Source organism: Rhodococcus sp. 2H158, assembly GCF_053764755.1.
In genome coordinates, this window is the sequence record NZ_JBSNCE010000011.1 from 1 (window position 1) to 57,671 (window position 57,671).

The 57,671-nt window shown below is 70.6% G+C and carries 48 protein-coding genes and 2 pseudogenes (1 of these 50 running past the window's edge); 17 read left to right on the forward strand and 33 right to left on the reverse strand.

Annotated features, from left to right (window positions below; all coding sequences use genetic code 11):
• Positions 1-154: 154 nt before the first annotated feature.
• Both epsC and cysK read right to left on the reverse strand, forming a co-directional pair.
• Positions 155-733 (reverse strand): serine O-acetyltransferase EpsC, encoded by a 579-nt coding sequence (gene epsC / locus ACWPOB_RS12385; protein WP_006940242.1) that lies wholly within the window; start codon positions 731-733, stop codon positions 155-157.
• Between the two features lie 7 nt (positions 734-740).
• A complete protein-coding gene (gene cysK / locus ACWPOB_RS12390) occupies positions 741-1,676 on the reverse strand; it encodes a cysteine synthase A (RefSeq protein ID WP_072636276.1) in 936 nt (311 codons plus the stop codon).
• A gap of 73 nt (positions 1,677-1,749) precedes the next feature.
• On the opposite strand from cysK, the gene ACWPOB_RS12395 reads away from it, so the two are divergent.
• The 4 genes from ACWPOB_RS12395 to ACWPOB_RS12410 all read left to right on the forward strand — a co-directional run bounded on the left by ACWPOB_RS12395 (position 1,750) and on the right by ACWPOB_RS12410 (position 4,335).
• Positions 1,750-1,917, forward strand: coding sequence for a hypothetical protein (locus tag ACWPOB_RS12395; protein ID WP_170913988.1), 168 nt, complete (start codon positions 1,750-1,752; stop codon positions 1,915-1,917).
• Between the two features lie 59 nt (positions 1,918-1,976).
• Entirely contained in the window at positions 1,977-2,516 is a 540-nt protein-coding gene (locus ACWPOB_RS12400) for a hypothetical protein (protein ID WP_455400990.1), read from the forward strand.
• Positions 2,516-3,682 (forward strand): zinc-dependent alcohol dehydrogenase, encoded by a 1,167-nt coding sequence (locus ACWPOB_RS12405; protein ID WP_100056977.1) that lies wholly within the window; start codon positions 2,516-2,518, stop codon positions 3,680-3,682. The genes ACWPOB_RS12400 and ACWPOB_RS12405 overlap by 1 nt, the downstream gene beginning before the upstream one ends.
• Before the next feature lie 176 nt (positions 3,683-3,858).
• Positions 3,859-4,335, forward strand: coding sequence for a VOC family protein (locus ACWPOB_RS12410; RefSeq protein ID WP_100056976.1), 477 nt, complete (start codon positions 3,859-3,861; stop codon positions 4,333-4,335).
• Between the two features lie 72 nt (positions 4,336-4,407).
• Here the strand turns inward: ACWPOB_RS12410 and ACWPOB_RS12415 are convergent, their stop codons facing one another.
• From ACWPOB_RS12415 to ACWPOB_RS12430, 4 genes are all read right to left on the reverse strand, one after another.
• Positions 4,408-6,237, reverse strand: coding sequence for a phosphoenolpyruvate carboxykinase (GTP) (locus ACWPOB_RS12415; RefSeq protein ID WP_100056975.1), 1,830 nt, complete (start codon positions 6,235-6,237; stop codon positions 4,408-4,410).
• A 278-nt stretch (positions 6,238-6,515) separates the two neighbouring features.
• Entirely contained in the window at positions 6,516-6,866 is a 351-nt protein-coding gene (locus ACWPOB_RS12420) for a DUF6802 family protein (RefSeq protein WP_455400991.1), read from the reverse strand.
• A gap of 10 nt (positions 6,867-6,876) precedes the next feature.
• Positions 6,877-8,334, reverse strand: a complete 1,458-nt coding sequence (locus ACWPOB_RS12425) for a hypothetical protein (RefSeq protein ID WP_455400992.1) — start codon at positions 8,332-8,334, stop codon at positions 6,877-6,879.
• The gene (locus ACWPOB_RS12430; RefSeq protein WP_455400993.1) at positions 8,331-9,020 is read right to left on the reverse strand and encodes a hypothetical protein; all 690 of its coding nucleotides are present in this window, start codon (positions 9,018-9,020) and stop codon (positions 8,331-8,333) included. Before ACWPOB_RS12430 ends, ACWPOB_RS12425 begins: the two co-directional genes overlap by 4 nt.
• An 87-nt stretch (positions 9,021-9,107) precedes the next feature.
• On the opposite strand from ACWPOB_RS12430, the gene trmB reads away from it, so the two are divergent.
• From trmB to ACWPOB_RS12445, 3 genes are read left to right on the forward strand one after another with little or no spacing between them, the layout of a single operon-like run.
• Positions 9,108-9,854, forward strand: a complete 747-nt coding sequence (gene trmB, locus ACWPOB_RS12435; protein ID WP_100058494.1) for a tRNA (guanosine(46)-N7)-methyltransferase TrmB — start codon at positions 9,108-9,110, stop codon at positions 9,852-9,854.
• Complete coding sequence (locus ACWPOB_RS12440; protein WP_100058493.1) at positions 9,851-10,543, forward strand: NYN domain-containing protein; 693 nt, start codon at positions 9,851-9,853, stop codon at positions 10,541-10,543. Before trmB ends, ACWPOB_RS12440 begins: the two co-directional genes overlap by 4 nt.
• A 9-nt stretch (positions 10,544-10,552) precedes the next feature.
• The gene (locus tag ACWPOB_RS12445; protein ID WP_455400994.1) at positions 10,553-13,684 is read left to right on the forward strand and encodes an MMPL family transporter; all 3,132 of its coding nucleotides are present in this window, start codon (positions 10,553-10,555) and stop codon (positions 13,682-13,684) included.
• Positions 13,685-13,693: 9 nt separating this feature from the next.
• Here the strand turns inward: ACWPOB_RS12445 and ACWPOB_RS12450 are convergent, their stop codons facing one another.
• The 7 genes from ACWPOB_RS12450 to macS all read right to left on the reverse strand — a co-directional run bounded on the left by ACWPOB_RS12450 (position 13,694) and on the right by macS (position 24,264).
• Positions 13,694-15,529: a DUF2339 domain-containing protein gene (locus tag ACWPOB_RS12450; RefSeq protein ID WP_455400995.1), complete on the reverse strand. Its 1,836-nt coding sequence runs from the start codon at positions 15,527-15,529 to the stop codon at positions 13,694-13,696.
• 143 nt (positions 15,530-15,672) lie between these two features.
• Positions 15,673-16,998 (reverse strand): VWA domain-containing protein, encoded by a 1,326-nt coding sequence (locus tag ACWPOB_RS12455; RefSeq protein WP_455400996.1) that lies wholly within the window; start codon positions 16,996-16,998, stop codon positions 15,673-15,675.
• 168 nt (positions 16,999-17,166) lie between these two features.
• The gene (locus ACWPOB_RS12460; RefSeq protein WP_455400997.1) at positions 17,167-17,805 is read right to left on the reverse strand and encodes a DUF1707 SHOCT-like domain-containing protein; all 639 of its coding nucleotides are present in this window, start codon (positions 17,803-17,805) and stop codon (positions 17,167-17,169) included.
• Between the two features lie 96 nt (positions 17,806-17,901).
• Complete coding sequence (locus tag ACWPOB_RS12465) at positions 17,902-19,311, reverse strand: FAD-binding oxidoreductase (RefSeq protein ID WP_455400998.1); 1,410 nt, start codon at positions 19,309-19,311, stop codon at positions 17,902-17,904.
• A gap of 60 nt (positions 19,312-19,371) precedes the next feature.
• The gene (locus tag ACWPOB_RS12470; protein ID WP_455400999.1) at positions 19,372-22,257 is read right to left on the reverse strand and encodes an AfsR/SARP family transcriptional regulator; all 2,886 of its coding nucleotides are present in this window, start codon (positions 22,255-22,257) and stop codon (positions 19,372-19,374) included.
• Positions 22,258-22,376: 119 nt separating this feature from the next.
• Positions 22,377-23,006, reverse strand: a complete 630-nt coding sequence (locus ACWPOB_RS12475; protein ID WP_100059031.1) for a response regulator transcription factor — start codon at positions 23,004-23,006, stop codon at positions 22,377-22,379.
• A gap of 40 nt (positions 23,007-23,046) precedes the next feature.
• Positions 23,047-24,264, reverse strand: a complete 1,218-nt coding sequence (gene macS / locus ACWPOB_RS12480) for a MacS family sensor histidine kinase (RefSeq protein WP_455401000.1) — start codon at positions 24,262-24,264, stop codon at positions 23,047-23,049.
• Between the two features lie 168 nt (positions 24,265-24,432).
• Here macS and ACWPOB_RS12485 point away from each other — a divergent pair, with 168 nt between their 5' ends.
• From ACWPOB_RS12485 to ACWPOB_RS12505, 5 genes are all read left to right on the forward strand, one after another.
• Positions 24,433-25,905 carry an adenylate/guanylate cyclase domain-containing protein gene (locus ACWPOB_RS12485; protein ID WP_100057889.1) on the forward strand — a complete coding sequence of 491 codons (1,473 nt, stop codon included), beginning with the start codon at positions 24,433-24,435 and terminating at the stop codon, positions 25,903-25,905.
• Between the two features lie 69 nt (positions 25,906-25,974).
• Positions 25,975-27,108 (forward strand): lysylphosphatidylglycerol synthase transmembrane domain-containing protein, encoded by a 1,134-nt coding sequence (locus ACWPOB_RS12490; RefSeq protein WP_455401001.1) that lies wholly within the window; start codon positions 25,975-25,977, stop codon positions 27,106-27,108.
• A gap of 113 nt (positions 27,109-27,221) precedes the next feature.
• The gene (locus ACWPOB_RS12495) at positions 27,222-27,776 is read left to right on the forward strand and encodes a YceI family protein (RefSeq protein WP_100057890.1); all 555 of its coding nucleotides are present in this window, start codon (positions 27,222-27,224) and stop codon (positions 27,774-27,776) included.
• Positions 27,777-27,855: 79 nt separating this feature from the next.
• Complete coding sequence (locus ACWPOB_RS12500; RefSeq protein ID WP_100057891.1) at positions 27,856-28,233, forward strand: DUF3054 domain-containing protein; 378 nt, start codon at positions 27,856-27,858, stop codon at positions 28,231-28,233.
• Between the two features lie 78 nt (positions 28,234-28,311).
• Positions 28,312-29,778 (forward strand): peptide MFS transporter, encoded by a 1,467-nt coding sequence (locus ACWPOB_RS12505; protein WP_100057892.1) that lies wholly within the window; start codon positions 28,312-28,314, stop codon positions 29,776-29,778.
• 7 nt (positions 29,779-29,785) lie between these two features.
• Here ACWPOB_RS12505 and ACWPOB_RS12510 read toward each other — a convergent pair whose 3' ends face one another.
• The 3 genes from ACWPOB_RS12510 to ACWPOB_RS12520 all read right to left on the reverse strand — a co-directional run bounded on the left by ACWPOB_RS12510 (position 29,786) and on the right by ACWPOB_RS12520 (position 34,113).
• Positions 29,786-30,523: a sulfite exporter TauE/SafE family protein gene (locus ACWPOB_RS12510; protein ID WP_006941495.1), complete on the reverse strand. Its 738-nt coding sequence runs from the start codon at positions 30,521-30,523 to the stop codon at positions 29,786-29,788.
• A gap of 54 nt (positions 30,524-30,577) precedes the next feature.
• Positions 30,578-32,254, reverse strand: coding sequence for an NTF2-like N-terminal transpeptidase domain-containing protein (locus ACWPOB_RS12515; protein ID WP_455401002.1), 1,677 nt, complete (start codon positions 32,252-32,254; stop codon positions 30,578-30,580).
• Positions 32,255-32,337: 83 nt separating this feature from the next.
• Positions 32,338-34,113, reverse strand: a complete 1,776-nt coding sequence (locus ACWPOB_RS12520) for a penicillin-binding transpeptidase domain-containing protein (RefSeq protein WP_455401003.1) — start codon at positions 34,111-34,113, stop codon at positions 32,338-32,340.
• 229 nt (positions 34,114-34,342) lie between these two features.
• Between ACWPOB_RS12520 and ACWPOB_RS12525 the strand changes: the two genes are divergently transcribed.
• Together ACWPOB_RS12525 and ACWPOB_RS12530 are read left to right on the forward strand one after the other, a co-directional pair.
• Positions 34,343-35,890, forward strand: coding sequence for an ABC-F family ATP-binding cassette domain-containing protein (locus ACWPOB_RS12525; RefSeq protein ID WP_100057978.1), 1,548 nt, complete (start codon positions 34,343-34,345; stop codon positions 35,888-35,890).
• Positions 35,887-36,708 carry an alpha/beta fold hydrolase gene (locus ACWPOB_RS12530; RefSeq protein ID WP_455401004.1) on the forward strand — a complete coding sequence of 274 codons (822 nt, stop codon included), beginning with the start codon at positions 35,887-35,889 and terminating at the stop codon, positions 36,706-36,708. Before ACWPOB_RS12525 ends, ACWPOB_RS12530 begins: the two co-directional genes overlap by 4 nt.
• Here the strand turns inward: ACWPOB_RS12530 and ACWPOB_RS12535 are convergent.
• Positions 36,705-37,103 (reverse strand): VOC family protein, encoded by a 399-nt coding sequence (locus ACWPOB_RS12535; protein WP_100057979.1) that lies wholly within the window; start codon positions 37,101-37,103, stop codon positions 36,705-36,707. The genes ACWPOB_RS12530 and ACWPOB_RS12535 overlap by 4 nt on opposite strands.
• A gap of 201 nt (positions 37,104-37,304) precedes the next feature.
• Between ACWPOB_RS12535 and ACWPOB_RS12540 the strand changes: the two genes are divergently transcribed.
• Entirely contained in the window at positions 37,305-38,375 is a 1,071-nt protein-coding gene (locus ACWPOB_RS12540; RefSeq protein ID WP_455401005.1) for a class I SAM-dependent methyltransferase, read from the forward strand.
• 6 nt (positions 38,376-38,381) lie between these two features.
• Here ACWPOB_RS12540 and ACWPOB_RS12545 read toward each other — a convergent pair whose 3' ends face one another.
• The 3 genes from ACWPOB_RS12545 to ACWPOB_RS12555 all read right to left on the reverse strand — a co-directional run bounded on the left by ACWPOB_RS12545 (position 38,382) and on the right by ACWPOB_RS12555 (position 41,389).
• Complete coding sequence (locus ACWPOB_RS12545) at positions 38,382-38,987, reverse strand: TetR/AcrR family transcriptional regulator (protein ID WP_455401006.1); 606 nt, start codon at positions 38,985-38,987, stop codon at positions 38,382-38,384.
• 106 nt (positions 38,988-39,093) lie between these two features.
• The gene (locus tag ACWPOB_RS12550) at positions 39,094-40,071 is read right to left on the reverse strand and encodes an alpha/beta hydrolase (RefSeq protein ID WP_455401007.1); all 978 of its coding nucleotides are present in this window, start codon (positions 40,069-40,071) and stop codon (positions 39,094-39,096) included.
• A gap of 91 nt (positions 40,072-40,162) precedes the next feature.
• Positions 40,163-41,389, reverse strand: a complete 1,227-nt coding sequence (locus ACWPOB_RS12555) for an acyl-CoA dehydrogenase family protein (RefSeq protein ID WP_455401105.1) — start codon at positions 41,387-41,389, stop codon at positions 40,163-40,165.
• 146 nt (positions 41,390-41,535) lie between these two features.
• On the opposite strand from ACWPOB_RS12555, the gene ACWPOB_RS12560 reads away from it, so the two are divergent.
• On the forward strand, positions 41,536-41,934 hold the full coding sequence (locus ACWPOB_RS12560) for a DUF5313 family protein (RefSeq protein ID WP_455401106.1): 399 nt from the start codon (positions 41,536-41,538) through the stop codon (positions 41,932-41,934).
• Positions 41,935-42,100: 166 nt separating this feature from the next.
• On the opposite strand, the pseudogene ACWPOB_RS12565 reads toward ACWPOB_RS12560, so the two are convergent.
• Both ACWPOB_RS12565 and ACWPOB_RS12570 read right to left on the reverse strand, forming a co-directional pair.
• Positions 42,101-42,494: pseudogene (locus ACWPOB_RS12565) on the reverse strand (dihydrofolate reductase family protein); the annotation flags it as partial.
• A gap of 360 nt (positions 42,495-42,854) precedes the next feature.
• The gene (locus ACWPOB_RS12570; RefSeq protein ID WP_455401008.1) at positions 42,855-43,136 is read right to left on the reverse strand and encodes a hypothetical protein; all 282 of its coding nucleotides are present in this window, start codon (positions 43,134-43,136) and stop codon (positions 42,855-42,857) included.
• Positions 43,137-43,459: 323 nt separating this feature from the next.
• On the opposite strand from ACWPOB_RS12570, the gene ACWPOB_RS12575 reads away from it, so the two are divergent.
• Positions 43,460-44,335 (forward strand): hypothetical protein, encoded by an 876-nt coding sequence (locus ACWPOB_RS12575; RefSeq protein ID WP_100056234.1) that lies wholly within the window; start codon positions 43,460-43,462, stop codon positions 44,333-44,335.
• 80 nt (positions 44,336-44,415) lie between these two features.
• On the opposite strand, the pseudogene ACWPOB_RS12580 reads toward ACWPOB_RS12575, so the two are convergent.
• From ACWPOB_RS12580 to ACWPOB_RS12630, 11 genes and pseudogenes are all read right to left on the reverse strand, one after another.
• A pseudogene (locus tag ACWPOB_RS12580) lies at positions 44,416-44,858 on the reverse strand (integrase core domain-containing protein); the annotation flags it as partial.
• Positions 44,859-45,473: 615 nt separating this feature from the next.
• Positions 45,474-46,490 (reverse strand): NADPH:quinone oxidoreductase family protein, encoded by a 1,017-nt coding sequence (locus tag ACWPOB_RS12585; RefSeq protein ID WP_455401009.1) that lies wholly within the window; start codon positions 46,488-46,490, stop codon positions 45,474-45,476.
• Entirely contained in the window at positions 46,474-47,397 is a 924-nt protein-coding gene (locus ACWPOB_RS12590) for an acyl-CoA thioesterase domain-containing protein (protein ID WP_100056236.1), read from the reverse strand. The genes ACWPOB_RS12585 and ACWPOB_RS12590 overlap by 17 nt, the downstream gene beginning before the upstream one ends.
• Positions 47,387-48,946, reverse strand: coding sequence for an AMP-binding protein (locus ACWPOB_RS12595; protein ID WP_100056237.1), 1,560 nt, complete (start codon positions 48,944-48,946; stop codon positions 47,387-47,389). Before ACWPOB_RS12595 ends, ACWPOB_RS12590 begins: the two co-directional genes overlap by 11 nt.
• 41 nt (positions 48,947-48,987) lie before the next feature.
• Complete coding sequence (locus ACWPOB_RS12600) at positions 48,988-49,800, reverse strand: MBL fold metallo-hydrolase (RefSeq protein WP_455401010.1); 813 nt, start codon at positions 49,798-49,800, stop codon at positions 48,988-48,990.
• Positions 49,801-49,856: 56 nt separating this feature from the next.
• Positions 49,857-51,440, reverse strand: a complete 1,584-nt coding sequence (locus tag ACWPOB_RS12605; RefSeq protein ID WP_455401011.1) for a class I adenylate-forming enzyme family protein — start codon at positions 51,438-51,440, stop codon at positions 49,857-49,859.
• A gap of 8 nt (positions 51,441-51,448) precedes the next feature.
• Entirely contained in the window at positions 51,449-53,587 is a 2,139-nt protein-coding gene (locus tag ACWPOB_RS12610; RefSeq protein WP_455401012.1) for an acetate--CoA ligase family protein, read from the reverse strand.
• Positions 53,587-54,738 (reverse strand): acyl-CoA dehydrogenase family protein, encoded by a 1,152-nt coding sequence (locus tag ACWPOB_RS12615; protein ID WP_455401013.1) that lies wholly within the window; start codon positions 54,736-54,738, stop codon positions 53,587-53,589. The genes ACWPOB_RS12610 and ACWPOB_RS12615 overlap by 1 nt, the downstream gene beginning before the upstream one ends.
• Before the next feature lie 55 nt (positions 54,739-54,793).
• Positions 54,794-55,645, reverse strand: a complete 852-nt coding sequence (locus ACWPOB_RS12620; protein WP_100056241.1) for an N-acyl homoserine lactonase family protein — start codon at positions 55,643-55,645, stop codon at positions 54,794-54,796.
• Positions 55,642-56,526: an NAD(P)-dependent oxidoreductase gene (locus ACWPOB_RS12625; RefSeq protein ID WP_100056242.1), complete on the reverse strand. Its 885-nt coding sequence runs from the start codon at positions 56,524-56,526 to the stop codon at positions 55,642-55,644. Before ACWPOB_RS12625 ends, ACWPOB_RS12620 begins: the two co-directional genes overlap by 4 nt.
• Positions 56,527-56,568: 42 nt before the next feature.
• A protein-coding gene (locus tag ACWPOB_RS12630; protein ID WP_455401014.1) for an aldehyde dehydrogenase family protein crosses the window boundary here: on the reverse strand, positions 56,569-57,671 show its 3' portion. 382 nt of this gene lie beyond the right edge of the window; the window shows 1,103 of its 1,485 coding nt (coding positions 383-1,485); its start codon lies beyond the right edge, outside the window — the gene reads right to left on this strand; it ends in the stop codon at positions 56,569-56,571.

The window sequence follows — 57,671 nt, forward strand, 5'->3', positions numbered from 1 at the left end:
GGGCGGGGTCGACACATCATCGCCAGGACAGTCTCGCGACGTCAGTGACATTCAGGGTCAGACCCCCACCGCACCGGACCTGTCCAGTATCAACCGGACCACCCCATACTCACAGTGACATTCGGCCCATCCGGCTGCGGGTGCCGGCGAGATGTCAGATGTACATCGCGGGATCGATGTAGCAGGCCGGGTCCACGAGTTCCTCGTGCTGCTTGCGGGGACGGATCGTCGCCGGAATGCCGACGGCGATCGAGTCGGCGGGCACGTCGCGCGTGACCACCGCGTTCGCACCGATCGCGACGTCGTCGCCGATCACCACCGGCCCGAGGACCTTCGCCCCCGCGCCGATGGTGACCCGGTTGCCGATGGTGGGGTGCCGCTTGGTCCGCGCCAGCGACCGCCCGCCGAGCGTGACGCCGTGATAGATCATCACGTCTTCGCCGATCTCGGCGGTCTCCCCGATCACCACGCCCATGCCGTGGTCGACGAAGAAGCGCCGTCCGATCGTCGCGCCGGGGTGGATCTCGATGCCCGTGAGGAAGCGGGTGAACTGCGCCAGGATGCGGGCCGGTCCCCGCAGCGCCGGCCGCGCCCACATCCGGTGTGCGAGCCGATGCGACCAGATCGCGTGCAGCCCCGAATACACGAGGGCGTTCTCCATGTCACCGCGCGACGCCGGATCGTGGCCGCGGGCCGCCTGCAGGTCTTCCCGGAGGGTGCGCAGAACACTCACGATGCGTTCAGTCCCGGATGTGCTCGAACAGCGGAGTGGAGATGTACCGCTCACCGAAGTCGCAGACCACGGCGACGATGAGCTTGCCGGCGTTCTCCGGACGCTTCGCCAGCTCCAGAGCGGCCCACACGATCGCGCCGGACGAGATGCCGCCGAGAATGCCCTCCTGCGTGCCGAGATCCCGGCCCACGCGGACGGCGTCGTCGAACGAGACGTCGACGATCTCGTCGTAGACCTCGCGGTCGAGCACGTCGGGCACGAAGTTCGCGCCGATGCCCTGGATCTTGTGCGGGCCCGGCTGTCCGCCGGTGAGAATGGGCGAATCGATGGGCTCGACGCCGACGATCTTCACCTCCGGCTTGTATTCCTTGAGCCTGCGGCCCGCGCCGGTGATCGTGCCGCCGGTGCCGATGCCGGCGACGAAGATGTCGACCGCGCCCTCGGTGTCCTTCCAGATCTCCTCACCGGTGGTCTGGTAGTGGATCTCCGGGTTCGCCGGGTTGGCGAACTGGCGGGCGAGGACCGCGTTCTCGGTCTTCGCGACGATCTCCTCCGCCTTCGCGACCGCGCCGGCCATGCCCTCGGAGCCGGGGGTCAGGACGATCTCCGCGCCGAACGCCCGCAGCATCACGCGACGCTCGGTGGACATCGTCTCGGGCATCGTCAGGATGACCTTGTAGCCGCGCGCGGCACCGACCATCGCCAGCGCGATACCGGTATTGCCGCTGGTCCCCTCGACGATGGTGCCACCGGGGCGCAGCTCACCGGACTTCTCGGCGGCGTCGATGATCGCCACGCCGATCCGGTCCTTGACGCTGTTGGCCGGGTTGTAGAACTCGAGCTTGACCGCGACCTGGGCGCCGAGACCCTCGGTCAGCCGGTTCAGCCGCACGATCGGGGTTCGCCCGACCAGCTCGGTGACATTGTTGTAGATACCGCTCATGGGCCCGATCCTCCTCCCGGTCGCAGTGCCGACCGGATTGGTTCCGTCGTCACCTATTGCATCATTCCGGCGGATGTCCGATTCACGTGGGGAGCCGCACAGCGGTCCGGCCGCCCCGGGATCCACCGGTTTGCCCACCCTGCTCCCGCGGGTAGCCGACATCATGACTCGTCACCGGCACGCCCGGAACGTCGCCGGCCGGCCGGTCGCAGCCCTGCAGGACAGCACCCCGCTGTGGTAGGGCGTCGCCCACCAGACCCGGCACGGGGCAGGCCCGCCCGCGCCCGGAAGGAGAAACCCGTGTTCGACATCGTCAAGACCGTGGAGAGATCCGGGCGGCAGATCGAGGGGGTCGTCCGTCGCGTCGTCGAACGCACCGGCTCCCACCCCGGTCCCCAGCAGACCGTCACCATCGGCGCACCCCGCGAAACGGTGCAACGGTTCTGGCGCGAGCCCGCCAACCTGTCGCAGGTGTTCGGGGAGCGCACCTCCGTCGCCGCGAGCGGCCCCGACCGTCTCCGGTGGACCTTCGAACTCGGCGCCGACCCGATCACGTGGGAGACGCGCGTGCTCGAGAGCGACGGGGAACTGCAGTTCGTCGCCACCGACACCGGCGACTCGTCGCAGCCACCCCGGGTCCTGCTGTCGTTCGCCACCGCCCCGCACGGCCTCGGCACCGAGGTGAGCATGCGGGCCGACACCCCGGTGCCCGGCCTGATCACCGGCGCGGCCACGTTCACCGCCCTGTACCGGGCCCGCGCGCTGCTGCAGACCGGCGAGATGCCCACATTGCGCGTCAACCCCAGCGCCCGCGGACGCGAACCGGAAGGATCCCACTGATGCGAGCCCTGTGCTGGATGGGCGTGAACGACCTGTCCGTCGAGACGGTCGAGGACCCGAAGCTGCTCAACCCGCACGACGTGATCGTGGAGGTCCGCCTCACGACCACCTGCGGATCCGATCTGCATTTCATCGACGGCTATCTCCCCGGCATGCGGGAGGGCGACGTGTTCGGGCACGAGTTCATGGGCGACGTCGTCGAGAAGGGCGCGGAGGTCACCTCCGTGAACGTCGGCGACCGCGTCGTCGTGCCGTCGTTCATCGGGTGCGGCGCCTGCTGGTACTGCGACCACGACCTGTACTCGGCGTGTGACACCACCAACCCGAACGCTGCGATGCAGCAGCCGCTGCTCGGCTACCCGTCCGGCGGCATCTACGGCTACACCCACCCGTTCGGCGGGTACCAGGGTTCGCACGCGCAGTACGTGCGGGTGCCGTTCGGCGACGTCAACTGCTTCCCGATCCCCGAGGGGATCACCGACGAGCAGGCCCTGTTCCTCTCCGACGCGGTGCCCACCGGGTACATGGGTGCCGACTTCTGCGACATCTCCCCCGGCGACACCGTCGCAGTGTGGGGTGCCGGGGGCGTGGGCCTGATGGCGGCCGTGAGCGCCCGGATCCTCGGCGCCGAACGAGTGATCGTCGTCGACCGCCTGGGCGAACGCCTCGACCTCGCCGCCCGGCTGGGACTGGAGACGATCGACTACTCCGCCGAGGACAGCGTGCAGGAGGCGCTGCGCGAAAGCACCGGCGGCCGCGGACCCGACGCGTGCATCGAGGCTGTCGGCATGGAGGCCCACGGCACCGGCCTGATGCAGATCTACGACCGCGTCAAGCAGGCGCTGCGGATGGAGACCGACCGCGCCACGCCGCTGCGGCAGGCGATCATGGCGTGCCGCAAGGGTGGGGTGGTGTCCGTCCTCGGGGTCTACGGACTCACCGACAAGTTCCCGATGGGCCTGCTCACCAACAAGAGCCTGACCCTGCGCACCGCCCAGCAACACGGACAGCGGTACGTCCCGCGGCTGTTCGAGCACGTGCAGGCCGGCAAGCTCGACCCCAGCCTGTTGATCACCCACGACATGTCGCTCGAGGACTCGGTGCGCGGGTACGAGATGTTCAAGGACAAGAAGGACGGCTGCGTGCGCGCGGTATTCCGGCCGTGACTCCGGTGCGTGGCCGGCGCCCTGCAGCGGGCCGACACCCTGCAGCGGGCCCTGCAGCGGGCCGAATGTCACACACATTCGATCGAATCGAACCTGTGTGACATTCGGCCACCGCAGTGTCGGGGGATGTCGGAAATGTTCAATACGGCCGGCCGCGACGACGCGAGACTCGTTGCATGACGCATTCCGTGAATCCGATCCCCGCCGGTTACACCTCCCTCACGCCGTTCCTCGTCGTCGACGGCGCGGCCCGGGCCGTCGAGTTCTACCGCACGGTCTTCGGCGCCGAGGTCGTCGAACGAACCGACGGGCCCGACGGCACGATCGCGCACGCCGAACTGGACTTCGGGCACGGCCGGCTCCAGTTGAGCGACCCTGCGCCGGCCATGGGGCTGCGCGCGCCCGACGGGACGAACACCGTGGACCATTCCTACGTGCTGTACTGCACCGACGCCGACGCGACGTTCGCCCGCGCGGTCGAGCAGGGTGCGCAGGTCTTCGAGGAACCGTCGACGTTCGTCACCGGAGACCGGTTCGGGACGATCCTCGACCCGTTCGGGCACCGGTGGGCGATCATGACGCGCGTCGAGGACGTCGCGCCCGAAGAAGCACGACGTCGCATCGACGAGTGGCTCGCGAGCCGGTCGTCCTGAGCATCCCTGAAACGCCGAATGTCACATCGGATCGATACAAGCGATCCGATGTGACATTCGGTCGAGCAAGCGTCAGGCCAGGCGCTGCTTCAGGGCCTCGAACTCGTCGCGGATGCCGGAGGGCACCTTCTCGCCGAGGAACTCGAACCATTCCTCGATGAGGGGCAGCTCTTCCTTCCACTCTGCCACGTCGACCTTCAGCGCCTCGTCGACGTCGTCGCGGTCGACGTCGAGGCCCTCGAGGTCGAGGTCCGCGGCGGCCGGCACGAAGCCGATCGGCGTGGTTTGGGCGCCGGCCCGGTGCTCGATGCGGTCGACGATCCACTTGAGCACACGGGAGTTCTCACCGAAGCCCGGCCACAGGAAGCGGCCGTCGTCGCCGCGACGGAACCAGTTGACGTAGAAGATCTTCGGCAGCTTGTCCGAGTCCGCGGACTTGCCGATGTTGATCCAGTGGTTCAGGTAGTCGCCGGCGTTGTAACCGATGAACGGCAGCATCGCCATGGGGTCGCGACGGACGGTGCCGACCTTGCCCTCGGCGGCGGCGGTCTGCTCGGACGACAGCGTCGCGCCGAGGAAGGTGCCGTGCTGCCAGTCGAGGGACTCGCTCACCAGCGGCACGGTCGTCTTGCGACGACCACCGAACAGGATCGCGGAGATCGGCACGCCCTGCGGATCGTCCCACTCGGGGGCGAGGATCGGGCACTGCGACATCGGCGTGCAGTAGCGCGAGTTCGGGTGCGCGGCCGGGGTGCCGGACTCGGGAGTCCAGTCGTTGCCCTTCCAATCGATGAGGTGCTCGGGGTTGCCTTCCAGGCCCTCCCACCACACGTCGCCGTCGTCGGTCTGCGCGACGTTGGTGTACAGCGTGTTGCCGGCCTCCATCGTCTTCATGGCGTTGGGGTTGGAGCCGTGGTTGGTGCCGGGGGCGACGCCGAAGAAGCCGTACTCCGGGTTCACCGCGTACAACCGGCCGTCCTCACCGAAACGCATCCAGGCGATGTCGTCGCCGAGGGTCTCGGCGCGCCAGCCCGGGATGGTCGGCTGGATCATCGCGAGGTTGGTCTTGCCGCAGGCGCTCGGGAACGCGGCCGCCACGTAGTAGGCCTTGTCCTCCGGCGAGATCAGCTTGAGGATCAGCATGTGCTCGGCGAGCCAGCCCTCGTCGTGCGCCATGGCCGAAGCGATACGCAACGAGTAGCACTTCTTGCCGAGCAGGGCGTTGCCGCCGTAGCCGGAGCCGTAGCTCCAGATCTCCCGGTCCTCCGGGAAGTGGGTGATGTACTTGGTGTCGTTGCACGGCCACGGCACGTCCTTCTGGCCGGGCTCGAGCGGCGCACCCACGGAGTGCAGGGCCTTGACGAACGGCTTGTCGGTACCCAGCTTCTCCAGGGCCGCGGTACCCATGCGGGTCATGATGCGCATGGAGACGACGACGTACTCCGAGTCGGTGATCTCGACGCCGAGCTTCGGGTCGTCCGCGCCGAGCGGGCCCATGCAGAACGGCACCACGTAGAGGGTGCGCCCGCGCATGCTGCCGCGGTACAGCTCGGTCATGGTCGCCCGCATCTCGGCCGGATCCATCCAGTTGTTGGTCGGTCCGGCATCGACCTCGTTGCGCGAGCAGATGAAGGTGCGCGACTCGACGCGCGCGACGTCCGACGGGTCGGAGTTGCCCAGGAAGGAATTGGGCTTCTTCTCGTCGTTGAGGCGGGTGAAGGTCCCGGCCTCGACCAGCTGAGTGGTCAGCCGGTCCCATTCCGCGTCGGACCCGTCGGCCCAGACGACCCGGTCGGGCTGAGTGAGTTCGGCGACCTCCTGGACCCATGCGAGCAGCTCGGCGTGCTGGGTCGGGGGCTTGCCATCGGTGCCGTTCAGACCGGGAATGGTCACTGAGGTCATCAAACTCTCCTGGGGTGCGCCGGAACCGGATCCCTCCCCCGACCTGCGACGAACCGTCCCAGGGACCAGCGGCGGACCCGGACTCCCCCTCTCGGCAGGGGTACCACCCGCTTCCTCCGTGGCCGAACGGACGAGGCGGGCGCCGGATGTCCTATTCATAGAGGTTAACGCCGGACTTCGGGGTGATGGCAATCGGGGCCGGTCGGAAATGTCACAGAAACGATTCAGAGGGCGAACACAGTACCCGCCTCACCAGCCCCGGGCACGGGCGATTTGCGTCACTTTCCCCGATCGAGGTGACCTTCGTCAATCCGGGTCCAGTGCTCCACACCGTCGACATCGCGCCGGAACTGCCACACTCCGAACCGCCCGTCGTCGCCGAGTTCGGTGACCCGGTCGAACCACCCGTCGGCGTCGGTGTCCGATGCGACGACGAGTGCCTCCGCGGTGGCGAACGTGACGGTGTCGAGCAGCCCGTCGCCATCGACGTCCACGGCCTGCGGCAGCGCCCCCGGTCCGGCCGGGTCGAGCAGCGCGGGGGCCAGCCCCGGACCGAACGCGGGACGTCCCGGGACGGGCACGTCGGGCTCCCCCACCTCGCCGTCGGTGCCGGCGAATCCGTCCACCATCGCGCGCTCCTCACTGCCGTGTCACACCATCGGACGCTGTCGTCCCCTCGGACGCTGTCATCCCGTTGGACGCGCCCGCCCGGCCCGCGGTTCCCGCCCGGGCGAGCACGGCGAGATCGCGCTCGCACGCCGCCAGCTGCCCGGCACGGTCCTCGGCGCGACGTCTCAGCTCGTCGTCGAGGGCGGCGATGCGGTCGCGCGCCGTGGCGAGCCGGGCGGTGCGCGCGACGGCGAGCGCGGACCCGAGCCGGGCCTCCGCGTCGACGATGCGCTCGAGCGCGACGGCCTCGAGCTCGGCGCGCACCTCGACGAGTTCCTCGAGCGCCCACCTGCGCATCCGGTCCCGTTCGGCGAGCCGTCGCCGCACCCGCACCAGCCACCACGCCGCCGCCGCGCCGAGCAGCAGGCTCAGCGGTACCGTCGCCAGCTCGAGCGTGGGCACCAGGGCCAGCGGAGACACCGCGACGCGTCCCAGCCCCGCCCCGGCCGACGCGCCGATCAGCACGGTGAGGCGGTCCTCCACGGGACGTCGCGGGGACGGCGGCACGGGCCGCGGGGGCACGGTCGCCGGGCCGGCCGGTTCCGGGTCACCCGGTCCGATCCGGGCCAGCCGCTCGGTGACGACCGTGCCGACCCGGGCGTACAGGTCGCGGACCACGTCGTCGAGCAGGTGCGGCACGTGCGCCGGGTCCACCGCCTCGATCGCGTCGCGTAGTTCGGCGGACGCGGCGCGCACGGCCGCCGCGACGGCCTGCGCGGTGTCGATGCGGGCCCGTTGCAGCTCGGCGCGGAGCCCTCCGTCGTCGGCGGGAGTGGTTGCCCGCAGGCTCCACCGCGCCCGTTCGGCGCGCAGCGCCGCGGTGTCGTCGCCGGCACGCAGGGCAGCGGCCGCCCGCACCACGAGGTGGCGGGTCTCGGCGACGACGGCGGTGCGCAGGGCCCGGCCCGCGTGCGGACCCGGGACGAGCGCCGCCGTCAGCGCCTCGTGCAGGTCGACGATCCCGGATTCGAGCCGCAGCACCGCTCCCGCGTCGCCGCCGACGGCGCGGGAGCGCGCGGCGAGCGACGTCCCGACGGGCAGCAATGTCACCGGACCGAGCCAGGGTGCGTGCCGTTGCAGCAGCGCGACGTCCCGCTCGTGCACCGCCCGCCAGTCCGGGTGCGCGTCGGTCCCGGTGAGCGCGCACACCACGCGGCCGCTGCCGCGCCCGGCGGACTCGAGGACGGCGAGTTCGGTCCGGCCGAGGTGGGCCGACGCCTCGAACACCATCAGCACGACGGTGGCGGGACCGTCGCGGACGTAGTCGACTGCCGGGCCGAGCGCGGTGAGCTCGTCGACGAGCGCCCCGCGGCCGCAGCCGTCGACCCCGGCCACCCGGATCCGCGGCGGGTCCGACGTGGCGTGCAGCCGCGCCCATCCCTCCGGGTTCCAGCGGCGCACGACGTCGCCGACGTCGGCCGGGATCACCGCGACGATCCGGTGAGGTCGTCGAGGGCGGCCTCGATGACGTCGCGGGCCCGCGGGCCGGCACCGATGCCCGCCAGGTCGCGGGCGAGCACGGCGTCGCGGCGGCGGCGCGCGGAACCGAGTCGTTCGACGACCGCCGCCGGCCCGGAGCCGGGCGCGAGAACCGGCCGTCGCACGTGCGCGGCCGCGCGGGCGAACGCGGCCCCGGCATCCGCGAGTCCCTCGGTCCGATCGAGCACGACGACGAGGCGTTCGTCGTCGCCCGTGACGAGTGCCGCCGGATCGGCGGGGCGGACGAGTGCCGCCAGATCGGCGGGGTGGGCCCGCGCCGCGAGCACGAGGAGGACGACGTCCGCGTCGAGGACCGGTTCGGGCCGGTCCGGCGAGTCGAGCTCCACGGTGTCGACGAGTGCCGACGCCGCGACCGCCGCCTCGACGGCTGCGCGGAGGGCGGGACGGACGGCGCCGCCGCGACCGGCGATCTGCACCCGCAGCGGGGCGTCGCGCCGGTCGAGGGCGCACTGCACCTGCCGGCCGGCCCGGGCGTCGAACCGGCCGATGTCCTCGACGATCCGCCGCCACCGAGCGTGCGCGGCCCCCGCATCCCCCACCATGACCACCCCCGTGTGTCGCCGTCGATTCTGGCAGAGGCTGCCGTCGACGGCAGCGGCTCGGGGGACGGGCACCCTGAGAAAGTACGGCAGCCTGAGAAAACACTGTGGTCACTTCAGTCCCTCCTGCCACACACCCTCCCGATACGCGACAATGGTCGGGTGAACGACGCCGATCTGGACACGACCGAGACGCTGGAGCAGCGCCCGACCCGAGGAAACCGTCTGTACCCGCGGGTGACGAGTTTCCGCTCGCGGCGGGGCGCGCTGACGCTCCCGCAGCAGGAGTCGTGGGACCGCTGCTGGCCCGAGCTGGGCCGCGACGTCGGCGACGACCGGCTCGACGTCGACGCCTGGTTCGGCCGCTCGGCGCCGGTCGTCCTGGAGATCGGCTCCGGCACCGGAACGGCCGCGGTGACGATGGCCCGGACCGAACCGCATGTGAACCTCATCGCCGTCGAGGTCTACAAGCCCGGCATCGCGCAGACGCTGCAGCAGATCGAACGGACCTACGACACCGACACGCCGATCCGGAACCTGCGGATCCTGCGCGGCGACGCGGTCGAGGTACTCGAGCACATGGTGGCCCCCGAGTCGCTGACCGGCGTGCGGGTGTTCTTCCCGGACCCGTGGCCCAAGGCCCGCCACCACAAGCGCCGCCTGCTGCAGTCGCCGACGTTCGCCCTGATCGCGAGCCGGCTGCAGCCGGGCGGCGTGCTGCACGTCGCGACGGACCACGCCGAGTACGCCGAGGCCATCGCCGAGGCGGGCAACGCCGAACCGTTGCTGACGACGCTCGACTGGGAGTCCCCCATCAGCCACGAGCGCCCCGTCACGAAGTTCGAGGACAAGGCGCAGCGGGTGGGCAGCAGCATCACGGAGCTGGTCTGGGGGAAGATCAGGGCATGAGCGTCCACGAAGAACTGTCCGACGTGTCCGCGGCCCCCACGGCGGACGGCACCGAGCGGCACGAGCGGGTACTGCTCGTGTGGGACGCGCCGAACCTGGACATGGGTCTCGGTGCCATCCTGGGTGGTCGGCCCACCGCCGCGTACCGGCCGCGGTTCGACGCGCTCGGACGGTGGCTGCTCGGCCGCACGTCCGAGCTCTCGCGCACCACGACGGCCACCCTCGACCCCGAGGCGACGGTGTTCACGAACATCGCGCCGGGCAGCGCCGACGTCGTGCGCCCGTGGGTCGAGGCGTTGCGCAACGTCGGCTTCGCGGTGTTCGCCAAGCCGAAGATCGACGAGGACAGCGACGTAGACTCCGACATGTTGCGGCACATCGCGCTGCGACGCAGTGAGGGTCTGGCGGGGGTGATGGTCGCCTCCGCCGACGGGCAGGCGTTCCGGGAACCGCTCGAGGAGATCGCCGCGACCGGCGTGGCGGTGCAGGTCCTCGGTTTCCGCGAGCACGCCAGCTGGGCGGTCACGTCCGAGGTGCTCGACTTCGTGGACCTCGAGGACATCCCGGGGGTGTTCCGCGAGCCGCTGCCACGCGTGAGCCTGGACTCGCTGCCCGACGAGGGCGCCTGGTTGCAGCCGTTCCGACCGCTGTCCGCCCTGCTCGTGGGCCGCAAGAGCGTGGCCGAATAGGAGAATTTCGTGTTCGACCGCTGGGGAGAGCTCGTCCACCGTGCGCGCTTCACCGTTATCGCGGTGATGGTGGCCGGTCTGCTCGGGCTCGCCGGGTACGGCGCGAGCCTGAACGATCATCTCAGCCAGAGCGGCTGGGACGATCCCGGCTCGGAGTCCGTCGCTGCGGCGAAGCTGGCCGACGGCACCTTCGGCCGCGACACGAACGGCGACGTCCTGGCGTTGTACACGGCGCCGGAGGGCAGGACGGTCGACGATCCGGAGTTCGCGGCGAAGGTCAAGGACAGTCTCAACTCGCTGGTCGCGGACCATCCGGATCAGATCCTGAAGATCAACGGTGCGTACTGGCCGACGAACGGCGCCCCGGCGGTGCCGGCGCTGGCGGACCAGTCGCGGCAGCACGCCGTGGCGTCGGTCGCCATCGCGGGCGACAACGACACCGAGCTGACCAACAACTTCCGCGACGTGAAGGACGAGTTCCTCATCGACGGGGTCGACGTGCAGCTCGCCGGCCTGCAACCGATCTCCGGCGCCCTCAACGACACGATGGCGCAGGACATCAAGCGCATGGAGCTCCTCGCCATCCCGGCGGTCGGAATCCTGCTGTTCTTCGTCTTCGGCGGCGTGATCGCGGCCGCGATGCCGCTGATCACCGGCGGCCTGACGGTCGTCGCCGCGAACGGCATCGTGCGGCTCATCACGAACTTCACCGAGGTCAACTCGTTCGTCGCGCCCGTGGTCTCGCTGATCGGCCTGGGCCTGGCGATCGACTACGGCCTGTTCATGGTGTCCCGGTTCCGGGAGGAACTCGCCGAGGGCTACGCCGCGTCCGCCGCCGTGCGCCGCACGGTGATGACGGCCGGGCGCACCGTGGTGTTCTCCGCCACGATGGTCGTCACCAGCCTCGGCGGCCTGCTGCTGTTCCCGCAGGGCTTCCTCAAGTCCGTCGCGTACGGCGCGATCGCGACGGTGACGCTGGCGGCGATCACCTCGATCACGCTGCTACCCGCCATGCTCGCCATCCTCGGCAGGAACATCGACAAGTGGGGCTGGTCCCGGTTCGGGCAGATCCAGTCCAACGAGCAGGTCGAGAACAGCATCTGGGGACGGATCACCCGGTGGGTGATGCGCAACCCGCTCAAGGTCACCATCCCCACGGTGATCGGCCTGCTGCTGCTCATCGTGCCGCTGACCGGCATCAAGTTCGGCGGCATCAACGAGACCTACCTGCCGCCCGACCATCCGACGCGGCTCGCCCAGGAACAGTTCGACGAGCTGTTCCCCGGCCAGCGCGCCGAGCCGGTGCGCATCGTCGTCCGCGGCGCCGAGGGCGGCGACCTCAACGAGATCATCCAGACGGCCAGCACGGCCCCCGGCCTGGTGGAGAAGTTCACCATCGAGGGCCCCGCACGGGACGGCGTCCGCGTCGTCAAGGCCGGGCTCGAGGACCGCAACAACTCCGCCGAGACCATCGACTACCTGCATGCGGCGCAGTGGCCCGACGGCGTGGAGGTGCTCGTCGGCGGCACACCGGCGATCGAACAGGATTCGATCGCCGCGCTGATGAACACGCTGCCGCTGATGGTGACGGTGGTCATCGTGCTCACGACCCTGCTGATGTTCCTCGCGTTCGGGTCGCTGGTGCTGCCGATCAAGGCGGCGCTGATGAGTGCGCTGGGCCTGGGCGCCACCCTCGGCATCCTGACGTGGATCTTCATCGACGGTCACGGGGCCGGGCCGCTGAACTTCACGCCCGGTCCCATCATGTCGCCGGTGCTCGTGCTGATCATCGCGATCATCTACGGCCTGTCCACCGACTACGAGGTCTTCCTGCTCTCCCGCATGGTCGAGGCCCGCTCGCAAGGGGCGAGCACCACCGAATCCATCCGGATCGGCACGGCGCACACCGGCCGCATCATCACGGCCGCGGCGCTGATCCTGATCGTCGTCACCGGCGCCTTCGGCTTCTCCGAACTGGTGATGATGAAGTACATCGCCTACGGCATGATCGCGGCCCTGATCATCGACGCCACGGTGATCCGCATGCTGCTCGTGCCGGCGACGATGAAACTGCTCGGCGACGACTGCTGGTGGGCACCGGCGTGGATGAAGCGGATCCAGGCCAGGATCGGGCTCGCGGAGCCGATCCTCGACAACGAGCTCATGCCGCAGGACGTGCCGGAGCTGATCACGGTCGGCATGTTCGGCCCGGCGACCGTCGCGGCCACCGGGTCGCACCGCCTGCCCACCGTCGCCGGCGTCGCCACGGACGATCCGATGACGCAGCCGCTGCCGAAGATCGCCGCACCCCGCTCGGCCGCCGAGCAGCGGCGCGTCCGCGACCTGCAGCCGCCACCCCGCCGATCGGCCCCGCCACGCGCCCCGCGCCCGGCCGAGCCACCGGCACGGGCACCGGAGGACCGGGACCGGCCGCCCCGGCGTCGTCCGGCCGGGGCGACCCCGGCGGCTCCCGAGGCACGGCCGCAGCAGCCGGCACCGGCAGCGCAGAATCCGTCGGGCCGGATCCCGGCGCCGATTCCGCCCGCTCCCCCGCAGGACCGTCCTCGCCCGCCGGCACCCGAGCCGCAGCAACCGCGCACCGAGCGGCCGCCGGCCCCGCAACCGCAGGCGCAGCGTCCCCTGCCCCAGCGCCCCCGCCCGCAGCAGGCACCGTCCCAGCAGGCACCGGCCCAGCAGGCACCGTCGCAGCCGCCGAGAGAAGTGCCGGGCCAGGTCCCGCCCGTGCAGGACCAGCGGTCCTCCCCGCCCGCCACGCCGCCGCTGCCCCGCCGGCAGCGCGGCGACGTGCCGCCCCCGGTGAACCAGACGTACGTGCGCCCGCAGGTGCAGCCGCAACCGCGCTCGTCCGGCGCGCCCACCCGGGACCCGCAGGCAATCGAGAACTGGCTCTCGCAGCTGCGACGCGCCAACCCGCGGACGGCGGATCAGCCGGTCGCGGGCGACCGGCCCTCGACGACGCCTCCGGCGGAGGGCAGCGCCCCCGCCGGCAGGGCCGACGACTCCACGGCGAACCGGCACGAGGCCGACGAGCAGGATTCGCAGCGCGGCCGGCACGGCGGTGCCGAGAACAGCCAGTCGATCAGCGTGAGTGAACTCATCGCGCGGCAGCGCCGCCGCTGACCGAGCGGGTCAGTCCTCGCCCGGCCCCGGCTCCGCCGAGCCGGAGCCGGTCTCCGGGGCCGCGGAGCGTCCGGCGAACGCTTTGGCGTACCGGGTACCGGCGGCGAGCAGCAGCAGGCCCACCACGATGAAGGCGACGACCCGCCACACCCCCTCGAGGGCAGCGAGGTCGAACAGGAAGAGCTTGGCCAACGCGGCGCCGGTCAGTGACAGCCCCGCGGCCAGCGCGGCGTGCGCGTACTCGGTGCGGGCGAGGCCGAGCGCCAGCATCGCGGTCGCCGCGATCATCCAGCAGATGGTCGCCGCGGTGTGCCCGGCGACGAATCCGGCGTCCGCACCGCCCAGGAGGACGCCCGCGGTCACCAGTGCCGTGGTCACCGCATACAGCACCACGAGTGCCGCACCGCTCCACATCCACGGGACGCCGCGTTCGCGGACGAGCCGCAGTCGCGTCGCCGTCCACGCGAGCAGCAGCGTGACCGCGGCGAGCAGGACGGCCGTGACGAGCGTGGCCGCGTCGAGGCGGTCCACGGCCAGCTCGCGGTCGGTGAGGTTCTCGAGTTCGGCGCCGTCGTAGAACATCGCTCCTCCGAGCACCCAGAAGCCGAGGCCGGCGACGTACAGCAGGCGCGACCGCATCGACGCGGCCGCGCCGGCATACCCGGCGGCGACCGCGAGCAGCACCGTGGCAGCCGCGTCGGGGCTCGCGCCCGCGAGGCACGCGTGCAGCAGCGCGAACGCCGCCACCGCGACGGACGCCACCCGCAGCGGACGCGACCGGGGCCCGGCGAGGGCGAACAGCACGAGGTACCCGGCGGCGGCCGTGCCCTCGAGCGCGACGGTGGGCCACCGGTCCAGCCGCAACCCGACGGCGAGCAGCGGCAGCGCCGCCACCGCCAGGCACACCGCGGCGACGACGTCGCCCGGCTCCCGGCGCAGCAGCAGCACCGCAGTGCCGGCGACGAAAGCGGCGACCGCCACCGAGAAGCCGACCAGCCAGGCGAGTTCGCCACGATCGGCAAGCTCGGCCCCGGCGATCGACACCAGCAGGACCGCGGCGATCGGCACGACCCGCGCGAGATGCAGCAGCGCCCAGTTGCGGTGCCACTGGGCCGGAAAGCTCGCGACGAGCAGCACCAGCAGGAAGCCGAGCAGCAGCAACGGATCACCGTCCGACAGGGTGGGCGCGAGCAGCGCGGCCCCGAGCACGAGCAGCACGGCCAGAATCCGGTCCGACCAGCGCACCGCGAGCGCGACCCCGGCGCCGGCGACGACGAGCGCGGCGGCCAGACCGACGACCGCCGGCACCCACCGGTAGTAGGCGGTTGCGGCGAAGACCACCAGGTAGCCGCCCGCGAAACCGGTCGCGGCCAGGGCGGCACCGCCGACGCGTCCGCCGTCGCGGCGGTGTACCCGGATCCCGGCGGCCACCAGCGCGGCCGACAGCACCGCACCGGAGACGACGCGGGGCACGGGACCGAAGACACCGGCCTGCGCGGCGAGCACGAGCAGCATCACCACGCCGATGAGGGTGACCGCCACCCCGGCGACGGCAAGCAGGCGGCTGATCACGCCGTCGCGCTGCCACCACGGTTCCCGCGCCGGCGCCGGCGCCGGCGGCCGCGGCGGGGCGACGGGCGGGACCGGACGCGGTGGTGGAGCCGGGGTCCGCGACATGGGTGGCACGGGCGCCGGGGCCGGGGCGACGGCGAGGCGGTCGAGCTGGGCCCGCAGATGTGCGACGTGCGCGCCGACGGCGTACAGGTGCTGTTCGAGCGCGTAGCACTCGCCGGACAGCTGGGCGACGAGCCGCGGATCGAGGCCGGGCGGGGTCGGCGTACTCATCCCTACATGGTCCGCGGAGCGGCGTCCGCGGGCATGAGTATCACTACCGGAAATGCGGGCTAGTGCACCGCGGCGACCCTCCACCCCTCGATCGCGGCCCCGGACCTCTCACACCGGAACCGAGCGTGCACCCGCGTCGCAGTTCAGCCCACGATGCGCGCGGCGCGCGCCGCGCGCAGCCAGTCGGGAAACTCACCCAGCAGGCGCCGATAGAGTTCGGCATCGCTGACCTGGGAGATGTCGTCGACGCTGAAGAACCCGGCGTTGTCGACCACCCGCCCTCTCATGGTGTCGAGCTTTTCGAGCACGCCGTAGTTCGCCTTGCCGAGGCCGACGAACTGCCAGAAGGCGGGCAGACCGGATGCCTTCTTCATCAACGCGGTGATCGGGCCCTTCTTGTGGAAGCCGCCGTCGGTGAAGAACAGCACCAGCGTCGGCATCGACGCCCCCGCGGTGAGGGTGGAGATGATCTCTCCCATCACCGGCAACTCGTCGTTGCAGCCACCGATCTGTTCGTAGTCGATGCCCCCGTGCACCCCACCGAGGTGCAGATACGTCGCGCACCAGGACTCGACATCGTGGACGGCGATGTCCGGCAGCCGGGCGAACGAGACCGCATACAGATACGGCTCGAGGGTGCCGTCGTCGTCGACCTGCACCGCGATCGGCACCATCCTCTCGACGACCTGATGGATGCGTCTGCTGGTGTACTCGCGGTGCATGCTGCCGGTCTTGTCGATCACCAGCACGACCCGGGCCCGTACCCCGGCCGCACCCTTGTCCAGCAGCACCTTGGCGACTTCCCGCTTGCGCAGGTCCAGCCTCTGCCGCTTCTCCAACGAGAGTTTCGCTTCGCCGGCGACGGTGCGCACACCAGCGTTGTCCACGACCGCCGCCGGAGCAGCCGGCGGCGCCACCGCGGCGGGCACGGCAGTGGCGAGTTCGGCAGGGGCGGGTTCGGCAGGGGCGGGTTGATCGTCGACCTGCACCCCATGGTGGACCACCAGCGCCGACAGGCCCGTGTCCCACCCGGCGGAGACGTTGCGAAGCTTCCACGCGCCGTTGCGGCGATAGATCTCGAGCAGGACCGCCGCCCGCTCGGTGCTCAACCCCAACGCGGGAGCCGTCGTCTCGCCCGCCGGGTGGGCAATCTGCACGCCCAGACCGGGGACGGCGGACAAGCTGCCCGGCACACTGTCGTCGAGGGCGACCGCGACCGACAGCCGCTCGATCCCCGCGGGTATCGCGGTCAGATCGACACCGATCCGGTCGGCCGCGACCAACCGGACCGCGCCCTCCGGGGAGGCCGGCTGGTTGAAGAACACGAAATCGGCGTCGCTACGGACACGCTGGTCGGCGCCGAGTTGGAACACCATCAGATCGACCGTGCCCTGCCGGGGACCGGCCACCGCGACCGTCACCGGCCCCGAGGGGATGGTGGTGTTCTCGCCACGCGCAAGCTCTGCCATAAGCGTTCCGGCCCGGGGCGGGCCGCTTCCTTTCGTCGAACCAACACGCATTGTGACCGATACGGTGCGCATCTACCGGCCGACAGGCCCCGTGGTGTCGGGGTGCGGCTACCCGGACCGCAACGGGAATCGAGCGCGGCCCCACGCTCCTCGGGGACCGCCGGCCGGCTAGCCCAGCAGCTTGCGCAGGGTCGTCCCCAGCGGGTGCTTGACGTTGACGGAGCCGAGGCGGACGGTGCCGCCGACGATCAGATGCAGCGGGCCGAACGGGGGCCCGTTGCGCACCTTCGACTCGGCGCTCGCGGCGACGGTGTCGAGGCCGTTGATGTCGGCCGTGGCCTCGGCGGGAACGATCAGGGTGATGGAGCTGAGGTAGTCCTCGACCTGGATCCGCACCACCTGGGTGCGCATGACGGCCTCGGTGAAGTCGAGGGTCACCGAGGACATCAGGGTGTCGAGCCGCAGCACCGGTGGCACTTCCCACCGCCCCTTGCGGCTGAGGTTGGACAACCGGCCGCGGATGGTGGGTGTCTGTGGGGACGGGGCGGGAGGCACCGGCCCGGCCATCGGCGGCGCCGGAGCGGGGGTGGGCTGCGTCGGATGTGGCAGGTACTCGGGCCGCACCTGCACTCCGGGCAGGTCGACGAGCACGGCGTTCAGTTCCCCGCGGGTTCTGGCGGCCAGCGCGGTGTCCATCCGCTCGGTGAACTCCCCCAGCGACAGCATCCCCTGCCCGACCGCGCGCTGCAGCAGCGTCCCGACGTGTTCGCGCTCGGCGTCCGAGACACGCAGATCCCTCGACTCCATGATCATCAGGGTAGGCGCTGCCGCGCCGGGATCATCAGGGTAGGCGCTGGCGCGCCGGCCCGACGGTCGTGGAGCCGAGGGACGGATGCGGTCGGCTCAGATCGCCGTCGCCGCCCATCGCGCGGCGGGCACGAAGACGCCGCTGGGATCGTATGCCGCCCGGATCTCGGCGAGCCGGGCCCGCTGGGCCGGGGTCCACGCGCTCGCCACCCGTGCGGCCGGGGCCCCGTCCACGCCGCCCGCGAAGTTCATCAGCGCACCGCCGGTGGCCCACGGCGCCATCGCCCCGACGACGGTCTCGAGCGCTCCGGGCACCGCGTCGGCGATGGGCGGCACCAGCACCCCGACGGTGAACAGGGTGAACGCGGCGTCGCGGCCCGCGACGGCGTTGGGGGTCTCGGGCGGCACACCGAGCGCGCCGCCCATGGCCCGGACCTCGGCGAGCGCGATCGGCAGCGCGCCGGCGGGACCCGCGACGGCGAGCAGGGCGTCGAGTGCGGCGTCCGGCAGCTCCCGCAGCAGCACCGAGCGCTCCATGCCGGGCATCGGGTCGGTGGGGTCGGCGTGGATCGAACCAAGGGCGGGGTAGACGATCTCGGTCACGGTGTCGAGGACCGGGGTGGCCACCGCGCGCAGCGGGGCGAGCAGCGCGCCGGCGTCCTCGGCGTCGTCGACGTGCGCGAACCGCACGTGCACGGCGGTGCGGCCGCGCAGCGGCTCGGGCAGTTCCGGGAGCGGCGGGAAGTTGACGATCGCCAGCGAGCTGGACACCGAGGTCGGCGCCGCGGAGATCCAGTCCCGCCAGCGGCGCAGCACGGCCGGGGCGTCGGCGATGTCGTAGAAGAGGCCGCCGCCGTCCAGGGTCTGGATGGGCAGGAGTTCGAACGTCATCTGGGTGACGATCCCGAATGCCGCGCCGCCGCCCAGCAGGGCCCAGAACAGGTCGGGTTCGTCGTCGGGGGTGACCCGCCGCAGCTGCCCGTCGGCGGTGACGACCTCCATCCGCAGGACCCGGTCGGCGGCGAAGCCGTGGGTGCGGGCGATCGGGCCGAGCCCGCCGCCGAGGGTGTACCCGACCACCCCGACGCCCGGGGCCGATCCGGCCAGCGGCGCCAGCCCGTGCGGGGCCGCGGCGTCGAGCACCTGCTGCCAGCGGACCCCGGCCTCGACGGTGGCGGTGCGCTCGGCGCGGTTGATGCTCACCCCGTCGAGGAGGGCGGTGTCGACCAGAATGCTGTTCTCCGGCGCGGGGGCGGCGCCGTGGCCGGTGGCCTGCACCGCGACGGTCAGCCCGTTCTCGGCCGCGATCCGGACCGCGGCGGCGACGTCGGCGGCACTCGAGGCGACCACGACGGCGGCGCTGCGGTGGACGGTGGCGAGGTTGAAGCCGGCGGCGGACAGCCGGTAGCCCTCGTCCTCGGGGGCGTGTACGACACCGGCGACGGCGGTACGAAGCAGGTCGACGACGGACGTGGGAGCCAGGGTCTGGGGCGTCGGGTGGGACATGGTGCTCCTCGGAAGGATCGGATCTCGGATCTCGGTCCCTTCCAGGACAACCGCCACCGCTTAGCTGCCGCTTAGCTCCGGCTGCGCACCGACGTGCCCCGTCCGGCACAGCCGGACGAGCAGCGCGCTCACCTCGTCCCGGTCCAGGCCGGCGCCGAGGCTCGCGCACCGCTCGAACTCGGCGTCGCCGAGCGCGTCGCGGACGACCGCCGCCTCGCGCGGCCCGTCGACCGGATCCATCACCTCGGGCAGGAAGCCGATGCGGCTGCCGAGCGCCCGGACCGCCCCGAGGAGCATCGCGCCGACGTCGGGAGTACCGAGCCGGGCCACCAGGGCCGCGGCGCTGTGGACGAGCACCAGCCACGACGTCACGTCCCGCTCGGCCTCGAGGACCGGCTGCATCACCCGGACCGCGTCGAGCGCCCCGTCCGTGTCCCCGACGTCCATCGCCGTGCGCATGAGTGTCCACGACGCCGAGCCGACCGCCCAGCCGTGGCCGCAACGTTCGGCTGTCGCGACCGCCTCGCGCAGCACCTGCTGCGCCCGTTGCGGGTGGTCGAGGAAGCGCAGGATCATGCCCTCGATGAGCAAGGCGTCGGCGCGCTGCCACACGGCGCCTTCCCGGCGCAGGACGTCCGCACTCTCGTGCGCTGTGTGAAGGAACTCGTCGGACGGGCCCGTGATCGCGGAGCAGTACGCCCACCAGGACCGCATCCACGCCTCGGTGACGACGTCGCCGCCCCTCCCCGCGGCGTCGGCGGACCGTCCCAGCACGACCGCCGCGCCGGCCGCGTCCCCGGCCAGGTAGGTGAGTCCGCCCAGCCCGGTCAGCGCCGACGACAGGGTTGCCGCTGCGACAGCGGTACCGGTCCGCTCGACCGCGTCCAGGGCTGCCGATATCAGCTCCAGGCCTTCCCGGATGTGCCCACGCCGATACCAGAACCAATAGAGGGCCCCGGCGAGTTCGAGCGCGTAGACGGGATCACCGGCGGCCAGCGCGGAGGCCGCAGCGGCACGGTGCTCGGCGATGTCCGCCGTCAGGGCGTCGAACGTCTGCCGGGCCCGGGAGCCGCGCAGGTGCGGCACCGCCGCGAGGGCCCGCCGCAGCACGAACCGGCGGTGCACGTCGGCCATCCGGTCCCGTTCGGCAGCATCCGCGCGGGCCAGGGCGAACTCGCGGATGGTCTGCAGCATCGAGTACCGCCGCGGCGACGACGACGGCTCCACCCGCAGCAGCGACCGCCGCACGAGGGCGGTCAGCGGCGGCAGGACGCTCAGCGGCGGCGTGCTGCCGTGCACGGCGGCGGCGCCCTCGATGTCGAAGCTGCCCGCGAACACCGCGACCTCGCGCAGCAGCCGCGCCTGCTCGTCGTCGAGGAGCCGGTAGCTCCACTCGATCGCGTCGGCCAGCCCCCGCTGCCGCGGCGGAGCGGTGCGGGAGCCGCCCTGCAGCAGCGCGAACCGGTCGCTCAGCCCCTCGGCGATCTGCTGCTCGGACAGCACCCGCAGCTGCGCCGCCGCAAGCTCGATCCCGAGCGGGATCCCGTCGAGCTCAGTGCAGATGCGACGTACGGCTTCGGTCACCTCGTCGTGGATCGTCCAGCCCGGCACCACGCCGGCGGCCCGGACGCCGAACAACTCGACGGCGGCGCACTCGTCCAACGGCGGCACCTCGTAGACCCACTCCCCGTCGAGGCCGAGCGGCTCCCGGCTGGTCGCCAGGATCCGCACGCCGGGGCAGCGCTCGAGCAGCGCCGTCACCAGCTCTGCCGAACCGTCGAGCAGATGCTCACAGTTGTCCAGCACGAGGACGCACTCGCGCGGGGCGAGCACCGTCGCCAGGTGGTCGACGGTCCCGGGGCCGAGGATCTGCAGGGCCGACGCCACCGTCGCGGCCACCAGCGCATCGGCCCGCACGGCCGCCAGGTCGACGAACCACGGCCCGTCGGCGGGACGTTCGCCGCCGTTGCGGCACACCTCCACAGCCAGCCGCGTCTTGCCGACCCCGCCCGGGCCCACGAGCGTGACCAACCGTTCCCCGGCCAGCGCCGCGCCGACGTCCGCGAGCTCACGGGCCCGATCGACGAGGGCGGTACGGGGCGACGGCACGTTGGAGGTCGCGCTCCGCGTGCCCAGCGCGGCGGCAGGCGCCGGCGAGACCCCGGCGGTCCCCAGCAGCCGGACGTCGTCCTGCCGCAGCACCGCCGTCTCGAGTTCGCGCAGCCCGGTGCCCGGCTCGATGCCGAGTTCGCCGTCGAGCACGGTGCGCACGCGGCGCAGCGCCGCCAGGGCGTCGGCCTGCCGGCCCGCCCGGTACAGGGCGACGACCAGCAGTTCCCAGGCCCGTTCGTCGAGCGGATGCGCGGCGACGAGCCGCTCGGCGGCCTCGACGACGTCGTCGGAGCCGCCCTGATCCAGCCGGATCTGCAGCAGGGCCTTGCGGGTGCGCAACTCGATCGCCGTCAGCCGCGCGACCTCGGGGCGCACGAACTCGGCGTCGGCGACGTCGGCGTAGGGCGACCCCCGCCAGCACGACAACGCGGTCGCGTAGGCCTCGGCCGCGGCCTGAGCGGCGCCCTGCTCGCGCAGCCGGTCGCCGCGCGCGACGAGATCGGCGAACCGCACGGCGTCGATCTGCTCCGCGGCGACGGCGAGCCGGTACCGCGAGCCCTCCCGGACGATCACGCCCTCGTCCCCGCGCGGTCGCTGCGGGCTGAGCCGGTCGCGCAGCTTGGAGACGGCGAAGTGCAGCGAGCTCGTCTTCGGGTCGTCGACGTCGTGCCAGACCTGTTCGAGCAGCCGCTCCCCCGAGACGTCGCCCGGGAACGCGACGACGAGGGCGGCGAGCAGGGCACGCTGCCGGATGCCGCCGAGGTCGATCGGTCGTCCGTCGACGGTGGCGGCGAAGCCTCCCAGCACGCCGAGCGCCACGCCAGGGGAACTCATCCCGCCCGCCTTTCGATCGCCCCGCCTTTCGATCGCCCCGCCTTTCGATCGAGCACGCCACCGCCGCACCGAAACTGCGGGAGCGGTCGAATTCTAGAGGACCGGGGTGCTCCGGTGCGCTAGTCCAGCCCCTGCTCGATCGCGTAGCGGGTGAGCTCCACGCGGTTGGCGAGCTGCAGCTTGCGCAGGGTCGCCTGCACGTGGTTCTCCACCGTGCGGTGACTGAGCGTGAGCCGCGCGGCGATCTGCTTGGCCGACAGTCCCTTGGCGACGAGTCGCAGCACCTCGGTCTCGCGCTCGGTGAGGGTGGGCGGGGCGGGCGCGCGCCGGTCGACGGCCGACGACATGCGGCGGTACTCCCCGAGGACCAGACCGGCCAGTCCGGGCGTGAACACCGCCTGCCCGGCGGCGGTCGCCCGCACGGCCTCGACCAGCTCCGCGGACGACGCGCTCTTGACCAGGTATCCGGACGCGCCGGCCTTCACGGCACCGAGGACGTCGTCGCGTTCGGAGGAGGCGGACAGCACCAGCACGCGGCTGGCCGGGGAGACCCGGAGCACCGCGGCGGTGGCCTCGGTGCCGGTGCCGTCGGGCAGCGACATGTCCATCAGCACGACGGTCGGCTGCACCGCCGCGGCCCGGCGCGCGGCCGCACCGACCCCGTCGGCGGTGGCGACGACGCGGAAGCCGGCCGCGTCGAGGTCCCGCGAGACGCCGTCGCGCCACATCGGATGGTCGTCGACGATCATCACCGTGATCGGCCCGTCACCGTTCGCCGCGTTGCTGCCCTCACGCACCTCGTGCTCCTCTCCTCGGCACCCGGATCTCCCATTCGGTGCCCTGGCCGGGCGAGCTGTCGAGCACGGCGGCGCCACCGAGCCACTGCGCGCGGCCGACGATCGACTTCGACACGCCCATCCGGCCCTCGGCGCGGGCCTCGGCGAGACGGCCGTCCGCAATGCCCACCCCGTCGTCGCGGATGCTGAGGATCACCTCGTCGCCGAGGTCCTCGACCAGCACGTACGCCTTCACCCCGGCGCCCGCGTGCAGCGTCGTGTTGGTCAGGGCCGTGGCGGCGATCGCCGCCAGTTCCGCGGCGCGGACGCGGTCGAGCAGGACCGGGTCGGCGGGCGCGGAGACGGTGACGCCGGCACCGGCCTGCGCCCGCAGCAGCGCCCGCAGGTCCACGAGCTCCTCGCCGCGGTCGAGCTGGGTGCCCTGCTCGGAGACGAGCATCCGCAGCGCCGCCTCCTGTTCCCCGGCGAGGCGGGCGAGTTCGGCGGCCTCGCCCCCGAGTGCGGTGCCGCGGCGCCGCACCAGGGCCAGCACCTGCAGCACCCCGTCGTGCACCTCCCGGGCGAGCCGGTCGCGTTCCTCGGTGGCGGCCGCCACGCGCACGGCCTGTTCGAGCTGCCGGTGGGCGCGCCGGGCGGTGGTGGTGGCGAATCCCATCGCGACGCCGACCGCGACGAGCACGGGGGCGGTCGCGTCGCGCCACAGGTCGAGGTTGACCTGGTCGCGGACGACGGCGCTGACCGTCGCCATCGCCAGCGCCGACGCGACTCCCGCGGCGGGACCGCCGAGGATCGCGGCCGACAGCACGGCGTTGGCGACCCACAGGGTGGTGGGCAGCGTCTGGTGGGCGCTGTACCAGTCGTGGCCGGCGACGAGCCGCGTCGCGCCCATGAGCGCGACCGCGACGACCTGGTCGATCCCGACCACCACGGCGCGCTGCCCGACCCCCTGCGCCAGCAGCACCGCCGACACGCCTGACCACACCGCCAGCAGGGCGACGAAGAACCAGCTGAGCCGCGGCGACGTGTAGTGGGCGACGGTGGAGAACTGGGAGCTGACGGCGTAGACGACGGTGACGAGCCGGAACACCTGCGCGGCCCGCCACAGCGGCGCATCGGGGTCGGCGCCGACCTGGCGACGGGCGGGCGGGGACGGTTCGGCGGGCACGACGGCGCGGCGCGACAGCCTGCCGTCGGCTCGGCGCCGGACCATGTGGATGCTCCCTTTCCCGGTCGGTGATCGCGCTGAGAGTAGCCGCCCGAAACGCCCGGATCACGACCATGGCGCGTTGTGACGGTGGGCACAGTGGTTTGATTTGATGTCGTGTTGGGGTCCTATCGAGCCGTCGCGGCGACGTTGCGCAGTCGTTGGCCGCTCTATATGGCCTCGATGGGCGCCTCGAACCTGTTCGGCGCGCTGCTGGTGTTCGCCTTCGTCCGCTACGGCATCCCGCTGTCCGAGAACGAGAACATCATCGCGGACCGGGTCCGCAACTTCGCGGTGTTCGCGGTGTATCTGGTGTTCGCGGGGATCGTGAGCCTGACGGCCGCGGCCCTGATGCTGCGGTCGGTGGTGCGGTGGCAGCTGCGCGGCGGTCCACCCACCCGGTCCGAGCAGATGTCGGCGCTGCACGCGCCGCTGCGTCAGGCGATCGTGCACCTGATCCTGTGGATTCTCGGCGGCGTGCTGTTCGTGTTCCTCACCGCGGAGGAGATGCCGGAGCTCGCCGTGGCGGTGGCGATCACCGTCGCGATGGCCGCGACGAGCACCTTCGGCTTCACCTACATGCTGGGCGAGCGGATCCTGCGGCCGGTCGCGGCCCGGGCCCTGAGCGAGGGGGAGTTCGACCGGACCCTGGCGCCGGGCGTCGGCACCCGCCTCGCCATGACGTGGGGTCTCGGCACACTCATGCCGGCCGGCGGCATCGCGCTGCTGTGCGTCACCCAGCTGACCACCGACGTGGAGTTCCCGCCGGACGCGATGGCGTGGGCGGTCCTCGCGCTGTCGATCATGGCGATCGGCCTGGCCGGGGTGCTGTCGTCGCTCACCGCGGCCCAGATCTCCGATCCGGTCAAGCAGCTGCGCTGGGCCATCGAACGGGTCCAGCGCGGCGCGACGGACGTGCAGGTCGAGGTGTTCGACGGCAGCGAGATCGGGCGCCTGCAGGTCGGCTTCAACCGGATGATGGCCGAGTCCGACGAGCGGCGGCGGCTGCGGCAGTTGTTCGGTCAGCACGTCGGCGAGGACGTGGCGCGCCGCGCCCTCCAGTACGGCACCGAGCTCGGCGGGGAGACCCGCTACGTCGCGGTGCTGTTCGTGGACATGGTGGGCTCGACGGCGACGGCGGCCGAACGCCCGCCCGGCGAGGTCGTCGAGCTGCTCAACGAGTTCTTCCGCGTCGTGGTGGACGTCGTGGACCGGCATCACGGTTTCGTCAACAAGTTCATGGGCGACGCGGCGCTGGCCATCTTCGGAGCTCCGCTGGATCGTCCCGACGCGCCCACCGCCGCGCTCGCGGCGGCCCGGGAACTGCGGTTCGCGCTGGACGAGATCACCGATCTCGACATCGGCATCGGGGTCTCGGCGGGGCTGGCGGTGGCCGGCAACATCGGCGCGGCCGAGCGGTTCGAGTACACCGTCATCGGCGATCCGGTGAACGAGGCGTCGCGGCTGACCGAGCTGGCGAAGCTGCGTCCGAGCCGGGTGCTCGCGTCGTCGAGCGCGCTGTACTTCGCCGATGACGAGGAACGCGCCCACTGGGAACTCGGCGACGAGGTGCAGCTGCGCGGCCGGCGCCGGGTGACGCATCTCGCCTGGCCGGTGCGGTATCCGGACTCGGGCCACGACGAGTGACGGACGGCCGGGGCCCCGGCGACGAAAAGGACGATCCGCCCTCCGGCCGGCTTGGCTACGCTGAATCTTGTGGCGCAGCCCCGACGTGACCCGCCAGCACCCGACGCCGCGCGGCGCCGGGGCCGCTTCGGGTGGGTGAAGTGGCTGCTCGCCGTCGCCCTCGTGGCCCTGCTGGTGGTCGAGGGCATCTACCTGTGGCCGACGCTCAGCGACTCCTGGCGCGCCCTGACCGAGCTGCACTGGGGCTGGCTCGCCGCGTGCATCGTCGCGCAGGCCCTGTCGCTGAGCGGCTTCGCGGAGGTGCAGCGGCGGCTGCTGCGGGCCGGTGAGGTCGTCGTCGGGCACCTGCGCTCGGCGTCGGTGATCTATGCGAGCACGGCGATGGCGGTGACGTTGCCGGCCGGTCCGGTGTTCTCCACCGCGTTCACCTACCAGCAGACCCGGCGCTGGGGTGCGACGCCGGTGGTGGCGTCGTGGCAGCTGGCGGTCTCGGGGGTGATCGCGGCGGTGACGCTCGCGGCGGTCGGCGTAGGCGGGGCGTTCGCGGTGGGCACGCGGGTGAGCCCGGTGACGCTGGTCCTCTCGGTCGCCGGCGTGATCGCGCTGGTCGTCGCCGTCCGGTACGTCTCCCGGCATCCGTCGTCCGTCGAGTCGGCCGGGGAATGGGTCCTCGCCCGCGTCAACCGCCTGCTGCGCAAGCCGGCGGACACCGGGATGGAGAAGTTCGAGCAGATCCTCGGGCAGGTCGAGGCGGTGCACCTGGGTCGCCGCGACGGGCTCGCGACGATCTGCTGGTCGGCCGTGCACCGGGTCTTCGACGTCGCGTGCCTGGGGTTCGCGTGCTGGGCGGTGGGCGGTGAGCCGTCGCTGCCGGGGCTGCTGATCGCGTTCGCGGCGGCCAAGGCAGTGGGGAGCATCCCGTTGGCGCCGGGCGGGCTGGGGTTCGTCGACGGCACGCTGATCGCGACCCTCACCGCGGCGGGGATGAGCGCCTCGCAGGCCCTGGCAGCCGTGTTCGTGTACCGGGGCGTCAGCTTCATCCTGGTCGCGCTGGTCGGCTGGACGGTGGTGGCCGCCAAGTTCCGGTCGAGCCAGCACGACGAGCACATCGACGCCGATCTCGAACGTGAGGAGCACGCCCGTTCGGTGCTCGAGCGACGGCGCGGTCGGGCCGCGAGCGAGGGCACCGCCCTGCCGGAGTGACGAAATGTGATCCACCTCACACACGAAGTAGTTGCGGAATCAATCATTCGATGCGATCGTTGAGTACATCGAAGGTTGAAACTTCAACCAAAACTCGACTCGGAGGAATTCCCATGACGACCGCAACCACCACCTTCCCCGGACTCACCGCCGGCACCTGGGCCATCGACTCGGTCCACTCCACCGTGGGCTTCACCGTCCGCCACCTCGTCGTGAGCAAGGTGCGCGGCACGTTCAACGACTTCTCCGGCGCGATCACCGTCGCCGAGGACGGCACCCCCGCCGTCGCCGCCGAGATCCAGGTCACGTCCATCGACACCAAGAACGCCGACCGCGACGCCCACATCCGCTCCGCCGACTTCTTCGACGCCGAGCAGTTCCCCACCGCGACGTTCAAGTCCACCGGCGTGCGCGCCGCCGGCAGCGACTACATCGTCGACGGTGAGTTCACCCTGCACGGCGTCACCAAGCCGGTCGAGCTGAAGCTGGAGTTCAACGGCGTGAACCCGGGCATGGGCCAGGGCCCGGTCGCGGGCTTCGAGGCCACCACCGTCCTCAACCGCAAGGACTTCGGCATCTCGATCGACATGCCGCTCGAGGGCGGCGGCGCCGTCGTCGGCGACAAGATCACCATCAACCTCGAGATCGAGGCCGGTCTGCAGGCCTGATCCGCCGCACCCGCACGACACGCGAGCGCTCTCCGTCCCGGAGGGCGCTCGCTTTCGTCGGCGACCTACGCTGGACGACGTGAAGAAGTACGCACCGGCCCTGTTCGACGTCGTCCTGGTCATCGTGTTCGCCGCCCTCGGGCGCGCCAGTCACGACGAGGGGCTGACGCTGGCGGGACTGGCGAACACCGCGTGGCCGTTCCTCGGCGGCCTCACCGTCGGATGGCTCGCGACGGCGGCCCTCTACAAGGAGAAGTTCGATCCGTGGCTGGTCGTGCCGACCGGCGTGCTCGCATGGGTGTCCACCGTGCTCGTCGGGATGCTGCTGCGCGTGGTCACGGGGCAGGGCACAGCCGGTTCGTTCATCGTCGTCGCGTCGATCGTGCTGGGCGTGTTCCTGCTCGGCTGGCGCCTGCTCGCCGGGCTGTGGCTGCGGCGCCGCGTCGACGCCGCCTGACCCCGGCCGCGCGGAGGTGAACCTCCGCACCGCCGAAAGCCGCGCGCCGGATGTGGCCGCGGTGTCAGAGTGTCAGCCATGAGCGAGACCGCCGCGCCCCCCGATCGGACGAAGGAACGCACCTTCTTCGGCCAGCCCTTCGCGCTGGCCAACCTGTTCGGTGTCGAGATGTGGGAGAGGTTCTCCTTCTACGGCATGCAGGGCATCCTGATCTATTACCTGTACTACTCGGCGGCCGACGGCGGACTGGGGATCAGCGAGCTCGCCGCCACGTCGATCGTCGGGGCGTACGGCGGCACGGTCTATCTGTCGACCATCCTCGGCGCGTGGATCGCCGACCGGCTGCTCGGCTCCGAGCGCACGCTGTTCTACAGCGCGATCCTCATCATGCTCGGCCACATCTCCCTGGCACTGCTCCCCGGCCTCGGCGGCGTGGCGGTGGGCCTGGTGTTCGTCGCCGTCGGCAGCGGTGGCCTCAAGGCCAACGCGACCTCCCTGGTCGGCGATCTCTACGACGAGCAGGACACCCGGCGCGACGCCGGGTTCTCGATCTTCTACATGGGGATCAACCTGGGTGCACTGATCGGCCCGCTCCTCACCGGCTGGGCGCAGACCGAGCTGGGCTTCCACTACGGCTTCGGCCTGGCCGCCATCGGCATGGCACTCGGCCTGATCCAGTACACCCTCGGCCGCAAGCACCTGCGCGGGATCGGCGCCACGCCGCCGCACCCGCTGCCCGCCGACCGGCGCACCAGGGCCGCCGGCATCGCCGTCCTGGCCGTCGCGCTGATCGCGGCGCTGTTCGCCACCGGGCTGGTCACCGTCGACAACCTGTCGGACGTCGTGGTCGCCGCGACCGTCGCCGCGTCCGTCGTCTACTTCGTCGTGATCCTGTCCAGCCGGCAGATCACCGCCGTCGAACGCAGCCGGGTGCTCAGCTTCGTCCCCATGTTCCTGGCCAGCGCGGCATTCTGGTCGCTGTTCCAGCAGCAGTTCACCACCGTCGCGGTGTACGCCGACAAGAGGCTCGACCGCAACCTGTTCGGCTGGGACTTCCCGCCGGCGTGGGTGCAGTCGATCAACCCGGTGTTCATCATCGTGTTCGCGGGCGTGTTCGCGGCCGTGTGGACCCGGCTCGGCCCGCGGCAGCCGTCGTCGCCGGTGAAGTTCGCGATGGGCACCGTGATCATGGGCATCGCGTTCCTGTGCTTCATCCCGATGTCCGGCGGCGGCCCCAACAGCGCCCCCCTGCTCGGTCTCGCGGGGATCCTCCTGCTGTTCACGTTCGCGGAGCTGCTGCTCTCCCCCGTGGGCCTGTCGCTGGCGACGAAACTGGCCCCGCGCAACTTCCACACCCAGATGGTGGCGCTGTTCTTCCTGTCGGTGGCGCTCGGCACGGCCATGGCCGGCACCCTCGCCAAGTACTACGACGAGGCGAACGAGAAGCCGTACTTCGCCTGGGTCGGCCTCGGCTCGATCGCGATCGGCGTCGTGCTGGCGCTGCTGTCACCGTGGATCCGGCGGATGATGCGCGGAGTGCACTGACCGGTTCTCACCGCACGGCCAGCCACACCGCGAGCCCGAGGCCGGCGAGGGCGACCGTCACCCGCAGCACCTCGGGTGGGATGCGCCGGACGACGGGCGGCCCGCACCAGCCGCCCGCGACGGCGCCGAGCGCCATCGCGGCGGCCGCACCCCAGTGCACGGGGCCGAACACGGCGAAGCCGATCGCAGCGACGAGGTTGGCGACCCCCAGCAGGTAGCTCTTGAGGATGGTGGCGCGCCAGATGTGCTCGGAGGTGCAGATCAGGGTCAGTGCGAGGAAGACGACACCCGCACCCGCCCCGAAGTAGCCGCCGTACACCGCCACGACGAACAGCAGCGCCGAGTACGTCCGGGGCAGGTCCCGGCTCCCGGACAGGGCGCGGATCCGGGGTTGGGCCAGCAGCGCGAGCGAGGCGAACGCGACCATGTAGGGCACGACCGTCTCGAAGGACCCCGCGGGCGCCCACATCAGGACGACGGCACCGACGAGGCCGCCGAGCGCCGAGTACAGGGTCCACCGCCACAGCCGCGGGCCGGTGTCGACGACCTCGCGGGTCGAGTTGGCGAGCGCCCCGACGCCGACCCCCACCATCGCGACGGTGTTGGTGACGTTGGCGGCGACGGGCGGCAGCCCCGCGGCGAGCAGCGCGGGGTACGACACGATGGACGCGAGGCCGGTGACGAACCCGATGAGCCCGGCGAAGAACCCCGCGACCGCGAGCAGCAGCAGGTCGACAGGGGTCACGAACGACAAACGTACCGGGGTCCGCTTCGGTCGGTCCGGCGAGGGCGGCAGCGGTCAGCGGTCGGCGGGCGGCTTGCCCAGCTCCCGCAGGAACATGTCGGCCATCTTCACCGCGCGGTCGCCGCCGTCGGCGTTGGCGACGAACACCGCGAACGCCAGGTCGCCGGTGTACCCGTAGAACCAGCGGTCGTCACCGCTCGCGGCCGCGATGCCGGACAGACCCGGGTGCCCCTTCAGGAACGACGCCGGGCCGCTGCGCACGTTCTCGGCCATCGCGGCGCGCAGCGCGTCGGTCACGTGCGGCGGCAGCGGTTCGGCGGCCTCCCCCACCGTCGCGGGCCTGCCCTGCACGATCGCGGGCAACGGCGCCTCCCCCCGCGCGACGGACGCGGCGAGCAACGCGGCGCCGAACGGACTGAGGAGCGCCTCCCCGCCGCCGTCCGAGCCGGAGAACTGCACCACGCCGGACCGGTCCTCCCCGATCTGCGCGGTCTCGAAGTCGAAGCCGGGGACGTCGTAGTCCAGGCCGAGCCCGAGCCGGCGGGCGGTGTCGGCCAGATCGTCGGTGCTCACCGAGGCCGGGTCGACGCCCCGGTCCAGGCCCGCGGCCAGCCGCACCGGATCCAGCGTCTGCCCGGCCGGGTACAGCCCGCGCGAGGCGACGGGTCCGAGTTCCATCGCCCAGTTGTTCACGTCCAGGGCCAGGACGCCGCCGGTGGACGGCTGGATCGCCACGATCGCAGCCGGGGTGCCCACGCTGACCACCGCTTCCTTGGCGGCGAGCTGGACGTGCGCGTCGAGGGTCGCCTGCAGGTCCGGCGGCGGCGGACCCTGGAAGCCGGCGACCTGCACCGGGTCGGCGCCGGGCTCCTCGAGGGTGACGGCCCACCCGGCGGTGGCGTCCCGCTCGAGCTGCCAGGCCGCGCGCAGCGGATCCAGCAGCGGCGTGGAGATCCGCCGGTCCGCGCTGATCAGCGTCGGGGTCTTGACGACCACCACGCCGGGGATCGGGACGATCTCGTCCTCGAGGAACTGGTAGTCCTGGTCGCGCAGCTTCACCGCGGTGATGCGCGCCCCGGGGTCCGCCGCGAGGTTGCGCTGCAGCAGGTCTGCGGTGATGACCGGCGCGACGGGTTCGAGCACCTTCGCCAGCCGCGTCGTGGTGTCGACCGGGTCGGGCATGAGGGCGGGATCGACGACGACGGCGTTGATGGTCTGCTCGGCCATGAGCAACTGACCGGTGCGGTCGAAGATCTTCGGCGGCGCGGCGTCGGTGCGCACGTGGTGCACGGTGCGGGTCCGGTTCAGGTCGGGCACCAGCACCTGCGGATCCCAGGAGATCCGCCAGCCGACGGCGAGGTTCTTCGCCACGCCGTCCACCTGGTATCCCCAGTCCTTGCCGGGTCCGAAGTTCCAGTCGGCGCCGAGGGTGAAGAACCCCGTCTGCTCGTTGAGTTCGACGAACTGGGCGACGTCGTAGTCGACGCTGCCGTCCTTCATGCCCTCGAACATCTGCCGGATCGACGCCTCGGCGGCGTTCGGGTACGACGTGAGCGCGGCGGCGCCGGCGGCGTCGCCCTCGTTCAGTTCCGCGACGAAGTCGTCGACGAGTCGCTGCGCATCGCTCCGGGGTTCACCGAACACGCACGACGCCATGCCGGCCGCGAGAACCACGACGGAGACCAGGGCTGTCACGCGGCCGCGCCCCCTGCGCCAGTCCCGAAAACCCATAACGACCAACCTTCACTTCTGTCACTTCAGTAACAAGCACGCCCTGCCTACGATGCGATCACGATTGCGCCACAAGCCGCGCATCACCCCCTCAGCAGGCGTCCCGCCACGTCCACTGCCGGCGCCGAACTGCCCGCTCCCGCAACGAAAACCGCGAACGCGAGGTCTCCCTGCGAGCCGACGAACCAACCGTGGGCACCGGTGCCATCACCGTACTCTGCCGTCCCCGTCTTACCGACGAGTTCGGGTAGGTCCCGCAGCGTGCTCGCGGTTCCACCCGTCACAGTCTCCCGCATCATCGTCCGCAACGCGGCAGTGACCTCCGCCGGCGCGGCACCAGGGGTGCGATCGGCCACCGTGGGCCGGCCCTCGACGAGCGTCGGCAGCGGCGTCGAGCCGTGCGCGATGGACGCCGCCACGAGTGCCATACCGAACGGTGACGCCGTCACCCGGCCCTGGCCGATCGCGGACTCGACGCGCTCCGCCGGGGTCTGCGCCTCGGGCACGCTGCCGGTGACCGTGACCAGTCCGGGCGTGACGTAGTCGACCCCGAGCCCGAACTGCAGGGCCGCGTCGGTGAGCGCGGTCGCCGGCAATCCCACCGCGAGCCGGCCCATCGTGGTGTTGCACGAGAAGGCGAAGGCCGTGTGCAACGGGACCGGTCCGAGGTCGAAGCTGTCGTCGTTGGGGATGACGCGGCCCTCGATGTTCGCCGTCCCGGGGCACGGCACCACCGTGTCGGGGGTCACGGCCCCGGCCTGCAGGGCGGCCGAGGTGGTGACGGTCTTGAACGTGGAACCGGGCGGATACAGCCCGGTCAGCGCGATCGGTCCCTCGGCGTCGGCGGCGGCGTTCTGCGCCACCGCGCGTACCGCCCCGGTGGACGGTTCGATCGCGACGATCACCGCCGGTTGCGGCAGTGGCGCCAGCACCGCCTCGGCGCGGGTCTGCAGACCCAAGTCGAGCGTGGACTGCAGGTCCGGCGCCGGCGGACCGTCGGCACCGGCGACGCGGCGGGCGCTGCCGTCCTCGGACACCGACTGCACGGCCCAGCCGGCGGAGGCGTCCTGGCCCTGCTGCCACAGCTCCCCCAGCCCGGAGAGCACCGGCGACGCGAGCGCGCGGTCGACCGTCAGCAGCCGGGTCTGCCGGACGAGGGTCACGCCGGGCAGCGCGGCGAGCTGCGCCTCGATCGGCGCGATGTCCGCGTCGCGGAGGGTCACCGCGGTCACGGGCTTGCCCTCCGCCGCGGCGACGTCGGCGGCGAGCGACTCGGCGGTGACGGTGGGCGCGGCGGCCGCGAGCAGCGGCGCGACGGCCGCCGGGTCGGCGGTGGCATCGAGGTTCACCAGCGTCACGACCTGCTGTTCGAGGATCGGCTGCCCGCCACGGTCGAGCACGGACGGCGGTGGGCCGACGGTCGTGGTGTAGCTCAGCGTGGTGCCGGCGGTCAGGCCCGGGGCCAGCACCGCCGGGTCCCACTCGATGCGCCAGCCCTCCGCGTCGACGTCCAGGGCACTGCCGGACGTGCGGTACGACCAGTCCCGGCCCTCGGCGAAGTGCCACGCGACGTCGAGTTCGAAGGTGCCGCCGTCGCCCGTGCGGGCGAGGTCGAGGTCGGGCCGGACCCCGCCGAGCCCCTCGAACACGCCGTCGATCGTGGCGGCCGCCGCCGCGGGATCGGTGGTGAGCTCCGCCGCGGCCCGCACGTCACCGGCCTCGAGCGCCGCGGCGAACTCCCCCACGACCGTCTCGGGCTGATCGGGCCCGAAGGAACACCCGGCGGCCGCCAGCGCGGCGGCGACGGTCAACAGGAGCGGAACCGGTCGGCGTCGGAGGAGTGGCACAGCAACGATCATGCCCGAAGCCGGACGGTGCCGTCGTTCACCACCGCACGCACGTTGCGTACATGCTGCCTGTAGTGATGCGGCCCCAATTCGGGAAAATCGATTGCCGGCCCGACGGACGCTGTTCTACCGTCGGTTCCTGTCACATTCCCGTCGATCGGAGAAGGCCGTTGCTCCTGTAGAGGTTTCGCCCGCCGCGCCGCACCTGCGCGCGGTACCGTCACCTACTCCGGGAGCAGCCATGTCACACCCTTCCCCGTCCTCGGGCCTTTCCCTGTCGGACCTGACCTTCGCCTGGCCGGACGGCACCGCCGTGTTCGACGGTCTCGACACCACCCTCCCCGCCGGGCGCACCGGACTCGTCGGACGCAACGGGTCCGGCAAATCGACTCTGCTGCAGATCATGTCGGGCGAAACTCAGCCGACCCGGGGCTCCGTCACGGTGCGCGGCCGGGTCTCGCGGCTGCCGCAGGACGTCATCCTCGATCCACACCGCGCCGTCGACGCCGTCCTCGGCATCGACACCGTGCGCGCGGCGCTGCGACGCATCGAGGCCGGCTCGACCGCCGTCGAGGACTTCGACGCCGTCGGCGAGCGATGGGACATCGAGGAGCGCGCCCTGGCCACCCTGCACCGCCTCGGTCTCGAACGAATCGTCGCCTCCCCCAGCGACTTCGAGCGCACCGTCGGCACCCTCTCCGGCGGCGAGACCGTCCTGCTGGCGCTCACGGCACGCCTGCTCGACGAGCCCGACGTCCTGCTGCTCGACGAGCCGACGAACAACCTGGACTCGGCGGCCCGCGCGCGGCTGTACGACGTGCTGCGCGAGTTCCCCGGCTCGCTCGTCGTCGCGACCCACGACCGCGACCTGCTCGAGCGGGTCGACACCGTCGCGGAGGTGCGCGACGGGCGGCTGCGGCTGTTCGGCGGCAACTACAGCGAGTACGAACGCATCGTCGCGGCCGAGCAGGAGGCGGCACTGGCCGCGGTGCGCGACGCCCGGGCGGACGTGCGCCGGCAGGCACGCGAGCTGAGCGACTCGCACATCAAGCTCGCCCGACGAGAGCGCTACGGCCGCAAGATGTTCGAGAACAAGCGGGAACCGAAGATCGTGATGGGGGCCCGCAAGCGGCAGGCCCAGGAGTCGGCGGGCCGGCTCCGCCGCGAACACGAGGGCAAGCTCGCCGGTGCGCGCGAGAACCTCGAGCGCGCCCAGGGCACCGTGCGCGACGACCGGGAGATCCGGGTGGACCTGCCCGAGACGGAGGTGCATCCCGGTGCGCGCGTCGCCGAGGGGCCGCTCGAGATCGTCGGCCCGGAGCGGATCGCGCTGCGCGGGCCCAACGGCTCGGGCAAGACGACGCTGCTGCGCGACATCGTCGCGGCCGGTCCCCGGGTGCCGTTCGCGGTGCTGCCGCAGCGGCTGGACATCTTCGACGAGTCGCTGTCGGTGGCGGACAACGTCGCGCTGCGGGCCCCGCATGCGTCGCCGCAGCAGGTCCGGGCACTGCTCGCCCGGTTCCTGTTCCGCGGCGCCGACGCGGACGTGCCGGCGGCCGCCCTCTCGGGCGGCGAGCGCCTGCGGGCGGCGCTGGCGACCCTGCTCGCGGCGGACCCGGCTCCGCGGCTGCTACTCCTCGACGAACCGACCAACAACCTGGACCTGCCCAGCCTCACGCATCTGGTGCAGGCACTGCGCGCGTACCGGGGCGCCTTCGTGGTGGTCAGCCACGACGAGCGGTTCCTGGCCGACATCGGGGTGACCCGGTCGGTCAGACTGGAGCGGTGAGCCACGCGATCAACCCCGTCGACGGGACCCGCATCGCCTTCACGGTGATCGAATCGGACGCCGGCGCCGGCAGCCCGTCGCTGCTGCTCGCGCACGGCAGCGCCCTGTCGTCGGCCATCTGGCGGGGATTCGGATACGTGCGCCCCCTGCGCGAGCGGTACCGGCTGATCCTGCCCGACCTGCGCGGCCACGGCCGCAGCGACAAGCCGCACGTCCCCGACGCCTACGCGATGGACCTGATCGTCGGGGACGTGCTGGCGGTACTCGACGCCGCCGGCACCGAGCGCGTGCACTACCTCGGGTACTCGTTCGGAGCGCGGGTCGGCTTGTCCCTGGCGGTGCGCGACGCTGGCCGGCTGCAGACGCTCACCGTGGGCGGCGGCAGTGCCCGCGCGCAGGCCGGAGCGTTCGATCGCCTGTTCTTCCCGGGATGCGCCGACGTGCTCGGGCACTACGGGATCGACGGGTTCCTCGAGGCGTGGGCGGAACACCTCGGCTCGCCCGTCGATGCCGCGACGCAGGCCGCATTCCGGGCGAACGACGCCACCGCCCTGGCCGCGTACATGCGACGGTCGGATCGCGAACCCGGGATCGACGACGCCGACCTCGCCGCCCTGGACGTGCCGACGCTGGCGTTCGTCGGTTCGGAGGACCGCGAACGGATCGACGACACCCGGGAGCTGTCGCGGACGATCCCCGGTGCCCTGCTCGCGGTGATCCGGGGATACGACCACGCCACGACGATCGCGGCGGCGCCGGAGGTGCTGTCGGTGGTCGGACCGTTCCTCGCGGCGCACGCCGGCCGACCGTCCGGCTAGCTCACCGAGGGCGGCTCGTCCATCCACTGCACAAGCTGGTAGACGATGCCGTTCGGGTCGCGCATCTGGAAGTACCGCTCGCCCCACGGCTCGGTCTCGATCGGCGTGACGATCGGAACCCCCTCGGCCCGCAGTCGTTCGTACTCGTCGTCGATGGCGTCGACGACGAACGCGACGAGCGTCCCCTGCCCGGCGTCGCCGGCGATGCTCGCGGGCTTGAAGGTGCCGAGCCCGGTGCGCAGGAAGACGAGGCTGAAGCCCGCGTCCTCGCGGGTGAGCGAGACGAACCCGTCCTCGGCCATCGTCTCGGTGAACCCGAGGTGGCGGGTCACGAAGTCGGCCGACGCGGCCACGTCGGGAACGTTGAGGGACAGGGCACTGGCGGTGATCTGCAAGGTGAACTCCTTCCGGTTGCACGACTCCGAACGTCCGGGGCCCACGTCCGGTTCCCGCGCCCCGCTGCGGGGCCGAATGTGACACCGGTTCGATGGGATCGAAGAGGTGTCACATCCGGCCCCCCATGGGGGTGTTGTCCGCCGCCCGGAACCGGAGGACTCTCGGAATCACCCCTGTCCCTCTCATCCGGAGGCCCCACCGTGACGCAAACCGTTTCCCCCGTCGACACCGTCGCCCAGCGCGTCCTCGACTCGGCGCTCGGCGCCGTCGATCTGATCGCGATCTATCTCGGCGACCGGCTCGGCTGGTACCGCAGCCTCGCCGCCGACGGTCCCGCCACCTCCGACGAGCTCGCGGCGCGGACCGGGACCGACCCGCGCTACGCCCGCGAATGGCTCGAGCAGCAGGCGGTGACCGGTCTGCTCGAGGTCGACGACGGCGATCCGCCGCGCTTCACGCTGCCGCCCGCGGTGGCCGAGGTCCTCACCGACGAGCACAGTCTCAACTACCTCGGACCCCTGGCCCGCATGTTCGCCGGGGTGTCCGCGCAGCTTCCGGCCCTGCTCGACGCCTACCGCACCGGGGGCGGCGTGAGCTGGGCGCAGCTCGGCACCGATGCCCGCGAGGGGCAGGCGGACATGAACCGGCCGTGGTACGAGAAGGCACTGCCGGGTGCCCTGGCGTCCGTGCCGGACCTCGACGCGATGCTGCGCCGACCGGGTGCCGAGATCGCCGACATCGGCTGTGGCGGTGCGTGGTCCACGATCGCGCTGGCCCGTGCGTACCCGCAGGCCCGGTTGTTCGCCATCGACATCGATCCGGCGACCGTCGCCCTGGCCCGGACGAACGTCGCGGCCTGCCCCGACGTCGCCGACCGGATCACCGTCGTCGAGACCGACGCGGCGAGCCTGCCCGACGAACGCTTCACGGCGGCGTTCGCCTTCGAGTGCGTCCACGACATGCCACGTCCCGTCGAGGTGCTGTCCGCGGTGCGCGGCTCGCTCGCGGCCGACGGGGTCATGGTCGTCATGGACGAGGCCGTCGCCGACCGGTTCACCGCGCCCGGCGACGAGGTCGAGCGGCTGATGTACGGGTTCAGCATCTCGTGCTGCCTGCCGGACGGCATGAGCCACCCGCCGAGCGCGGGAACCGGCACGGTGATGCGTGCGGACACCCTGCGCCGGTACGCGCTCGACGCGGGCTTCTCGGACGTGTCGGTGCTGCCGATCGAGGACTTCGGGTTCTGGCGGTTCTACCGTCTGACGCCCTGACCGGCCTCAGCACGACGTCGGCTGGCGCGCCTCCGACAGCAGTGCGGTGACGGTGTGCTTCATCAGTTCGGCGGCCTCGGCCACCGGCAGGTCCAGCACATCGCGCAGCGCGACCCACGACGCCCAGGTGCTCGCCACCGCCACGGAGCGCACCAGCGTGGCCCGGCGCGACGGGTCGAGCGCGGCGAGTTCCGCCGCGAACAGCTCGTCGACCTCGTTGACCACACGTGCGATGTGCCGCAGCCTGTTTCGCTGGATCCTCTTGGACTGCGGGGCCCGGATCGCCGACGCGCGCGCGAACGGCGCCATCAGCTCGAGCAGTTCGGCGCGCTGCCGGCAGAACGCGTCGATCCGCTCGTCGAGCGGCAGGTCGACGGGGACCGGGGCGAACGCGGTGTCCTGCCGCCGCAGCAGCTCCGTCCCCGTCTCCTCGAACAACGTTTCCAGATCGTTGAAGTTCGCCCACAGCGCCCGGAGCGAGACCCCGGCCCGTGCGGCGATCTGCGCACCGGTCGGTTTCAGCTCACCGGCCTCGATCAGGGCGATGTGCGCCTCTATCACTGCGTGGCGGGTCCGTTCGGCCCGCGCGACGCGTCCGTCGGTGACGGTCACGTGTCCCTCCTCCCGTGTCGCCGACCGGCTCCTCCCAACCGGTGCGGCGCACTCGATTGTGCCAGGGCCTGTGTCACCGAGGGGGTGGCGCCGCGCGGGGGGCGGGTCAGTCGTGGTCGAGGACGGGGGTGCGGGCGGTGGCCCGGACGATCGCGTCGTACAGCGAGCGAGCGGCGCGACGCGTGGCGCCGGCCCCTCGGACGAGGGTGAATCCGTGGAATACGCCCGGCCAGCAGTGCAGTTCGACGCGCACCCCGGCCTGCAGGAGACGCTGGGCGTAGACGAGCCCCTCGTCGCGGAGCGGGTCGAGTTCGTTGACGGTGAGGTAGGTGGGCGGCAGGCCGGTCAGGTCGGCCCGGCGCGCGGGCACGGACTGCTCGGTGGGCTCCTGCCCGCCGAGGTAGTGCCGCCAGCTCTGGGCGGCCTTGCGGTTGTCCCACACGGCGGTGGCGCCGCCGCCGCGCATGGAGGCGGTCTCGAGCCGGTCGTCGAGTGCGGGTTCGAGCAGGGCCTGCAGCGCGATGCGCGGGCCGCCCTCGTCCCGGGCCCGCAGCGCGACGGTCGCGGCGAGGGCGCCGCCCGCGGAATCGCCGAGGACGACGACGCGGTCCGGGTCGATGTCGAGACATGCTGCGCCGGAAGCGATCCACTCGAGGACCGCGTAACAGTCGTCGGCGGCAGCGGGATAGGGGTGCTCGGGGGCGAGCCGGTAGTCGACGGAGATGACGACGGCGCCGGTCGCGCGGGCGACGGCGGCCGCGAAGGCTTCGCTGTGGGCGGCGCTGCCGAGGACGAATCCTCCGCCGTGGATTTCGAGAACGACGGGCCGGCCCGCGGGGTTGCCGTCGGGACACCTGTCGGGCGTGTGGATCCGCACGGGCACCTCGGGGCCGCCGGGCGCGCCGGGGACGAGCCACTCCTCGACGGTGACACCGGTGGTGTCGGCGGGGCCGGCGGCCGCAACGATCGAGTCGAGGGTGCGACGGCCTCCGTCCACGTCGGCGAGATCGAGGTCCGGGAGGGTCGTCACCGCGTCGGCCAGTTCGGGATCGACGTCGGTCGAGACTGGCATGATCTCGGTCATGGCGACACGATAGTGGAATCTGCAGCGCAGGTGCAGATACCGGTCCCGGGTACCGGGACCCCGGACCGCGCGGCACGGCCCGGGGTCGCGGTCACTCGGCGAGCAGGCCCTTGGCGATGTGCGTCACCTGGATCTCGTTGCTGCCCGCGTAGATCATCAGCGACTTCGCGTCCCGCGCGAGCTGCTCGACGCGGTACTCGGCCATGTAGCCGTTGCCGCCGAAGAGCTGCACCGCCTCCATCGCCACGTCGGTGGCCGCGCGCGAGGAGTACAGCTTCATCGCCGAGGCCTCGGCCAGGCCGACGGGCTTGCCGGCCTCCGTGCGTTCGATGGCGCTGAACACCATGTTGCGGACGTTGATGCGGGCGATCTCCATCTCGGCGAGCTTGAGCTGGATCAGCTGGAACCGGGAGATCTCCGCTCCCCACAGCTTGCGGGTGCGGGCGTAGTCCTTGCACAGGCGCAGACATTCCTCGATGATGCCGAGGGCCAGGTAGGCGATGCCGATCCGCTCGGCGGCGAAGGATTCGCGCGCGCTCTCCTTGCCGTCGCTGCGGCCACCCTCCTCGGTCTCGCCGAGCAGCCGGTCGCGGGTGATGCGGACGTTGTCGAAGAACAGCTCGCCGGTGGGCGAGGAGTTCATGCCCATCTTCTTGAACGGCGGGCTCTGGGTCAGTCCCTCCATACCCTTCTCGAGCACGAAGGCGAGCACCTTGCGGTCCCGGCGGTCGATGCTCGGGTCGCCCTCGTCGAGCTTGGCGTACACGATGACGACGTCGGCGTAGGGACCGTTGGTGATGAAGGTCTTCTGCCCGTTGAGGATGTAGTCGTCGCCGTCGCGCCGGACCGTGGACTTCATTCCACCGAAGGCGTCCGACCCGGAGTCGGGTTCGGTGATGGCCCAGGCGCCGACCTTCTCGAAGGTCACCAGCTCGGGCAGCCACCGCTTCTTCTGGGCGAGCGTGCCGCGGCTGCGGATGGTGCCCGCGGTGAGGCCGAGGCTGACGCCCATCGAAGCGACGAGCCCGAGGCTGACGCCGGCGATCTCGCTGTTGAGCAGGGCCGCCATACCGCCGGAGCCCATGCCGCCGCCCGGCTTGGCAGACGACGTCTCGCCGGCCTCCTCCCGGGCGAGGGCCTTGTTCAGGCCGTCGCGGGCCAGCTCGTCGATGCCGAAGGCGGCGAACAGTTTGCGGATGATGTCGTAGGGCGGTAGCTCACCGCTCTCGAGCCGATCCACGTGGGGGCGGATCTCCTTGTCGATGAATCCGCGCAGCGCGTCACGGAACATGAGATCGGTGTCGGACCACTCGTACATGACTCGAAATATAGAACACGTTCTCGTGTACGTATACGGATCCGCGGAACCGGCAGTGACATCGGGCATATTTAGCCTACGATTAGTTAATGCACGATCTATTTGCGTAGACTCCTGATGTCGCCCCCGCACGAAAGGCCCGAGAGATGCGCACCCGCCCCGGCCCGCTCCAGTGGCTCGCCTACGCCGTCGGCCGCCCCCTTCCCGCCTCGATGCGCGAGTGGGTGCGCAACGACCTGATCGGCGACCACGCCGTCGCCCGCCACATGGTCCGCAGCCAGGTCCCCTTCCTCCCGCTGTACGCCGCGTTCCTGCTCCTGCCCGGCCCGGTGTGGCTGCGCCTGTCGACGATGGGACTCGGCGTCGCCCTCGCGCTGTTCTTCTCCGCCGCCTACATGGCGCAGAACCGCCGGCGCCGGCTCGAGCGCAACGGCCTGCCGGGAGACCTCGAGAACCCCCGGCGCGTCCGGGAGCGCGACGCCGAGAAGGCCGCCTACGAGCGACTCCACTCCGCGATGCGCGCCGAGCTGCGGACGCGGGGGTAGACGCAGTCACCTCTGCCGAGCTGACATTGCATAGGCGGGCCCGAGGAAGCTTCACCACAGGACGACCAGCCATCGGTGTGGCTTTCAGCCCGAGCTCCGGGTGGTCACAGCTGATACGGCAGCGGCGTGCCGATCGCCTCCACCAACGGCAGAAGACGGCACCGATCGTCTCCTCCTCGAGCCGCGCGACGACGGCGACGGCGTCACCGCTCACGACGGTCGCGTTCGGCCAGTCGAGGGCTCCTTCCAGTGTGGTCGACACACCGTGCCGGCATGCTCCTCATCCGGGTGACCCATGAGTCGTTCGCGCCGGACTCCTCGGCCCTCGAGGCCGGCGGTCGCACGAATTGCCGATAGGTAGTGGCCCCGAAGACCATCCGCCGCTCCGCCTCGTTCGGGGCGAGGCGGTGGTCGAGCAGCGCGGGGCCTTGCTTGCCCCAGTAGCCGCCCCAGTTGCCGCGGCGGGAGCCGTAGCCGTCCGGGCTGGAGAAGGCGTCGAAGGTGTAGGTAGCGGTCCTGATGCTCTCCTGGAGAGCGGGTGATCGGGTGTGTGGATACAGACTGGCAACACGGCCGAACTCATCGCCGTCGGACTCCAGAAGTCCGGCCGCCCGGATGCGGCCCCAGGACTTGGCCACGGCCAACACGGTGGCTGTGGCCCCCAGCGCGGTACTCGACGGCCGCCGCAATCGCGTCGTTCCCGCCCGCTCCGGCCGCACGATTCGATACGCCACCGCCCACTCCGGTGGTCCTCTCTCCCCGCCGCTGCCACCGGCGGACCACCGCTCCACGGTGATCGGGATGTGCTAGGGAAGACCAGCCTTCGGCGTCCTTCCGGCGCCGGTGGTCCCACGGGTGCGCTGCTCGCCGCCCGGCTCGGCACGGGCGCCGCCGTCGGCTCCGGCCGACCGGCAGGTGCTCTAATTCGTCCCCGACTCATCCGGTCGCAGCGCCCGAAAAAGCCGGTCTGGGTCGAGTTCGGCCACCGGGGCCACCACCACACCGAGCGCCCGCGCCTCGGCCACCGCACGGGCCAACAACCCGCGGGCACGCTCGTAGCGGCACCGAAGATCGTCGGTCAGCGCAACATCGCGCAGTGCGACTCCCGCGGGGACCTCCTCGAGCGCCTCCGCGACCAGAGACCGCACGATGAGAACCCCGGTCTGTACACCCTCGACCGCCCAACGCTGCTGCCACTGCATGCCGACCGCCCTCGACTCGGCCCAGCACCGATCACCCGCCGCCATTATCCGCCCCGCAGGCCCACGGCGTCACGCCTGAGAACAAGGGGATCGGCGTCGGTGACGTGCCCGGTGTCGCAGACGGCCGCCCGACGAGACGGCTCGCAGGCCGGCGGACCGGGTCGCCGGTCCGGGGGATGGAGGCGCCCGAGATCGACCCTGGGTGGACGTCGATTCGACTGCGGGAGGTGGCACGCCGCCCTCACACCACCCGGTTTCGGATCCCGGAGTCCGAGCCAGGTGATGCGGTGACAAACGCCTGATCGTGGAGTTGAGTCGACTCTGTGCGTCCAACCAAACTGTCAGTCGCCTTGGGCCGAGAAGCCCTCGCCGCGCGTACCGAATCCGCGAACGGCTGGTTGCAGGGAACACCACCGGGACGGACGGTCCGGCGTGTCATCGACGGGCTCATCGACATCGAACTCGCCGACCGATCGATGAGCCTCGCCGCCAAGATCTTCACCTCGGTGCTGCCGCTGATCATCGCCGCCTCGATCTTCAGTAACTGGGATCTGGCCGCCCGCGCCATCGAGGAACAACTCGGTCTCGACTCGACCGACCTGTCGGCCGGGACCAGCGTATTCACCGCCGCTGACCCGTCCTTCGCGGCATTCGGTGTCCTCGGATTGCTGCTGGTCGCCATCAGCGGCACATCATTCACCCGGACCCTGGCACGGATCTACGGAAAGATCTGGAACGTGCCGCCGATCAGCGCCCGCGACGCCTGGCGGTGGCTGGTGGTCCTCCTCTTGATCGCAGCGTCGACCGCGCTGATCGGCGTGATCCGGCAGGTGTCCGGGCTGAACTACGTCGGCCGACCGCTGGCGATCCTCGGCGAACTGGCGGCGTGGGCGGTCGTGTGGACCGTGTGCCCGTATCTGCTCACCAGGGGCGCATTGTCCGGTCGCGTGCTGTGGGCCACCGGGATGCTCACCGCGTCAGGCCTCACGGTGGTCCGTGCCGCAGGTCGGATCGTGCTGCCGAGGTTCACAGCCACAGCAGAGACGAAGTTCGGTCCCCTGGGGGTGGTGTTCACCTCGATCAGCTGGCTGTTCGCGCTGTCGATGGTGATCGTGGGTGCCGCGACGATCACCAAAGCACTCGCTCTCGACGAGAGTTACCTCGGCAGATACCTCCGCGGGCCGAGCGCCGGCGCCTGAGGTAGCCCGTCGCACTCAGGCCCGTCAGAAGTAGCTGCCGACAGTACGATGAACCGTCCTGGATCGAGTGGGGACCTCGTTCAGGCCACCGCGAGGCCTGAGGCGGCGGTGGGACGGTGCTCACGAGAGCGCGTCTCGTAGTCGATCGGCGAGAGGCATCCGATCGACGAATGCAGCCGGTCCGCGTTGACCAGCGCACCCACTCCGCGGTTTCCTTCTCCACTTCCGCCCGCACGGACCACAATCGGTCCCGGTGGATCAACTCGGTCTTGTAGAGCCCTACGGTCGATTCCCTCATCGCGTTGTCGAGGGCGTCCCCGACGCTGCCGATCGAGCCGGCGATCCCCGATTCGGTCCGTGCGTCGGCGAACGCCCGTGAGGTGTACTGACCGACCGCATCCGAGTGATGCACCAAACCTGTTGAGGTGAAACGCAAATCGGTTCCCCTTCGGGTGAACAGCGCTTACCCGTGCACGCCGCCGACCAGCGGTGCGCCGTTCGTGGTCATCACCCGCCACCCCAGGGGCGTCGACGCGCGCGTGGTTGCCGCCGACGGCACGGGGCCGTGCTGGTGTGGTTGAGCTCGGCCGGCCGGCCCGGCCGGGTGGGGTGTCGAGTCGCTCGACGACGGCGTGCCGATACTGCCCCCGTCGGCGGCCGGCCCGGACGAACGATGTGGTGGGCGTTTCCCGGGATACGCTCAACTAGTTCCAGATGGACGGCAGGCAAAGTGCTGTAATGCTCTGCAAAACAACACTTTATCTGGTGTCGCGGCATGCCGACAACGGGGTTATGTCAAGTAAGTCCCACCTCTGCATTCCCTGCATTGGCATCCGGTATCACATTTTTCCGAGGTGGTCGAACGACTCGCCTCTGCGTCGATGGGCAATGCAGCGCTGTCATCTCACAAGCCTTCCGGTGTTCGACGATCGCCCGACCCAGGTCCCAGTACAGCAACAGCAGCTCGGTGTCGACCACCGGTGGCGCGGAGCAGGGCATGGTGACCCTGGCGTTGGGCTGGTCCAGGAACTACGGATCGTCGTCGGATAGCCCGGCGGACGGCTCGGTCACCGCCTCATCGTGCACCGAGCCGAGGACGCTGTTCCAATTCGGCCGACGGCGCCGCCGGACACGATGCCTACTCCCCGCCCTGGCCCCGCTCGATCAGGATCACGACGTTCCGGTCGGAGGCCGCTTCCAGAGCATGCACGGCGGCGTCAACCGCGTCGAGAGGGAATTCTCGTGGTTCCGGAACCGACAGCGCGCCGATGTCGACGAGCGCCAGCAGAGCACCGAGAGCAGCCTGGAGACTCGCTGGGTTCCGAGTCCAATAATCTGTCGATTGAAGTCCGGCCACCGAGATGTTCTTTACGAGGAGGTGTCCGGGCTTGAGGTCTTCCGGTGTACCGGCGGCGAACCCGACGATCACGAGCCTGCCTTCCCAGGCCGTGGCGCGCACCAGTCGACCGAGCAACCGGCCGCCGACGACATCGACAACGACGTCGGCGCCGCGTCCTCGGGTCACGCGCCTCACTTCCTCGACAACGGTCTCGGGGTCCGCCTCCACTACGTCGTCGACGCACTCGCACAGTTCCCGACGGACGCTTTCGACATCGCGCGAGACAGCGACGACGCGTGCTCCCATGGCCTTGGCGAGTTGGGCGGCGGCCCGGCCGACGCCACCACGCGCCCCGGTGACGAGCACGGTTTCCCCGGCACGGAGGTGTGCACGGAATCGGAGTGCGGCGTAGGCCGTGAAGTACGCGATTCCGAAGGTCGCGGCAACGGAGAATGCCATCGAGTCGGGGATCTTGGCAACATGCGCTTCCGATACCACCACGGCACCTGCCATTGCGCCATAGGGCGTCATGGCGAGCACCCTGTCGCCCTCGCGGACGTGGGTGACCTTGTCTCCCACCTTGATCACCAACCCCGCCGCCTCCATTCCAGGGATGAAGGGGAGCGTCGGCCGGACCTGGTATTCGCCCCGCATCATCAAGACGTCGGCGAAATGCAGTGCCGCGGCCCGCGGCGCCACCATGACCTCGAGCGGACCGCACGACGGAAGCGGAATATCGTTCACGGTAATCTGCGGTGCTTCGCCGCAACCATGGACCTGCAGCGCCGGGACGAGTGTTTTATTCGAGGTCTTCACGCTTCCTCCTTCTGTCTCGAATCGCCGGTCCGCGCATGAGCTGGGTGACCGTGTCCATCGGACGGTCGGGCTGTAGGAGGGTGGCAACGGTTGCGTATCCGAAGACGCCGTGCTTGTCGTACATCTCGGCGGCCCCGACCGACGGTGACCCGGCCCCGACTCGCCCGGTCGCAGACACCCCCATGGCCAGTACATCGGGAGTGCGTGCCAGCACGAGTGTGACGTCGGCGTTGATGTGGCAGACACCTTCGGTGCCCCAATGGGTGACGAGGTTCGTCAGGTCCGCGACGGTGGCGGCGGCCTGGAACGAAGTCGCCTTCTCGCCGGCTACGAGCGGAATGGCTCGGCACCAGACCTGTTTACGTTCGGAGTTCCGGTGACGTCCGGCGTCGGGGTCCCATCCGGATCCGTCGCTGTAGAACAGGCGCCCCTCGCCGGTGATCGGCTGCAGGTGGTCCGACGGTGTGCTCGGCGTTCGGTCCGGCAACCACGGTGGGCAGTCGATGTCTTGTTCGACCGTGGGCAGGAACAGCGTGCGAGCCCGGGCCATGACGCATCCGTCCTGCAGGAGTTCGCTGTCCACGAGCATCAGGCGGCCGCCCTCACGCAGGACCGTCGATCGCGTAAACACGGTCGCCATCGTCGCGGCCGTGTGCAGATCGACCGTGAATCTGACCGGACGCAGACCCGGTCGCCTCCCGCCGGCGAGTTCCGCCGATCGGGCCAGGGCGCCGGTGACGGCACTGCCCCGCATGTGCTCGGTACCCCAGCCGCTCAGCGATACCGGTAGGGGTGTCAGTTCCTCGAGCCCGGCCCCTGGATGTCGACAGAAGTAGGCCGATATCCCGGCTCCGGTGGGGTCGGCGGTCGGAGCCGGCTCGTCGACCGGCGACTTGTCACGTCTCATTGGTGGTCGCCTGGGCCTTGAGTGCACGCTTGAGAAGCTTGCCGGAGGCGTTCTTCGGCAGCGCGTCGAGAGCCAGGTATGTGCGCGGTCGTTTGTAGGCTGCCAACCTCTCGCGGCACAGTGCGTCGAGTTCGTCTTCGGGAACCGGCAACGCGTCCCGCGTCACCACGTAGGCGGTGACGATCTCGCCCCATTTGGGATCGGGGCGGCCGATGACGGCGGCTTCGACGATGTCCGGATGGGTGACGAGCACATCTTCGATCTCGGTGGGAAAGATGTTCACGCCACCGGAGATGATCATGTCCTTGGCACGGTCGACCACATAGAGGTAGCCCTCCTCGTCGAATCGGCCGAGGTCCCCGCTGGTGATCCACTCCCCGCAGAACTGTTCCTCGGTGGCCTCCGGGTTCTTGTAGTACCTGACCCCCAGGCCGGGTCCGCGTTTGTAGATCTGTCCCACCGTTCCCACCGGCACGTCCTGACCGTAGGGATCGAGGATGCGCAGCTCGCACCCGAAGTACGGCAACCCCGCGGAGCGCACCTTGCGGAGTTGGTCCTCGGGCTTGAGGATGCTGAAGAAGCCCGCTTCGGTCGACCCGTACAGCTCGTAGAGTCCGGCATCGGGGAAGAACTTCAGGAGCCGTTCCTTGGTCGCGGTGAGCAACGGGGAGCCGGCCGACATCAGTCGCCGGACCGAGGTGATGTCGAACGAGTCCTTGTCCGCAACTTCCAGCACCATCTCGAACATCGTCGGCACCATGGGGATGAACGAGACCCGTTCCCGCTCGATGGTCTGCAACAATTCGCGTGCGTCGAACTCGCGCAGCATGACAATCGTGCCGCCGACCATGAGTTGCTGGAGTCCCCAGGTGAATCCGAGGCCGTGGTAGAACGGCCCGGCTAGGACGGTGACATCGTTCACCCGGTTGCCCACCTCGACGGTGATGTCGTACCACCCCTGGCGGGCAATACGCTGCGGGATCTCGCAGGCCTTGGGATCCCCGCTGGTGCCTCCGGTGAACGCCAGATGATAGACGTCCCATTCTTCCATGTTCAGATACTCGAGGTCCGTCGCCGCGCCGGCGAGAACGGTTTCGTAATCGACGTAACCGGATGTCCCCTTCTGTCCGGCGACGACGAGAACATGGTCGGCGGAGATGTGCGGCAGGTTTTCGTGGGCTGCGGCGAACGTATCGGTGAGCCGGCCGTCCACGATGACCACTTCGGCGTCGCTGTACCGGACCGCGTAGGCGATCTCGCCCGGAGTGAACCGATAGCTGATCGGTACGACGGCCGCACCCAAACCGGCCACGGCGTAGACGATCTCAACGTACTGGGCGCGGTTGGTGAGGATCACCGCGACCTTCGTGCCTTTGCCGACCCCCAGATCCGCCAGCCCGTTGGCCAACTTTGCCGTACGAGTACTGACGTCCGCCCAGGTGAAGCGGGTGTCGCCCTCGACGATCGCGACCTTGGAGCCGAGCAGGTGAGACCGTGCGTGCAGATGCGGAATCTGTCCGACGGTGAGCTGCTCCCCGTACGTGACCATCGTCCGTCGTCCTTTCAATCGTGCCCGAGCGTTGCCGGAAATCAGAGTGCGCGGAAGCGGCGCTGCCCGTCGGTCAACACCATGCGCCCGAAATTCAGCCCAGGAAAGTGAGCACCTACCACAAGGTCCCCGCTGGCAGCGAGTTCGTCGGCGAGCTGATTACGGGTTTTCGACGCCAGTTCGGGATCCTCGTCGAAAATCGCCCGCCAGTCCGACTCTTCGAGCTCGACAGTCGAATGGACGACGTCACCGAGCAGATACCCGCGCCGGTCGTCGCCCGACACGACAAAGACGGTCGAACCAGGCGTGTGACCGGGGCTGTGGACGGCGTCGACGCCTGGAGCCAGGGTGGCATCCGTATCGAACAGCTCGAGCTGAGCCGAGATCGGCGACAACTTGCGCACGGCCCCCGGGCTGGCATCGGAAGAATCGACAAAGTGCTCCCAGTCGAGCCGATGTGCCCGGTACGTCGCACGAGGGAACACCACCTCCCCCTTCTGGGTGGTCCAACCCACGTGATCGAAGTGCAAGTGGGTGAGCAGCACGTCCGTCACATCCTCCGGCTGCACACCGTGAGCGCGCAGGGAGTCGAGGAATTTGCCCCCGGTGTAGCGGCCTCCGTGGCCGAGCAGCTTGTCGTCGACGGTCCCCACCCCGGTGTCGACCACGACGACGCGATCCCCCGTCCGGATGAGGAATCCGCCGATGTCGAAATCGAGATTTCCCTGCTCGTCGAGTACCTCGTCCTTGGTCGACCAAGGATCCTCGACACCCGGCCTGGTGAGAATGTGGTTCGGGTCCTCCCGTCCGATTCCGTCCAGTACGGGCACAACGTCGATGTCTCCGAAGCGCATGATGCAAACCTTTCTGAAAGAAGTGGTCCGGGCGGTACCGGCGAATGTCGCCGTACTCAGGGGGTCGCGCCCTCGGCCGCCGCCTGGACGGAGGCGTAGGTATCGCGCAGCACCCGCTTGAGGACCTTCCCGGAGGAGCTGACGGGCAGTTCGTCGACGAATACGTAATGGCGTGGGCACTTGTACTTGGCCAGGTGCGTGGTCGCCAACTCGCGAAGGGCCGACTCGAGTTCGTCCTGCGACTGTCCGTTGTCGGCCGGGACGACGACCGCGCATCCGACCTCGAGGTACTTGCTGTCGGGCACCCCGACCACGGCGACGGCACCGACACCCGGATGCCGGGCCAGTACCCCTTCGATCTCCGCGGGGTAGATGTTCTCGCCGCCGCTACGGATCATGTCCTTGCTACGACCGCTGACGAGGAGGAAACCGTCGCTGGTGACCCGGCCGAGATCACCGGTGCGGCACCAGCCGTCCACGAACGTTTCCTTCGTCGCCTCCGGACGATTCCAGTACACCCCGGACACTGCCGGTGAGCGAACCCAGATCTCTCCGACCTCGTCCGGGGCGGTGTCCGAACCGTCGATACCGACCACGCGGATCTCCGTCAATGGAAGCGGACGGCCGACGGTGTCGGCGTGGCTCCGGCTGAACTCCTGCGTAAGGACCGCGGACTGTCCGCCCCCTTCGGTCAACCCGAACCCCTTGTTGAGCTCCACGTTCGGCAGGTGCTCGGTCAAGGCTTCGATCGCCCACGCCTGCAACGGGTCGCCGCCGGACATGATGAGTTTCAAGGAGCCGAGCGTGCGCAGACGATCGGGTCCCAGGGCGAGCAGGTCGTAGATCAGGAACGGGTACAGCAGCGCGTCGCTCACCTGCGCGGTGGCGACCGTGTCGGCGATCCGCTGGGCCGACATCCCACCGCTGGACATGACCACCGCTCTGCCGTAGACCATCAGCGCCGGAAGGGTGAAGCACTCGAAGGCACCGGCGTGGTAGAGCGGCCCGGTCGTCATCGTCACGGTCCGGCGGGTGAATCCCCACTGCATGGCCTGGATGGTGGCGAACCACATCGCGTTGTCGTGCGTCCACACCGCACCCTTCGGCCGGCCGGTCGTCCCCGAGGTGTACATGATCATGACGGGATCGGTGCCGGACGGGCGGGGCAGATCGTCGATTCCGGCAGCGGGAGAATCCAGATCGGGGGCTTGCGCCCACTCCGGCACCGCAGTCTCGTCGTCCCTCAGGCAGAACCACGACCGGACCGACAGGTCTTCGTGGATCGACTCCAGTTGCTGTGTGCGGCTCGAATGGAAGAAGACGACCGTGCTGCCGGAGTCCTCGACGAGGAAGGACAGTTCTGCCGGCGCGAGCCGGAAGTTCAGGCGGACCGCGATCGCCCCGATGCGCGCGATCGCGAAGTACAGGGCGACGTAGTCGAGGCAATTCACCAGAATCATGCCGACCCGGTCGCCTGGGGTCACCCCGGCTCCCAGAAGCACCTTCACATAGCGATCGCGGCGGTCGCGGAGGTCGGCGTAGCTCCACCACTCGGTGCCGTCGATCGACAACGCGGGTGCGTCCTGGTCTCCTCGCGGCAATGCTCGGAACGGGGAATCGACGATGTGGTTGATGTCCATGAAAGCTCCTACGGGTTCATGCCGCCCGCGCCTGCCACGGCGGACAAAGCGCGATCTGGGTAAGAGCCTCCCGCAACCCGGACCACCGCGTCGACGGCGAAGACGCCCTCGCCGTCGGCGCAGACGAGCACCGGGTTCGCCTCGAGTTCGACCACGCCGCGATCGACGAGTCCCGCGGCGTGCGAGACCGCGACCACCGCATCACGCAGAGCCCCGAGGTCACCCTCGGGCAGGCCGCGGAATCCGGCAAGAGCACGAAACGCGGTGACTTCGTCGATCATTTCCTGCGCGGTGTCCGCATCGACCGGTGCCAGCCGGACGCTGCGGTCGTTGTGGAGTTCTGCCAAGACTCCCCCGGCGGCGAGGAGCACGATCGGGCCGACGTCCGGATCCACCCGGAATCCGATGAGTGCCTCGCCGAGACCGCGAACCATGTGCTGGACGAGGACGCGATCGGTCGGCACGGTCGGATCGGTCCGGGACACCGACGACACGATCGTGTCGACCGCGGACGTCAGGCCGTTCGCGTCCGTGACTCCGAGAACGACGCCACCGAGATCGGACTTGTGCGCCAGTCCTGCCGCATGGATCTTCACGGCCACCGGTGTCGACACCGGGATCCGGTCGAACGGACCGGGCGTGTCCAGGACAACGAACGGTGCGTGCGGAACCCCCAGTTCGGCGAACACGCCGTACGACGACTGTTCGTCGAGAACTCCCGTCACCGCCGTCACCTGGTGCGGCGGACGGACCTCCAGGCGGGGAGGGCGGTAGGAGAAGACCGAGACGATCGCGTCGGCGCAGGCCTCCGGGGACCGGAAGGCACTTACGCCGCCGTCCCGCAGCATCTGCAGCGCTTCCGGCGCCGACGGTACGACGAATGCGACGAGCGGCTTGCCGCCGGCGGCATCCACGATCGGCTTGACGGCGAGCTCCGGATGAAAGCGGGCCGAGGAGCCGGGCACCGCCACGACGGCGTCGAACTCGGGAGCGGCGAGCAGGATGTCGAGGGCGGACTTCATCACCTCGTAGCGGGTACCCGCAAGCGTGAGATCGACCAGGGTCCCACCACCGGTATGGATGCCGGCCGCGGCCAGTTCCCCCCGGGTCCGTTCGCTCGGACCGGTCGGCTCTGCTCCGGCCAGGGCCAGGCAATCGACCATCATCGCGCCGCCACCCCCGGTCGTGGACACCACGGCGACCCGCGGCGCGGAGCGCACGCGCCCCCGAGCGCGGGTGCTCCGTGCCAGCGCGTGGGCTTCCAGGAGTGCGTCGAAGGTGTGGACGCGGGTGATGCCGAGATCGCGGAGTGCCGCATCGGCGATGGCGTCGTCCCCGGCGAGCGCACCGGTGTGCGAGACGGCCAGCTCGGCAGCCGCTTCCGAGCGCCCGAGCTTGTACGCCAGCACCGGCTTGCCCCGCTCGGCGGCGGCACGGGCGAAGGCAGCGAGATCCCCGGCATGGCTGAGGTTCTCGAGGAAGAGGATGTAGCTGGTCACCTCGGGATCGTCGACCGAGGACAGACATACCTCGCCCAGGGACAGGTCGACTTCGGAGCCGGTGGACACCATGGTGTGGAACGCGATGCCTGCGTCCTTGCCTCGCGACGCCAACGCGCCGATGGCGCTGCCGGACTGCGATGCGACGAAGATGCCTCCCCCGGTCGGCAACGGCTCGGCGAAGGCCGCGTTGGCCGTCAGCACGAGTCGCCGGGCGGGGTTGACCACCCCGAGGCTGCTGGGTCCGAGGATACGGGTACGTCCGGACGAGGCGATCTCCTCGAGTGCCGCCATGCGCCGACGACTTTCCGGCGAGTCACCGACGAATCCGTCGGCCATGATGGTGACCACGCCGACGCCCATCCGTGCGCACTCGCGTGCGGCGTCGATCGCGGAGTCTGCGCCGGTGAGAACGAACACGTGGTCGGGCACGGTCGGTACGTCACCGATCGTGTCGTACGCGCGGTGACCACCGACGACGTCGCGGTTGGGGTTGACCACGTACACCTCCCCTGCCCACTTGCTGTCGGCGAGGTTGCGCAGGGGACGCGCGGTGGTCTTCGCCGCGTCGTCCGAGGCGCCGACGACAGCGACGCTGCGTGGGCGGGCCAAAGCGCGGTAGAGATGCTCTCGGGTGTCGGAGGTCATCACTTACCTGCCCTCTGATTGAACCTGCGCCCGAACACCGTCTCGGCGATCCGGTTCTTGAGGATCTCGGTCGATCCGCCGGCGATCTTCCAGCCGCGGGTGCGACGGAAGCAGTACTCGACCAGCGACTCCTCGCTGAACCCGGTGCCCCCCATCGACTGGACCGCGAGGTCCGCCGCGCCGAAGCCGGCTTCGTTGGCGGCGTACTTCGCGACCGCGGTGTCGTATGCGGTCGGCAGTTCACCGTCCAGGACGTTCGCGGCGCGGTAGAGCAGCAACTGTGCGGACTCGAGCTGAACGGCCTTCTCCGCGAACATCCACTGCAAACCCTGGAACTCCGCGAGCGGGCGGCCGAACTGCTCCCGCTCGGACACGTGCCGCACCGCTGCGTCGAACGCGTAACGTCCGACGGCGAGCGAGCGCGACGCATTGCCGAGACGCTCGACGTTGAAGCCCGTGATCTGCCGCTTGAACCCGCCCTCCCCGAGCAGCACCTGCGAATCCGGGACGAAGCAGTCCTCGAAGTACAGCTGGCACCAGTGCTCGCCGTTCATGAACATCGACGGCTCGCCGACGGTCAGTCCCGGGGTGTCGCGGTCGACGAGGACCGAACCGATACCGCCCACCCCCGGACCGAACCGGACGTACACCAGGTACACCGAGGCGTCGGCGCTGTGCGTGCCGAACACCTTGGTGCCGTTGATGATGTACCCATCGTCCTTGCGGACCGCGGTGGTCTGCAGATCGGTCACGGCCGAGCCGGCCTCCGGCTCGCTCATACCCAGCCCGATGACCGACCTGCCGGACAGCAGGGACGGCAGGTAACGCTCGCGCTGCTCGTCGGTCGCGTACTCGGCGAAAGTCCGGATTGCCCCGAAGTTGCCGGCCTGGACGATGTCGGCCGACCGGGGGCAGTGTGCGGCCACCGCCTGGATCGCGACGACCGCAGCAAGCAGGGACGCGCCCTGCCCCCCCTTCTCCTCGGGGATGGTCAAACCCAGCAGGCCTTGTTGTCCCATCAGTTCGGCTACGTCCCAGGGGAATCCGGGATCGTGTGCTCGTGCGAGAGCGTTCGGGGCGAGCGTCTTGGCGGCGAAGGCCGACACCGAGGAGCGGAAGTCCTCGATCTCGTCGGGAAGTCGGAAGTCCACGGCGGAGTCTCCTGTGTGTGATCGGTGACGGGGTGCGTCGGCGAGGCAATGCCTGTCAGACAGAACGGGCGATTGTCGTCGGGGCACCGGTCACGGTGGTGGTGGTGGTGTCGAGGGTGACGGGGGTTCGGTGCAGGGCGACCATCCCGTCGGGAAGATCGTCGGAGACGGGACCGTAGCGATCCATGACGGCCGGGTCGTGGCCGGGCACGACGTGGTCGGGGCCGTCGGCGAGCTCGAGGACGGTGTCGAACGCCGCGAACATAGCGGGTACGTCCACGACGGCCGGGAACGGGTTCCGCAGGTCGAAATTGGCGTAGTAGTGCAGCGCGTCGGAGGCGAGGACGACCCAGCCTCGTTCGGTGCGGACCCGGACCACCTGGAGGCCCGGGGTGTGGCCGCCGACGGGGTACAACTCGACCCCGTCATGCAGGACGTGCGGCCCCGCGACCTGATCGACGCGGCCGGCGAACGTCCGGCGCACGACGTCACACACATCGTCGACGTCGAAGAAGTGCGACAGCTGCGGATGACGCATGCTGCCGCCGGTCGCATAGGCGACCTCGTCGCGCTGAATCAGCACGCGGGCATCCGGGAAGTCGCCGATATTGCCGGCGTGATCGTAGTGCAGGTGTGTCAGAACGACATCGGTCACCTCGTCCGGTTCGATGCCCCACTCGCGCAGCGCGTCCGCTGGCCGACGCTCCAGCACCCGGCCGCGCCGCTCACCGGCTGCTCGGCTGAAACCGGTGTCCACCACAACGACCCGATCGCCGCCGCGGACCACCCACATGTCGAAATCGAGGCGCATCGGAGCGGTCAGATGCGGGTCGGTGAGGAAGTTATCGCGCGCCGGACGGTCCACGTGACCGAGCCGGATCGCGACCACCTCGTGTTCGGTGCTCATTTGCGGCCCCCGCCTTCGATGAGCTTGACCATCACCGGGTAGTACTCGTCGCGGTACCCCGCATCGCGTGTCGCTTCGAGCAGCGCCATGGTCTGGTCGGCCGAAGCGGTGGGCACGCCCTCGTCCCGGGCGAGCTGCAGGGCCAGGCTCAGATCCTTGATGGCGTAGAGGGTCGGGAAGGTCTTGGTCGGGAACTCGTCGACAGCGAGCGTCGCGAGCGCGGACTTGCGCAGCACGAAGCTGTCGGCCGACCCGAGGGTGAGCGTCTCGAACAGCAACTTCGGCTCCACCCCGGCCGCAGCGCCGAGGGCGCGGGCTTCGGCGAGGGCATTCATGGTCTGGAACACCACCATGTTGTTGAGGATCTTGATGACCTGGCCGCTGCCGAGCGCACCGGCGTGCACGATGTCGGATCCCATACAGCCCAACAGGGGTTCGAGATCCGCGAACCGCTCCGACGTGGCGCCGACGGTGATGAGCAGGGTGCCGTCCTTGGCGGCCTGGCGGAGCCGGGCCACCGGCGCGTCTACCAGCTCGATGCCGTCCTTGACCAGATCGGCTCCGAGCGCACGTGTGCGAGTCACATCGCTGGTGCTCATGTCGACGATGATCTTGGGGGGATTGGACGCGGACCTGAGTTCCGCCGCGACGGCCTCGACCTGCACGATGCTGGGGAGCGAGAGGAAGACGACCTCTGCCTGTTCGGCGACGTCGACCACGCTCTCCCCACGTTTGGCGCCCGCATCGACGACTCGATCCAACGACGCGGTGCTCAGATCGAAGGCGATTACCTCATGACCTGATCGGGTCACCAGGTTGGTGCTCATCGGGCCGCCCATGACACCGAGTCCGATGAATCCGAGAGTGCGATTGCTGGTCATTGCGGCATATCCTTCTTTCGATCCGATGATGAGTGGCCGCGCTCAGGCGAGCGCGACGATCACACTCTTGAGCTGTGTGTAGCCGAGCAGTGCTTCGAGGCCCTTCTCGCGGCCGATGCCGCTGGCCTTGTATCCGCCGAAGGGGATCTCGACGCCGGCGCCGGCGTAGCGGTTGATCTGCACCTGTCCGGCCTGCAAGTCTCGGGCAACCCGGTGCGCGCGTCCGACGTCGGCGGTGAAGACCCCGGCCGACAGTCCGTAAGGCGTGTCGTTCGCCTGCTCGATCGCCTCGTCGAGGTCGTCGAACGCGAGCACCGACTGGACCGGTCCGAACACCTCCTGCCGAGCGATCGGCATGTCGTTGGTCACCGACGTGACGAGCGTCGGCACCACGAAGAAGCCCGAATCCCGTTCGGCGGGCGGATGTCCGCCGGCGACCACCTCGGCGCCGCCGGCACGTGCCTGCTCGACGATGCCGAGCACACGGTCCCGCTGCGCCCCGGACACCAAAGGACCGAGATCGGGATCGTCCACCCCCCGTCCGACGCTCAGTCCCTGCATCGCTGCCGCGACACGCTCGACGAACTCGTCGTGGACACTGCGGTGCACGAACAAGCGGGTGGTCGCAAAGCACGACTGCCCCGAATTACGGATGACCGCGAAGGCACCGGCCTTCGCCGCGCGAGGAAGATCTGCGTCCGCGCAGACGATCGTCGGCGACTTGCCGCCGAGTTCGAGATGGCAGCCGACGATCCGCTCCGCGGCGATCCGCCCGACGCGCTGCCCGGACGTGACCGATCCGGTGAAAGCGATATGGCGCACCAGATCATGGCGCACGAGCGCCTCACCCACCGAGGGACCATCACCGAGCACGACGTTGCACACGCCGGCGGGCAGACCCGCGGCGACCAGCAGGACCGCCACCAGGCTCGTGGTGAGCGGCGTGAGTTCGGACGGCTTGACGACCACCGTGTTACCCGCGGCCAGACACGGGGCCACCCCGCGCATCATCTGGCTGATGGGTGCGTTCCACGGCGTGATGTGGGCGACTACACCGTACGGTTCGCGCACGGTGTAGGCGAAGGTGTCGTCCGCCTGCGGGATGGTCTCGCCGCCGAACTTGTCGCACGCGCCCGCGTAGTACT

Coding starts and splice junctions, on each gene's coding strand:
- ACWPOB_RS12470 (WP_455400999.1), bottom strand. CDS start 22,257: ATGAGTTCCCCTGGCGTGGCGCTCGGCGTGCTGGGAGGCTTCGCCGCC.
- macS (WP_455401000.1), bottom strand. CDS start 24,264: ATGGTCCGGCGCCGAGCCGACGGCAGGCTGTCGCGCCGCGCCGTCGTG.
- ACWPOB_RS12525 (WP_100057978.1), top strand. CDS start 34,343: ATGTCACACCCTTCCCCGTCCTCGGGCCTTTCCCTGTCGGACCTGACC.
- ACWPOB_RS12420 (WP_455400991.1), bottom strand. CDS start 6,866: ATGGTGGACGGATTCGCCGGCACCGACGGCGAGGTGGGGGAGCCCGAC.
- ACWPOB_RS12465 (WP_455400998.1), bottom strand. CDS start 19,311: ATGTCCCACCCGACGCCCCAGACCCTGGCTCCCACGTCCGTCGTCGAC.
- ACWPOB_RS12475 (WP_100059031.1), bottom strand. CDS start 23,006: ATGATCGTCGACGACCATCCGATGTGGCGCGACGGCGTCTCGCGGGAC.
- ACWPOB_RS12625 (WP_100056242.1), bottom strand. CDS start 56,526: ATGACCAGCAATCGCACTCTCGGATTCATCGGACTCGGTGTCATGGGC.
- ACWPOB_RS12520 (WP_455401003.1), bottom strand. CDS start 34,113: ATGATCGTTGCTGTGCCACTCCTCCGACGCCGACCGGTTCCGCTCCTG.
- ACWPOB_RS12495 (WP_100057890.1), top strand. CDS start 27,222: ATGACGACCGCAACCACCACCTTCCCCGGACTCACCGCCGGCACCTGG.
- ACWPOB_RS12570 (WP_455401008.1), bottom strand. CDS start 43,136: ATGCAGTGGCAGCAGCGTTGGGCGGTCGAGGGTGTACAGACCGGGGTT.
- ACWPOB_RS12450 (WP_455400995.1), bottom strand. CDS start 15,529: ATGAGTACGCCGACCCCGCCCGGCCTCGATCCGCGGCTCGTCGCCCAG.
- ACWPOB_RS12460 (WP_455400997.1), bottom strand. CDS start 17,805: ATGGAGTCGAGGGATCTGCGTGTCTCGGACGCCGAGCGCGAACACGTC.
- ACWPOB_RS12550 (WP_455401007.1), bottom strand. CDS start 40,071: ATGACCGAGATCATGCCAGTCTCGACCGACGTCGATCCCGAACTGGCC.
- ACWPOB_RS12440 (WP_100058493.1), top strand. CDS start 9,851: ATGAGCGTCCACGAAGAACTGTCCGACGTGTCCGCGGCCCCCACGGCG.
- ACWPOB_RS12415 (WP_100056975.1), bottom strand. CDS start 6,237: ATGACCTCAGTGACCATTCCCGGTCTGAACGGCACCGATGGCAAGCCC.
- ACWPOB_RS12555 (WP_455401105.1), bottom strand. CDS start 41,389: ATGTACGAGTGGTCCGACACCGATCTCATGTTCCGTGACGCGCTGCGC.
- cysK (WP_072636276.1), bottom strand. CDS start 1,676: ATGAGCGGTATCTACAACAATGTCACCGAGCTGGTCGGGCGAACCCCG.
- ACWPOB_RS12605 (WP_455401011.1), bottom strand. CDS start 51,440: ATGGACATCAACCACATCGTCGATTCCCCGTTCCGAGCATTGCCGCGA.
- ACWPOB_RS12620 (WP_100056241.1), bottom strand. CDS start 55,645: ATGAGCACCGAACACGAGGTGGTCGCGATCCGGCTCGGTCACGTGGAC.
- ACWPOB_RS12560 (WP_455401106.1), top strand. CDS start 41,536: ATGCGCACCCGCCCCGGCCCGCTCCAGTGGCTCGCCTACGCCGTCGGC.
- ACWPOB_RS12610 (WP_455401012.1), bottom strand. CDS start 53,587: ATGACCTCCGACACCCGAGAGCATCTCTACCGCGCTTTGGCCCGCCCA.
- ACWPOB_RS12515 (WP_455401002.1), bottom strand. CDS start 32,254: ATGGGTTTTCGGGACTGGCGCAGGGGGCGCGGCCGCGTGACAGCCCTG.
- ACWPOB_RS12505 (WP_100057892.1), top strand. CDS start 28,312: ATGAGCGAGACCGCCGCGCCCCCCGATCGGACGAAGGAACGCACCTTC.
- ACWPOB_RS12485 (WP_100057889.1), top strand. CDS start 24,433: ATGGCCTCGATGGGCGCCTCGAACCTGTTCGGCGCGCTGCTGGTGTTC.
- ACWPOB_RS12595 (WP_100056237.1), bottom strand. CDS start 48,946: ATGGTCACGTACGGGGAGCAGCTCACCGTCGGACAGATTCCGCATCTG.
- ACWPOB_RS12410 (WP_100056976.1), top strand. CDS start 3,859: ATGACGCATTCCGTGAATCCGATCCCCGCCGGTTACACCTCCCTCACG.
- ACWPOB_RS12600 (WP_455401010.1), bottom strand. CDS start 49,800: ATGCGCTTCGGAGACATCGACGTTGTGCCCGTACTGGACGGAATCGGA.
- ACWPOB_RS12395 (WP_170913988.1), top strand. CDS start 1,750: ATGTCCGATTCACGTGGGGAGCCGCACAGCGGTCCGGCCGCCCCGGGA.
- ACWPOB_RS12405 (WP_100056977.1), top strand. CDS start 2,516: ATGCGAGCCCTGTGCTGGATGGGCGTGAACGACCTGTCCGTCGAGACG.
- ACWPOB_RS12590 (WP_100056236.1), bottom strand. CDS start 47,397: ATGAGACGTGACAAGTCGCCGGTCGACGAGCCGGCTCCGACCGCCGAC.
- ACWPOB_RS12455 (WP_455400996.1), bottom strand. CDS start 16,998: ATGGCAGAGCTTGCGCGTGGCGAGAACACCACCATCCCCTCGGGGCCG.